We start from the raw sequence: 54,090 nt of genomic DNA on the forward strand, positions 1-54,090 counted from the left end.
TTGAACGCTTCATTCGTCCGTCTCCTCGATCAGACGGACTCTACCAAAAACTGGAGGAGATTCAGGGTCTCAGGTCAGATCGCTTCGACGCGCATTTGCGGATAGGCCTTCAGATATGCCGCCATGACCGGCGCCACCACTCTGGTGCCGTAGTCGAGCGGCGCGGTCAGCTTCAGAGTTCCGCTCGGCTCGACCGCGCCGTGCGAGATCTCGCCATAGGCCGCCTCCGCCTCGCGCAGGATGATCATCGCGCGATCATAAAAGAGGCGACCGTCTTCCGTCGGGGTGACGCGTCGTGTCGTGCGCTGCAGCAGCGTTGCGCCCAGTTCCTCCTCGAGCCTCCCGACCTGATGGCTGACCACGGCCTTGGCGACGCCAAGCCGGTCCGCGGCTGATGTGAACGAGCCGGTTTCCATCACGGTGGTGAAGTAGACGAGCCGATTGAGGTTCAGAAGGTCGGCCATGGCGACTGCTTTTGTCTGATCTGATCGGACAGTTTGTATTATTGGGTGGCATTTATCGCAAGGCCTCCGTCTGCCACATACGGCCAAGACTTTTGGCGGCTCGTCAGCCGACAATCCGTACCGAGGATGGCAGCGATCGTGAGCAATTCAGATGTAACTTACCTTTTCGATCCGCTCTGCGGCTGGTGTTACGGCGCCACGCCGATGCTGGACAGGCTCTTGGCCAGCGGCTCGCGCATCGAGCTGCTGCCGACCGGCCTGTTCTCCGGTGCCGGGGCGCGGCCGATGGATGAAGGCTTTGCCGCCCATGCCTGGGCGAATGACCAGCGCATCGAGCGTCTGACCGGACAGAAGTTCACGCAGGCGTACCGAAACAATGTCCTCAATATTCGTGGCACCTTGCTCGACTCGCATGCCGCCACGCTCGGCATCAGCGCTGCCGGCCTTGAGGACCCCAACCGTCGGCTGCGCGCTCTGAAGGCTATCCAGCGTGCGCGTTATGTCGATGGCAGGGATACCGTAACTGTCGGAGGCGTGGCCGCAGTGCTCGCCGATGCCGGCATGGCCGGTCCCGCGGCAATGTTGAAGGCGCCGACGGAAACCTTGCTGACGGCTCACGGCGAGCTGGTTGGCCGCGGCCGCACGCTGTTCCAGCGCCTGGACGCCAATGGCGTGCCTTCCCTCGCAATTATCCGCAACGATGCACCGCGCCTCATCGGCTCGAACGCGCTGTTCGGCAGCTTCGACAATCTCGTCGCCCATATCGCGGCGGCGTGATCCCCCAACTGACCCCAACAAGGACTGGAAAAGGACATGTCAAAAGTCGCTCTCATCGGTGCATCAGGCGCCGTCGGTTCGCGCCTGCTCAAGGAACTCTCCGACCGTGGCCATACGGTCACCGGTATTGCCCGCAACCCCGAAAAGATTGCCGCGCTGCCCGGCGTGACTGCGAGGAAGGGCGATGTCTTCGACAGGCAAGGTCTCGCCGACCTGATCCGTGGCCATGATTTGGTGATCAGCGCAGTGCATTTCCTGGACAGCGATTCCGACACGCTGATTGCCGCAGTGCGGGCTTCCGGCGTGAAGCGCTACCTCATCGTCGGCGGCGCCGGCAGCCTTGAGGTCGCGCCCGGTAAAAGGCTGGTCGACACCCCCGAATTCCCCGCCATCTACAAGGCCGAGGCACAGAAGGGCGCCGACTTCCTCGACAGGCTGAAAGCCGTCGGCGACCTCGATTGGACGTTCCTGTCGCCCTCCGCCATGTTCGTCCCGGGCGAGCGCACCGGCAAATTCCGCCTGGGCAAGGACACGCTACTGGCCTCCGACAAGGGCAGCAGCATCTCCTTCGAGGACTACGCCATCGTCATGGTCGACGAGATCGAGAAGCCTGCCCACATCAGGCAGCGTTTTACCGTCGGCTATTGATCAACCGGCGGCGGCCGTGTCTCGATCGAGGCCGGCCGACGCCAGCCGCATCAGGGCCAGCCGGCATCCCCGCTTCAATCGTTCGAATCAAGGCAGCCCAGCCGGGTCTTGCGAGACTCCTTCCCCACCAGCGTCGGCATGGATAATACTGTCGGCTTCGCGGAGGGCAGATCATGGAACAGAGCCGGCTGTCGAAGAAGGAGCGGCATGAGCTCATCCTGTCGGAAGTGCGCCGCTCGGCCTCGATCCGTGTTTCCAGGCTCGCTTTGCGCCTGGGTGTCGCCGGCGAAACGATCCGGCGCGACCTTATCGAGCTTGGCGATGCGGGGTTGCTCAACCGAACCTATGGCGGCGCGACGATCTCGCTGGTGACATCCGAGCCGGTGATCGCCGAGCGTAGCCAGACCATGATCGAGGAGCGGGCGCGGATCGGGCGCGGCGCGGCCGGACTGGTCGAGAAAGGCCATATCGTGATGATCGATGGCGGCTCGACGACCTATGAGGTGGCGCGCAGTCTCTCGCAGCTGAAGCGGGAGCTGACCATCGTCACCAACTCCATCGGCGTGGCCTCGGTGGCCGGCGCCAATCCGAGCTTTCGGGTTATCCTGTGCCCCGGCACCTATGACAGCCGAGAAGCCAGCGTGGTCGGTGAGGATACCGTGGAATTCGTCAGGCGCTACAATGCCGACATTGCCATCATCGGCGCGTCGAGCCTGTCCGCGGAAGGGCCTAGCGACATGATCTCGGGAGCGGCGGCGGTCAAGCGGGCCATGATCTCTCGCGCGCTGTCCACAGCGCTTGTGGTGACCAACGACAAGTTCGGCCGCAACAGCCTCGAACGGATCTGCGCGCTCAGCGCGCTTTCCGACATCGTCACGGATCGTGCACCGCAACCGGCACTACGCGCGGTCATCGAAGCGGCCGGAACGGAACTTCACGTCTGTAGCGGCGACTGAACGGGTCTTCCGACTGTCTATGCGCCGCCGGCCATCGTCGCCCGCAACCAGGCCGTGATGGCATCGAAGTCGATGAGCTTCGTCGTGTCGACGTCGAAGAGCGGTCCGCGCCGCAGCGGTTCGGCGCGCTTGGCGAGCTCGATCAGTTCGGGAACATAGGCGGCACCGGGATGGCCGGCGGGGCGCTGGTCGAGGCGGGCGCCATAGCGCTCGGCAAGGACCTCGCCGGGCGCGTGGCACCAGATTTCGAAAGTCTGCTCGACGCCGGCCTTTCGCAGATGATCCTCGAGGACCTCGCGCGGCTGGAAGCCGAACCAGGCATCGACGATGAAGGTGGTGCCGGCAGGCGCTTCGCCGACCACCGACCAGATCGCCTGGTAGCTGGCGCGGCCGAGCGTGCGGTTGAACAGGCGGTCGCCGCCACCGAGCACTTCGAGAAAAGGGTTTTTGATCGTGTCGAGCGCCAGCAGCGGCCAGCCCATGCGATCAGCGATACCGCGCGAGACGCTGCTCTTGCCGCTGGCGGGGATGCCGTTGACGAGCACGGCGCGCCGCGAGCGGCTGGGCTGGGTCGAGGGCGACGTGTGCAACTCCCCCGCCAGCGCCTGGAGGCCGGCGCCGATCACCCCGGCGTCGTCGCCGAGTTGTGCCGGTTCGACCTGGCATTGATACCAGGGCGCCAGAGCCGGCGCGCGGCCGAGTGCTGCGTGGGCCGCCCGGCCAAGCCCGCCGCCAAGCAGCACCAGGTCGGGAGCGAGCATGGCAACGGCAGTGTCGATGGCGGCCCGCAGCGGTTTCACCCAGGCGTCCAGTATGCCGCGCGCCTGGATATCGCCGGCCGTATCGCGGGCAAAGAGTTGATCGACTGAAATGTCGGCGTCGAGGCCGGCGCGCGCAATGTGACGGCCGAGCGCGGTGCCCGAACTGGTGGTTTCGACGCAGCCGCGCCGGCCGCAGGCGCAGACCTCGCCATTGACGTCGACGGTGATGTGGCCGAGCTGACCCGCCGTTGCCGAACCTCGCGTAATCCGCCGATCCTGGGCGACGGCGCCGCCAATGCCGGTGCCGATGGTGAACATGACGATGTTGCCATGGCCGCGCCCGGCGCCGAGCGCCATCTCGGCGGCCAGCGCCATGTTGCAGTCATTGTCGATGACGACAGGCTTGCCTGTCATGTCTTCCAGGCGCTGGGCGAGCGCAACCGAGGCGAGGTTGACATAGCCGCCAGACAACACCGCGCCGCGCCGCGCATCGACGCGGCCCGGCACGCCGACACCGATGGCCTTCACATCCGGCGTGTCGAGAAGGCGCACCATGTCGGCGATGCGGCCGACCACCAGCTCCGGGTCGGGCGCGCTCTTTTCGGAAACACGCTTGAGGATTTCACCGGTACCGGAAATGCGGGCGGCACGCAGATTGGTGCCGCCGATATCTATTCCTATGCTCTGAGGCATGGCGTCCCGCATCTGTTTTCGCGCAATTCCGGACGCAAAGCCGCTTCACACTTTCGCCGGAACAGCTCTCGTCCAACGCAGCTGTCAGGCAGCGGCTTTCTGCCGGTAGTGCCCGATCACGGCCTGGATTTCACGCAATCGCGGCACTGCGATGGTCTTAAGCCTTTCGCGCTGGATGTCACGGTCGAGCGAGATGCAATCCTTCCACAGCGAGCGGCCGGCGATGACGCCCGAGGCGCCATTCTGCATGGCGATCTCGACCTGGCCGAGAAAGGTCGCGTGGTTGACGCCGGCCGAAAGCACCGCCCAGGGCACGTCGCCGGCCATTTTGGTGATGTTGGCGCAGGCTTGCGGCGTCCCGGGGTAGGGAAGCTTCAGCACCTTGGCGCCACACTCCAGCGAAATCCTGGTGCCTTCCTCGACAAGCCATGGCGTCTTGGCCGCATAGTCCTCGGGGCTTTCCCCGTCGAGCTGGTAGGTCAGGAACTCGACGACCAGCAGCAGGTCTTCCTGCCCGAAATCGGCGATGCACTGGCGCAGGATGGCGATGTTGTGCTCATTCGCCTCAGGCTTGTCGGCCCGCAGATACACCATGATCTTGCCGCCTGTGCCGCCGAGTGCGCGGACGCGGCGCGCGTCGATGCCGGGAACCAGGCGCGAAAGGCGGTAGCCTTCGGGAGAGATATCGAAACCGGAAGCGTCGAGGCCGATGAGCAGCGCCGTATCGCGGTTCAGGACGCCTTCGTCGACAATGCGCGGCACCGCGCAGAGCGGGTCGAGCAGCACGCAGGACGCCGCACTGGCGAGGTAGCGCGTGATGTCGGCCTTGGTGTCGCCGAGCATGTCATTGGTGATCTTGGCCTGTTCGTCCGGGTCCGACGCCAGCAGGGTCCGCATGCCGCCGCGCTGGTCGCAGGCGATGGCCACCATGGCCCCGTCCTTGCCACATATCTGCTGATAGCCGCGCAGTTCCGCGGTGGTCATCTTGGTCATGGTCTCAATCCGATGTTGGCGCTCTCCAGACGAAGGGCGCGGATCCCGTGGAAACAACGATGTTCAGTTCTGGCCGGCAGTGAGCCGTGACGCGCCATCGCCTTCGAAGAAAGCGCCTCGCCGGGCTCGCGGCCCGCCGCACGTTGCGAGTTGGCTGGATTTGCGCGATAACTCCCGTCGGCCTATGTGTATGTAACACGTTGCTGAAAGGAATTGCAAGCTGTCTTCCCCTCCCATCCAGGATGCGACCGCATCGCGGACGATGCTGCATACGGTGGCCAAGCTGCATTATGTGGAGGAGATGTCGCAGGTCGATATCGCTCGCCGGCTCGGAGTGTCCACCGCGACGATTTCGCGCTTGCTGCAGCGGGCGCGGGCCGAGGGCATTGTCCGCATCGAGGTTCTCGACCTGGCAACGCCGGAGGACATCACCAGGCAACTGATCGATGGCTTGAAATTGCGCGATGCCGCTGTGGTCGAGACGCCGGCGGCGGGCACGCTGGCGGCGCTCGCGGCACCCCTTGGCGGGCTGCTCAGGCAGGCGCAGCTGGTGGCGGGCTCCGTCGTCGCCATCGGCTGGGGGCGCGCCGTGCGCGAGGTCATCCGGGCCGGACTGCCGCGCATGCCCGGCGTGCTGACCGTGGCCGCCACCGGCGGCATGCAGCAGCAGGCGGCGCATTTTCAGGTCAACGAATTCGTGCGGCTCGCCGCCGAGGAGTTCGGCGGCACCCCGCATTTCATCCATGCCCCCTATCTGCCTTCCAGCGAATTGCGAGAGGTCTTCCTGCGCGACACCGCCATCCGCGATGCCGTCGCTTTGTGGGAGAGGACCGATGTCGCGATCGTCGGCATCGGCCTGCCGCATGCCATCAACGCCCCCGAGGCGAGCGCCGCCACGCCGAGCGAGCAGGCGCTGGTTCATGCCGCCGGCGACGTGCTTCGCCATTACTTCGATGCCGAAGGCACGCTGATTGCCTGGGAAGGGGAGAGCCGGATGATCGCCATGTCGCCGGCGCAGTTGCGCGCGGTGCCGCTAGTCATTGGCCTCGCCGCGTCGCCGGAAAAGGCGACGGCGATTATCGCCGCCGTTCGCGCCGGTCTCATCAACACGTTGGTGACCGATACCAAGACGGCGCAGGCCATCCTCGCGGCGTTCGCTTAACGAATAATCCAGGCAGGACGCCGTCACGAAACCAGTTGTGCCGCCGAAAGCCGCGGGTGATAGTTGACCGGGGCTCTGCGGAGCAGTCGGATGTCGTTCGGTGTGAAAAGCCCGGCACTGCCAACTCGGAAAAACCGAGTTGCAATTTATTTCTGCAAAGTGTTACAAGTTCGAACGCCCGCCGGCAAGGCGAGGCGTGGGACACGGTTTGCCGGACCTCGCGGAGGCTAGGGAACGGGGCTGTGGCCCGGTGCGCCGGCGACTGACCGGCCGACATATCGACTGGAGGGCGCTTGGGAGGAGCTGCCCGCGAAAGGCAAACAGGCGTTCCCGGCCGTCGGCATCCGAACGGATGACGGCCATTCCAATGTCACTTGCAACGGCAGATCTGCCAACAATGAGGAGGATGTCATGAAAAAGATCGTTGCCGCGCTCGCGGCGCTCGCCGTCAGTGCCACGGTGCTGATCGCGCCCGCGCAGGCGCAGGACAAAAAATACACCATTGCGCTCATTCCGGGCCTGACCACGGACGGCTTCTACATCACCATGCGCAAGGGCGCCCAGGCGGCGGCCGACGCGCTTGGCGTCAATCTGGTCTTCCAGGGTGCGCCGGACTTCAACCCCGTCACCCAGGTGCCGGTGCTCGACGCGGTCATCGCCAAGAAGCCGGATGCGATCCTGATCGCGCCGACCGACAAGGTTCAGCTGGTCGAGCCGCTGCGCAAGGCCAATGACGCCGGCGTTCCGGTCATCACCGTCGACACTTTCATCGGCAGCGGGGTCTACCAGACCGGCGCCGGCGATGCCGATTTCCCGCTGTCCTACATCGCGTCGGACAATGTGCTGGGCGGCGAGATCGCGGCGCGGGCTTTGGCCTCGTCCATTGGCGACAAGGGCAAGGTCTACGTCTCGAACGTCAAGCCCGGCATCTCGACCACCGACCAGCGTGAAGAAGGCTTCAAGAAGGAGATGGCCAAGCATCCGGGCATCACCGTGCTGGAAACCCAGTTCAATGATGACGACGCCAACAAGGCGGCTTCGCAGTTGCAGGCGGTGTTCGCGCGCAATCCCGACCTGGTCGGCGTCTTCGGCGCCAATCTGTTCTCGGCGCTGGGTGCCGCCAACGGCGTCAAGCAGGCGGGACAGACCGGCACGGTCAAGGTCGTCGCCTTCGATGCGCCGACCAGCATCGTCGACAACATCAACACCGGCCTGGTCGACGTGGCGATCGCCCAGCATCCAGCCGAGATCGGCTATTACGGCGTCGTCTCGGCCTATGCCCACCTGACCGGCCATTCGATCCCGGTCACCATCGGCACCGGCTTCACGATCATGGACAAGTCCAACATCGCGGACCCGAACATCTCGAAGTATCTCTACTCCGAGTAAGTCCAGCACAGTCTGGCTCTTCCCGGCCCGCCGGGAGGAGCCTGCACCGGGTCCCTCGCCAATCGAGACCTGTTTGAAGGCGCCGCGGAGTATCCATGACCTCGACATCACCAGCCCAGCCTGCCGAGAAGCATGTCGCCCCTCAGGCCGACCATGGCGATCCGGCCCGAAGCCTGGTCGCACGCATCGCCGAAGGCCGCGCCTGGCTGTTCCTGGCCGGACTGCTCATCTGTTTCGAGGTCTGGTCGCGGCTCGCCTTCGGCGCGACCTTCGTCCTCAACCCGTTCAACCTGCAGTCCATCGCCATCTTCGCCGTGGCGCCGCTGCTGCTGGCGACCGGCCAGACCTTCGTCATCATTTCCGGCGGCATCGATCTGTCGCTCGGCTTCATCATGGGGCTGGCCGCCGTCATCGCCGCGCATGCCACCAATATAGCGGGCGCCACCATTCCCCTGCCGCTGGCCATGCTGGCCGGTATCCTTGCCTCGGTGATCGTCGCCAGCGTGCCGGGCGTCATCAACGGCCTGCTGATCTCGCGGCTCAAGGTGCCGCCTTTCATCGGCACGCTCGGCATGTTCGGCGTCGCGCGCGGCGCCGCCTTCCTGCTTGCCGGCGGCACCACCGTGCCGGTGCAGAACTCCTGGTTCGCGTTGCTCGGCAACGGCAAGTTCTATGGCATCCCTTATCTGGTGCTGATCACCGCCATCTTCGTCATCGTCATGCACTACCTGCTCAGCCAGACCCGCTTCGGCCAGCACAATTACGCCATCGGCGCCAATGTGCAGGCGGCGCGGCGGGCCGGCATCGACATCAGGGGCCACATATTGCGGCTCTATGTGCTGTCGGCGATGTGCGCCGGCCTTGGCGGCGCGCTCTATGCCGCGCGCTTCACGGCGGGCGCCGCACAGGCCGGCGAACCCCTGCTGCTCGACAGCGTCGCGGCGGTGGTGATCGGCGGCGCCAGCCTGTTCGGCGGCTCCGGCACCATCTTCGGCACCGTCGCCGGGGCGCTGGTGATCGCGGTCATCCAGTACGGGCTGGTCTTCGTCAATGTCGAGCCGTTCTGGCAGTTCATCGCCGTCGGCGTCGTCATCATCATTTCCGTCCTTATCGACCAGGCGCAGCGCCGGTTCAGTGGAGCCCGTCAGGATGAATAGCACCAACCAGAACACGCCCCTGCTGGAAGTCCGCAACCTGTCGAAGCACTTCGGCGCCGTGCGTGCGCTCAACGACTTCTCCATGGCCGTGCGGCCGGGCGAAGTGGTGGCGCTGGCCGGTGACAACGGTGCCGGCAAGACGACGCTGATCAAGGCGATATCGGGGGTGTTTCAGCCGACGGGTGGCGAGATACTGCTGCGGGGTCAGCCGGTGGCGTTCGCGACGCCGCAAGAGGCGCGCGAAAAGGGCATCGAGACGATCTACCAGGATCTGGCGCTCGCCGACAATCTGTCGATCGGCGCCAACATCTTCCTTGGCCGCGAACCGATGCGCAAGGCGTTCGGCTTCCTGCCGGTGCTCGACCGCAAGGCGATGGCCGAAGCGGCCAAGGCAACGATGGGGCGGCTGGACTTCCATGTCAGCCGGCTCGAGGCTCCGGTCAGCAATTTCTCGGGCGGCCAGCGCCAGGCCGTCGCCATCGGCCGCGCCGTCTACTGGGATGCGCAGATCCTGATCATGGACGAACCGACCGCCGCGCTTGGCGTGCCGGAGCAGCGCAAGGTGATCTCGCTGATCCACCAGCTCAAGGCGCAAGGGCGCGGCGTGATCTTCATCTCGCACAATCTGCAGGACATCTTTGCGGTGTCGGACCGCATCGTCGTGCTGCGGCGCGGCGTTCAGGCCGGCGAGCGCAAGATTTCGGAGACCAACCATGATGAGGTCGTCAAGCTGATGGTCGGCGGTTAGGTGCATTGATATTCAGGTGATGCCGGTCTGCAAGGTGGTTTCCTGCGCTTCCGGCCTTCGCCGGCCGAAGCACTCGTGAACGGCGTGGCAGCTAAGGCTACGGCTGGGCGTAGGCCGGTGCTCACCTATCTCAACACACCTTAGAACTGCTTAGCCGGCATCGCGATTGGTCAGCGTGATGTGGCAGCAGCCGGAGCCGTGACCGGGCGTCCAGGTGACATTGTCGAAGCGCACGCCGGTCGCCTCGAACAGGCCGCGGTCGAAGGCGCCGGCGATGCGGCAGAGCGTGGCGAGCCTTTCGTCGCCAACGCCGGCCTCGACCCAGGCGTCTTTCAGCGGGCAGCATTTGACCTTGAAGGCGATGCGGTCGTCGCCGCGTTCGACATCGGTCGGATACAGCAGGCCGCCATCCGGGCTGACCGCCAGGAAGGCTTCGCCGATGGCGCGTGCATCGTTGGCGCCGAAGCTGGCGAAGGCAGCCGCCGCCACTTCCTTGCCGCGCTGCTCGATAGCGTGGATCATGATCGCCTCCGCCCTGTCAGACCCCAGCTCTCCGGTCAGTTCTTCGAGGAACAGTCGGTAGAGATCGGCGCGGTTGCGGAAGGCGGAATCGAGTTCACGCGACAGCTTTTCAGCTCTGGCTTCGGGAGCGGTCATGATGCGTCCTGTGTGGTTGCTTTGAGCCTTGGTGCTGCCGCCACCAACGCCTTGCCGATGGCCGATTGCGGGGCGTCGATGACGGCGCGGGCATCGCCGCTCTCGGCGATCCGTCCGGCATCGAGAAGGATGACGCGGTGGGCGACGGCGCGCACGACGCCGAGATCATGGGAAATGAAGAGATAGGCGATCCGTTCCTTCCTTTGCAGGTCCAGCAAAAGGTCGAGGATCTGGCCGCGCACCGAGACGTCGAGTGCCGAGACTGCCTCGTCGAGCACGATCAGCGATGGTCTTGTGGCAATGGCGCGGGCGATGGCGACGCGCTGCCGCTGGCCGCCGGAGATTTCATGGATGGCACGGGGCGCGAGATCGGCCGCCAGCCCGACACGCTCGAGCAAGGCGGCGATGCGGCGCGGCCGCTCGATGCGGGAGGCGATGCCGTGGATGCGCAAGGGATCATCGAGGACACGCGCCACGGTGGCGCGTGGGTTGAAGGCTGCAAGCGGATCCTGGAACACCATTTGCAGATGCGCGCGGCGCGCTCTGAGCGTTGCGCCGCGCAAGGCCAGGAAGTCGTCGCTCTCGAATTCAATGGCGCCAGCGTCCGGCTCGATCAGGCGCAGCACCAGCCGGGCGATCGTCGACTTGCCGCTGCCGGAAGGGCCGGCCAGCGCCAGTGTTTCGCCGGGTTCGATGTGAAAAGAGATGTCGTCGACCGCGATGACGGTCTTGCCGCAGCGACGGTAGCGTTTGGTGAGGCTGGACACGGCGAGCAGGCTCATGCGGACAGCCCGGCTCGGTTCAGCAGCGGTGCGGCGTCGAGGCCGATATGGGCGTCGAGCAAGGTGCGGGTGTAGGCTTGAGTTGGCGCGTCGACAATCCGTGCCGTCGTGCCGAGTTCGACGAGTTGGCCATGGCGGAACACGGCAACGCGCTCGGCGAGTTCGGCCGCCAGCGCAATGTCATGGCTGATGAACAGCAGCGTCATGCCGTCTTCAGCCACCAGATGGCGGATCAAGGCGACGATCTCTGCCTGCACGATGGTGTCGAGCGCGCTGGTCGCCTCGTCGGCGATCAGCAGTTTCGACCCGGCCGCGATTGCCGCGGCAATCGCCACGCGCTGCTTCTGGCCGCCGGAGAGCTGGTGCGGGAAGGCGTGCAGGGCCGAATCCGGGCCGGGCAGGCGGACGCGTTCGAGCAGGGTTTTGGCCTTGGCGTATGCCTGGGACCAGGTGAGGCCGAGATGGGTGCGGGCGACTTCGGCGATCTGTTTGCCGATGGTCATCACGGGATCGAGGCTCGCGGACGGGTCCTGGAAGACGAAACCGATGTCGCGGCCAGGGAGGGGAGGTTGGCTTGGTTTGGCGAAGGATTTTTGAGGGTTGCGCTCTACGAGGGGTGCCTTGGCACCCAACGTTGACGATGGGCGTGGGAACCAATCGATATGCCCCTCGATTCTGGCGCTCGCCGGCAGCAATCCCGCAATCGCCAGCGCCAGCGTGCTCTTGCCGGAGCCGCTTTCGCCGATGATGGCTAGGCGCTCGCCAGCCACGATGTCGAGGCTGATGTTCTTCAGCGCCGCCACAACGTTGCCGTCGCGGCGATAGGTCACCGTCAGGTCGCGAATCGAAGCGAGCGCGCTCACGACAGACCTCTCCTGACCGCTGTCGTCTCGACAATGCCTTCACCGGCGAGATAGACGCCGAGCACTGTCAGCACCAGCGCAATACCTGGCATGATCGACAGGAAGGGCGCGGTGCGCAGCACGGCGCGGCCCTCGGCGATCATCCCGCCCCAGGTGACACGGTTAGGGTCGCCGAGGCCGAGGAAGGATAGCGCCGCCTCGGTTAGGATGGCGGCTGCGACGATCACCGAGGACATTGCCAGCACTGGCGGCAGGGCGTTGGGCAACACCTCGCGAAAGGCGATTTCGAGCGGATGCATGCCGATGGCACGCGCGCTGGCGACATAGTCGCGTTCGCGAATGGAAAGGACTTCCGCGCGGGCGATACGGGCCGGGCCGGGCCAGGTGCCGAGCGCGATGGCGATCACGACGATGCCGAGCGATGGGCCAACGACGCTGACGAAGGCCAGCGCCAGCAGGAAGCTCGGCACGGTCTGGAAGGCATCAGTGATGCGCATCAGCACCTCGTCGACGAGGCCGCCGGCAAAGCCGGCAAGCGTGCCGACCGCCGAGCCGATGGCAAGTGCCGCCGCGGCAGCCACAAGGCCGACAGCGAGCGAGGTGCGGGCGCCGTGAAAGAGTTCGGCCAGCACGTCGCGGCCGAGCCGATCGGTGCCGAGCGGCAGCGACCAGTCCTGGAAGGGCGGCAGCAGCGCCGGGCCGGCGATGGCTTGAGGATCGCCGGGAAACAGCAGCGGTGCGATGAGCGCCATCGCAATCAGTGCGGCCAGCAGGATGGCGCCGGCGACCGCCTCGGGCGTGCGCAGGAAACGGCGGATCGGACTCATGCGCCGGCCTCGCCGGCGCCGACGCGCGGATCGAGGAAGGCATAGGCGATGTCGACCAGCAGGTTGATGACGACGACCAGGACGGCGCTGGTGAGGATGATGCCGAGCAGCAGGGGCGTGTCGCGCGAAGCCACCGCTTCCTGTGCCAGCCGGCCGAGACCCGGTACGGAAAAGACGCTCTCGATGACGACGCTGCCGCCCAGCATCTGCGCCGACTGCAGGCCGAGCATGGTGATGAGCGGCAGCAGCGCATTGCGGGCGACGTGGGCGAGCACGACGCGGCGGCGCGACAGTCCCCTGGCGCGGGCGGCGAGGACAAAATCCTGCCGCCAGGCTTCGGCCATCCCGGCGCGCATCATGCGCAGATAGAGCGCGAGGTAGATGAAGCCGAGTGCGGCCACCGGCAGGATGAGATGGATGGCGATGTCGGAGGCGCGGTCGAGGCCGGTCTTGTCCGAGGCGACCGTCTCGATGCCGCCGATCGGCAGCCAGCGCAGGTCGACGGCGAAGACGACGATCAGCACCAGGCCGAGCCAGAAACCCGGCACCGCATAGAGCGCCAACGAGCCGATCGACAGGACGCGGTCGCGGGCGCTGCCGGGCCTTGCGCCGGCATAGATGCCCAGCGCAGAGCCCAGCCCGAAGGACAGCGCGGTGGCGCTGACCATCAGCAGCAGTGTGTTGGGCAACCGTTCGAGGATCACGTCGCGGATCGGCCTGGAGAAGGTCACCGACTGGCCGAGATCGAGATGCAGCAGCGCCCAGAGATAATTGGCGAGCCGCGTCAGTTCCGATTGGTCGAGGCCCCAGCGATGGCGCAGCAATTCGATCATGCCGGCGTCGCCGCCGGTCGAGACGATGTAGGCGTCAACGGCATCGCCGGGGGCTGCTTCGAGCAGCAGGAACGTGCCGATGACGACGATCAGCAGCACGAAGACGCTGCCGACGAGACGGCGGCGGAGAAGGATGAGGGCGCGGGTCACGTTGGCTTACCCTCCCCCTTATGGGGAGGGTCGATCCGCGAAGCAGAGCGGGGTGGGGTCTTCAGGTTCGCGCCAGTACCCCCACCCCGCCGACTGGCTGCCGCTTCGCAGCATCCACTCGTCGACCCTCCCCACAAGGGGGAGGGTAAGGCGGGTGCTTTCCGGCAGGACAAGAGGGAGCGTGAGGGAACTCTCATCGCCGATGATGAGCACTCACTCAAACGATGCGCAAGCATCCGCGATGATACCGCTAGTCCGCCAGATACGTGTCCGCCCAGTTCGAGACCGCCCAGCGCGGATTGTTGGCAATATTGCCGACCGTGTCTCGCGCGACGCTGATGAAACTCCATTCAGCAACGTTGATCAGCGGCAGGTCGGCGGCCACCTCTTTCTGGAACTCCTTGTAGAGGTCCGTGCGGGCCGTCGTGTCGAGCGTTTCCGAGGCCTTGGCGATCAGCGCGTCGAGAGCGTCGTTCTTGTAGCCGCCCTGGTTGGAGAACGGCACGCCGTCGGGAATGCCGCTCTGGACCAGGATGGTGGTCGAGATCGCCGGGTCGCCACGGAACACCGGCGGGCCGACGGCGAGGTCGAAGGCGTGGTCGGTGTAGACGGCCTTGATATGCGCGGCGGAGTCGTTGTTGACCAGCTGCGCGTCGATGCCGACGGCCGCGAGCGCCTGACGCAGATAGTCGCCGAACTGCTTGGTCTCGTTGAAATAGGGCGCGGGCAAAAGTTTGAGCGAGAAGCGGTTGCCGTCAGCGCCCTTCTTGTAGCCGGCCTCGTCGAGCAGCGCGTTGGCCTTGGCGACGTCGAAGGCATAGGTCGGGACATCGGCGGTGTAGAATTGCGGATCGTTCTTCGGCACCGGGCCGGTGGCGGTCGCGGCATAGCCGAGGAATACCGTCTTGACGACGAAGTCCTTGTCGATGGCGTGCGCGATCGCCTGGCGCACTTTCAAATCGGCCAATTCCTTGCGGCGATGGTTGATCTCGACGACGAGCTGGTAGGTCAGCCCCTCATAGCCTTTGGTGATCACCTTCAGGCCGGGCACCTTGGAGATGCGGTCGAGGTCGGCCAGCGGCACGGCGGAGAAGGCGGCGAGCTGGATCTCCTCGGCTTCCAGCGCGCTGGCGGCCGAGGTGCGGTCGGGCAGCACCTGGTAGATGATCTCGTCGAGATAGGGTTCGTCCTTGCCCCAGTAGTCGGTGTTCTTCGTCAGCCGGTAATACTGGCCGGCCTTGTACTCGCCGAACTTGAACGGGCCGGTGCCGATCGGCGCGGTGTTGGCCGGGTTGTCCTGGATCTTGCCGACCTCGTAGATGTGTTTCGGCACGACGCTGCTCAGCGCCGGCAGTGCGTTGCGGATCAGTTGGAACGGCGTCGGCTTGGCGAATTTGAACACCGCGGTGAGATCGTCAGGCGTCTCGACGCTGGCCAGATCCTTGAACACGGTGCGGCCGAGATTCTGCAGCGGTTTCCAGATCTGCAGCGCCGAGAAGGCGACATCGGCCGAGGTGAACGGCTTGCCGTCATGCCATTTGACGCCGTCGCGCAGCTTGAACGTCGCCGACAACCCGTCGGCGGCACCTTCCCAGCTCAGCGCCAGGCGTGGCGCGAGCCCGTCCTTGCCGTCGAAGGAGGCTTCGGCCAGCGTCTCGACGATCTTGCTGGAGATGAAGAAGACGCCGTTGGAGGCGACGATCGCCGGGTTGAGGTTGCGCGGCTCGGAATCGGCGGCGAGCACCAGGCGGCCGCCCTTTTTCGGTGTCTGCGCCCAGCCCGATGTCGGCATGGCCGTGGAGGTCAGCAGCATCGCCGAGCCGGCAAGCATCTTGCGTCTCGAAATCGTGAAACCTGACATGATCGAACTCCGTCCTCTCCGCGACCCGATCGGCGCGACAACACCCCTCGAATGCCGGCATCGGCATCCTTGCGGCGGCGATTATGAGCCTTGCCGAGGGTTTCGCCAGAGACGGAATTGGCGCATCCTTGCTTGGCTTTGAAATTTTCGTCCGCTGGACCAGTTCAAGAGAACGGGTTCAATTCGATCTATCTGGTAGGACCAGTTTTGGCGAATACGCGACGGATGACGAGTTGGTGACCGTTTCGCTGCGCCGCTGGCGTATTTCTGGCTAGACCAGAGCGGGCAAAATGGTGCAGATATGATCCACAGCCAGAGGATTGGCAGCGGAACAGCGTCGATCCCAGGCAAATTCAGGGAGAGAGAGATGAACATTGCGCCGGGCAAGAATGCCGTCAGCAATATTCCGTTCGACCAGGCCAGGGTCGACCGGCTGATGGAGGAGGCCGGCATCGATGTGCTGCTCGCGACCTCCAAGCACAACACGCAATATCTGCTGGGCGGCTACAAATTCATCTTCTTCGCAGCCATGGATGCGATCGGCCACAGCCGTTACCTGCCGATCGTCGTGTACGAAAAAGGCGGACCGGATCACGCGGCCTATATCGGCAACCGCATGGAAGGCGGCGAGCACCAGAACAACCCGTTCTGGACACCGACGCTGCATGCCGCTTGCTGGGGCACGCTCGATGCCGCCAACCTAGCCGTCGAACATCTGCAAAAAATCGGCAAGGTTGCTGCGCGCATCGGCATCGAGCCCGGCTTCCTGCCGTCGGACGCCTACGCGCTGATCCGCAAGGCATTGCCGGAAGCGAAGCTGATCGACGCCACCGACATGCTGGAGCGCATGCGCGCCATCAAGACCGATGCGGAGCTGGAGAAGCTGCGCACGGCCTCCGAACTGATCACCGATTCCATGCTGGCAACCATCGCCTGGGCGCGCGAAGGCACGACCAAGGCCGAGATGATCGAACAGCTGCGGCGCGAGGAGACCAATCGCGGCGCGCATTTCGAATATTGCCTGCTGACGCTAGGCTCCAGCCACAACCGCGCCGCCTCGCCGCAGGCATGGAAGAAGGGCGAGGTGCTGTCGATCGATTCCGGCGGCAATTATCACGGCTATATCGGCGACCTCTGCCGCATGGGCATTCTGGGCGAGCCAGATGCCGAACTCGAGGACCTGCTGGCCGAGGTCGAAACCGTGCAGCAGGCGGCGTTCTCCAAGGTGAAAGCCGGCACGCTGGGCGGCGACATGATTTCTCACGCCGAGGGTGTGCTGAAGGCATCGAAGGTTGCGTCCTATACGGATTTCTTCGCCCATGGCATGGGGCTGATCACGCATGAAGCGCCGTTCCTGATGACCAACCACCCGGTGGCCTATGAAGGCACCTATGCGGCAAAGCCGCTGGAAAAGAACATGGTGCTGTCGGTCGAGACGACCATGCTTCATCCGACGCGCGGCTTCATCAAGCTGGAGGACACGCTAGCGGTGACAGACACCGGCTATGTGATGTTCGGCGACCGGGGTCGGGGGTGGAACAGGGGTGGGACCTTTTAAGACCAAGGCCGGCGCCCCTCATCCGCCTGCCGGCACCTTCTTCCCGTAGAACGGGGAGAAGGGAGCAGTTCTGGCGACTGGCCAATCGTCGATGACAGCGTCTTTCTCCCCGTTCTACGGGGAGAAATGTCCGGCAGGACAATGAGGGGCGGCGCCGCCCTATAAAACTTTATCACTGCCCCACGGGAATCAGCCGGAAATCCGGCAGTTCGCGCAACACCAGTTCCGGCCCAGCCGGCGAGTAAACAACGAACAGCTGCATCGGCCCGTCGCCCGTATTCAGCGTCGAATGGAAACGGCTGTCCGGCACATAGATGGTGCAGCCGGGGCCGACCTTCGCGACCAGCGGATTGCCCTTCTCGTCCTCGACCATCTGCTCGCCATGGCCGGAGATGACGAAGATGATTTCCTCGGCGCCCGGATGGTTGTGGCGGGTGTGGCCCTTGCCGGAGGGGAGATCGACGACGCCGCCGGAAAAGCGCTCAGCGCCATTCACTTCCGGAGCGACCGTCAGGGCCAATCGGCCCCAATCGAAGCCGAAGGCGCCGACGTCCTTCGGATAGACAAACACCTTGCTCTTGTCGGTCATGATCTCATCCCTTCTTTTTCTTCGCGGTCGTTTTGTCGCCGCCAAGCGTCACCGCCTTGAAATCGGCTGTCTGCCGGGCAATCGCCGCTTCCGCCGGCAGCCTCTCCATGGAACTCGCGCCATAGAAACCATGCAGGCCTTTGCAGCGGTCGAGGATGTAGCGGGCATCGTCCGGCATGGAGATCGGCCCGCCGTGGCAAAGCAGGATGACGTCCTTGCGTACCGAGCGGGCGGCGTCGGCGATGGCGTCGATCGCGACGACGCAATCGTCGAGCGACATGGCCGAGGTGGCGCCGATCGAGCCGCCAGTCGTCACGCCCATATGGGCGACGACGATGTCGGCCCCGGCCTTGGTCATGGCGCGCGCCTCGTCCGGGTTGAAGACATAGGGCGTGGTCAAGAGGTCGAGCTTGTGCGCCTCGGCGATCATGTCGACCTCGAGCCCGAAGCCCATGCCGGTCTCCTCGAAACTCTGCCGCATGCTACCGTCGAACAGGCCGATGGTGGGGAAATTCTGCACGCCGGAAAAGCCCATCGTCTTCAGCTCGGCCAGAAGCAGCGGCATGATGACGAACGGGTCGGTGCCGTTGACGCCGGCCAGCACCGGCGTGTGCCTGACCACCGGCAGCACCTCATAGGCCATTTCCTTGACGATCTCATTGGCATTGCCATAGGCGAGCAGGCCCGCGGCCGAGCCGCGCCCGGCCATGCGGTAGCGGCCGGAATTGTAGATGATGATCAGGTCGATGCCGCCGGCCTCCTCGGCCTTGGCCGACAGGCCGGTGCCGGCGCCCCCGCCGACAATCGGCACGCCCTTGTCGATCATTCCCCTGAATTTCTTCAGTATGTCCTTGCGCGGTATGGCGGGCATATTCTGGAACCTCAGTGTCTGGCGATTTCGAGAAAGGCCGCGACCGCGGCCCTGGCGAATTCGGGGTCGTTGATGTGCAGCGGCAAGCGCGTGACGCGGCGCGTCGCACTCGGCTTGATCGAGAACTCGATGGCGTCGAACAGCACGGCGTCGGCCTGCTGATCGAAGAAGGTGCCGCCCTCGATGTCGAGCGCCGAGACGCCTTTCTCCGGGATGAGGAAACGCACCGGCCCCTCGCAGAGGGCGAGCCTGCCGCCGATCCACTCGCCGATCTTGCGACACTCGTCGGCAGTGGTGCGCATCAGCGTGACGTTGGGATTGTGCTCGTAGAACAGCCGTCCGCGATAGCGTTCCGGAATGGTCGAGGGCGCCCAGAAATTGACCATGTCGAGCGCGCCGACCGAGCCGACATAGGGCAGGCCGGTGCGGGCGATCGCGCCGAAGCGGTCTTCCGTCGCCGGCAAGACGCCGCCGAACAACAGGTCGCAGACCTCTGTCGTGGTGATGTCGATGACACCGGACAGCAGGCCGCTGTCGGCCAGCTTTTCCATGCTGCGGCCGCCGGTGCCGGTGGCGTGGAAGACCATGCAATCATACGCGGAGCGAAGCTGGTCGGCGATGGCGCTGACGCAAGGCGTGGTGACGCCGAACATGGTCAACCCGATCGACGGCCTGCCATCGGGCGGCGGCGCCGGCCTTGCCGCCATGCCCGCTATCGCCTGGGCGGCATTGTGCAGCACGACGCGGGAGAGCCGGTTCAGCCCGGCCATGTCGGTCACCGACGGCATCATGATGATGTCGGAGACATCGACATAGGGAGCCGTGTCGCCCGAGGCGAGCGTCGAGACCATGATTTTCGGCAGGCCGAGCGGCAGCGCGCGCATGCCCGCTGTGATGATCGACGTGCCGCCGCCGCCGCCAATGCCGATCATGGCGGCGATGTCGTTTCGCGACTGGACGAAGCGGGTGAAGGCGACGCCCATGCTGGCTACCGCGGCGCCACGATCATCGCCGCCGAGCACGGCGTCACTGCCGCCGGGGTGGTGGCCGGCAATGTCGTTCGCGCTGATGTCGACGGGTATTGTTGCGTCGCGCGTTCCGACATCGACGCGGGAAACGGCGGCACCCGTTGCAGCGATCGCATCGGCCAGGAAGGCGAGTTCCTCGCCCTTGGTGTCGGCGGTGCCCACCACATAGATGCGCTTCATTGCGTTCCCCAATCCAGGCAGGCGCGATGCGTCTGCCGCTCATTGCCCGGCCGTTCGACGATGCGAAGGTCATTGCAAATTTTTGAGACGCGCGTATCGTATTGATATGGATGTCTCACGTCAACAATCCACGGCGAGCGACGACGCCGAGCGGGGAAGCGGCCCAGCGCTGGAGCGAGGACCGCGCGCGCGTACGAAACGGCTGATGCTCGAGACAGCGACAAGACTGATGCAGGCGGGCGTCACGCCGTCGGTCAGCGAGGTTGCGGAGGCGGCCGAGGTTTCCCGCGCCACCGCCTATCGTTATTTTCCGAGCCAGGCCGCACTGGTGCAGGCCGTCGTCGACGAGGGGCTGGGGCCAATCCTCACCTGGCAATCGACCTCCGCCGATGCCGAGCGCCGGGTCATCGAATTGTTCGACACCGCCATGCCGCGCATCGAGGCGTTCGAAGCCACATTCAAGGCGGCATTGAAGCTGTCGCTCGATCAATGGGCGCGGCGCCAGGCTGGCACGCTGGGCGGCGAGCCACCCTTCACCCGTGGCCATCGCATGGACCTGCTGGAGGATGCGCTTGCGCCACTGAGGGGCGAGCTGCCGCCGCGCGAATTCGAGCGCCTGGCGCAGGCGCTGTCGCTGATTTTCGGCGTCGAACTGCTGATTGTGCTGAAGGACATCTGGGGCCTGGACAGCGGCAAGACCCTGGCCGTCGCCCGGTGGGCGGCCTCAGCGTTGGTGCGCCAGGCGCGACTCCGGACGCCATCCTGACCAGTGGTGGTGGCGGCGTGAGTTGGGCATGGAGGAGGGCTGGACGAAGGCGGATGCAGGATATGAGACTTCTCCCGACGCGGACCGGATTGGGGGGGCGTCGAGGGCAATCCGGGGCGGTCGCCGCGGTAGCTCGGAGCGAATCTGGTTCGACCAGATTTGAAGGTCGGCGATTTCAGTGATTTTGGGGATTGGCGTTTTGCGAACGGGATGAAGGTGGAGAATTGCCAAAAATGAAGGAAATACCCACATATAGCGGACGTGTTCAGCTTATTTTGGTGACGGCAAATTTTAAGAAAGCGCTTGACGAGCATCTTAAATTGGTAATACCAGATTAGGAAAGAAAAGGCGGATCGGGAATGACAGCCGCAGTCCATTTCGGCAGGGCGAGGAGGATCACACGGATGGCGCGTGTTCCGTCCGCACGAGGTGGCGCATCGTGACGCAGACGTCGCCTCGCGCCAGTGCCGGCAAGGGGATTGCGCTGCGCCTCGATGGGCTCAGCAAAGCCTATGGATCCGTGCGCGCTATCAACGACCTGAGCTTCGCCGTCGACGAAGGCCGCTTCTTCGTACTCTTCGGGCCGAGCTCGGTTGGCAAGACAACGACGCTGCGCACTATCGCCGGCCTCGTCCAGGCCGACTCCGGCACGCTTGAGATCGGCGGCCGCGACATGACCCATGCGCCGATCGCCGGCCGCGGCATCTCGATGGTCTTCCAGTCTTTCGCACTTTACCCCCACCTCACGGTCTACGACAATCTCGCCTATCCGCTGCGCGAGGAGAAAGCCGCGCGCGCCGAGATCGACAAGCGGGTGAAAGAGACCGCCGAGATCCTGAAGCTGACACACCGCCTGAAGGCCAAGCCGGCAACCCTGTCCGGCGGAGAGCAGCAGCGCGTCGCGCTCGGTCGCTCCCTGATCCGCCGGCCAAAGATTCTTCTCCTCGATGAGCCGCTCACCAATCTCGACGCCAAGCTTCGGCACGAGACGCGCGCCGAGCTGAAGCGGCTGCACCGCCAGTTCGGGATGACCGTGATCTATGCCACGCCCGACGAGCTCGAGGCTCTTTCGATGGGCGAGACGATCGCCGTCATGCGCGATGGCGGCATCGTCCAGATCGGCACGCCGGACGAGCTTTACGAGCACCCGATCCATACCTATGTCGCCAGCAAGATCGGCTCGCCGCACATGAATCTGTTCACGGCCTCGGTGCGCGCCGACACCAGGTCTTTCGACACGCCGCTCGGGACTCTGGTTCCGGCGACGGCGCCAAAGACTGCCGATGCCGGCGAGGCCGCGCTGATCGGCATTCGCCCGAGCGACATTCGGCTCGCCACCAAGGGCGAAGCCGGGGTTGCCTCGAAGGTGCATCTGGTCGAACCGCTCGGCGACATCACGATCGTCTCGGTCGAGGCCGGCGGCGAGATGTTGCGCATGGTGCTGCCGGAAGCGATCGCCGCCAGCATCAGGACCGGCGATTCGGCATCGATCGCCATCGATAACAGGAAAATCCACGTCTTCCGCGCCGTGAGCGGCCAGGCAATGACCTGACGCGAACGGCGAGAAGCAATCCGGTTAACCAAGGGAGGAAACGCGAATGACGGCGATGACCAAAGTGAAAGGGCTAGCGACAGCCGCAAGCTTCGCTGCCACGCTACTGGTGGGAGGCGTGACCTATGCCTCTGCCGAAGAAGTGACGTTGACGATGGCGGTGCCGGATTGGCCCCCGACCCGCATTATGAAGAAGTTCTTCGACGAGCAGTACAAGCCCAAGTCTGGCAATACCGTGAAGCTCGATGTCGACTTCATTCCGTGGCCGGATTTCTACACCCGCGTCAACGCCTCGTTGACCTCGGGCGAAAAGAAGTACAACTTCATCGTGTCGGACTCGCAGTGGTTGGGCGCCTTCGTTGAAGGCGGCTACTTCCGCAAGATCAACGATCTCATCGATGCCGACCCGGAACTCAAGGCGGCGATGGAGTCGATGCATCCCGCCGTGCTCAACGCCTACTCGACCTATCCCAACAGCACGCCGAACTACTACGGCTTCCCGCAGTTCCCGGACGTGCTGGTCACCTACGGCCGCAAGGACGTGCTCTGCAACGACGACGAGCAGGCCGCCTTCAAGGCGAAGTACAATGAGAAGCTGCCCTGCACCGGCGAAGAAATCGACGCCATGGACTGGAACACGTTCGAGCATGTTGGCGAATTCTTCCAGCGCAAGAAGGGCGACAAGCTCGCCGGCCAGGTGCTGGATGACGATTTCTACGGCATCGCCTATCAGGCAGGCAAAGGCTACGACTTCTCGACGAGCTCGGTCCACACGTTCGTCTGGCAGCATGGCGGCGGCATCTGGGATGAAACCAAGGCCCCGACCGGACATGCCGAAGGCGTCGTAAACTCCCCGAAGTCCATCGAGGGCATGGAGCATTTCCTCAAATTGCTGAAGTACATGCCGCCGGTGGTCAAGACGGGCACCATGGACATCTTCGTCTCGGACCAGTTGTTCCGTGAAGGCAAGGTGGCCATGAACATCGACTGGATCGGTCTCGGTGAAGCCTCGCTCGATCCCAAGACGTCGAAGGTTGCCGACAAGCTGGTGTTCGGATTGGCGCCAGGCCTGCGCGGCCCCGACGGAAAGGTGAATCGTACGTCACAGATCGGCGGACAGCCTTTCGTCCTCACCACCTGGACGACGCCTGAGCAAATCAAGGAAGCGGTGGGCTTCGTGAAGTGGTGGCTCTCGCCCGATATCCAGCACCAGTTCGCCGCCGCCGGCGGCCAGTCCGCGATCAAGTCGGTCTACAGCGATCCGAAATACGTGACCTATCGTCCGTGGGACCGCGCCTGGGCGAACTCGCTCGACTGGCAGAAGGACATGTGGCACGTGCCGCAGTTCTTCGAACTGCTCACCCAGCAGCAGGACCAGTACGACCTAGCCATCACTGGCAAGCAGGACGCCAAGACCACCCTGGATAACATCGCCAAGTTCCAGGAGGACCTCCTGAAGAACGCTGGCCTTATCCAGTAACCTTCCGACATAGCTGCGGGGAGCGGGCAAAGCCGCTCCCCATCATTGCCTCGCCAGGCGCTCCATATTTCGGACTCCCATGACCGCTGTTTCAAGCACGCTGCTGACACCACGCCTTACCGCGGTTGTTGCCCACAACTGGAAACTCGCCATCGCTGTCGCTGTCGTCGTGTCGGCCATATCAATGGCGGGCTTGCCGGCGGCTGTCTCCTTCTGGGTGGTGGGCGCCGCGGCGGCGTTGGTCGCGGCCGCATTTACCGTCAACGCGTATCGCCGCCACTACTTCGGCGCCCTGCTGGTCGCTCCGGCAATCGCCGTTCTGTTTGTGATGAATATCTTCCCCCTGCTGTGGTCGCTGGGCCTTTCGTTCTTCGCCTACCAGGCAAACCAGCAGACGATCCGCTTCGTCGGACTCGGGAACTACGTCCGGATCCTTACCAACGATCTCGCTGCTCACGCGACTTGGGGCGCGCTGATCAATACCGCCATGTTCGTCGTGTTCACCGTCTCCGCGCAGATGATCGTCGGCTTTCTGCTGGCCATCCTGTTCGCCAAGCAATTTCCGCTGCGCAAGTATTTGTTGATCCTGGTGCTGACACCGATGATGCTTTCGGTTGTCGCCTCTGGCGTGTTCTTCACCTACTACTATGACCCGACATTCGGGATTCTCAGCTACGTCATCAATTCCATCTCCGGCAACCAGTTCATCCTGATGAGCAACAAAGTCGGTGCCGTGGCGGGAATCGTTTTCGCCGACGCATGGATGTGGTCGCCCTTCGTCATGCTCCTTGTACTGGCGGGCCTCGTCTCGGTGCCGAAATACCTTTACGAGGCCGCTGCCATCGACCGTATTTCCAGCTGGCGGCAATTCTGGATGATCACCTTCCCCTACATCCGCGGCCTTCTGATGTTGGCCCTTCTCTTCCGCACCATCGAGGCATTCAAGCTGGCGGATCTCGTCATCCTCCTCACCAAGGGCGGCAACGACACACTGACGATCTCCTATCACTTGATCCGCATCGCCAACGAGCAGAACAAGACGAGTGAGGGCGCGGCGATCTCCTATCTGATGCTGTTCATGGTGATCGTTCTCACCAACCTCTACCTGTACCTCGCAAACCGCCGTACGAAGGGAGCCTGACCCGTGGCCGAATCGATATTGGGAAAGCTCGGCTTCGGCAGGGCCAGCGGAGTAGACAAGGCCGGCTGGGGGCGGACGCTCGCCGTGGCCATCGTCGCCTTTATCTATTTTCTGCCGGTGCTGTTCATCATATTCACCGCCTTCAAACCGCAGGGCGACGCGCTCCTGGTGCCTCCAACGCTGTCGCCCACGTCGCTGTTCGGCTTGATTCCGGACCATTTTGTGTTCAAGCCCACGCTCGAAAATTTTGGGTCCGTCTTTTCCCGCTCGATGACGCCGGACGGTGCCCCGGAAGCGACAGGATTCGACCGTTATTTCTTCAACTCGATCTTCATCGCCTCGGCGTCGGTGCTGCTGGCGCTGGTCATCGGCACCCTGGCGGCCTTCGGCTTCTCGCGCTATCCGCTGAAAGGCAATGACACCTACCTGTTCATCATCCTGACCACGCGCATGCTGCCGGCGATTGTGGTGATCATTCCGGTGATCCTGATGTTCCGCGTAGTGGGCCTGTCGGGCTCGTATCTCGGCATCATCATGCTCTACACCGCCTTCAACCTGGCCTTCACCATCTGGATGATGAAGAGCTTCTTCGATGAATTGTCGCCAGACGTCGAGGATGCCGCCCGCATCGACGGATCGTCCGGAATGCGGGTGTTCTTCAAGATTTGCCTGCCCCAGGTCATTGCCGGGCTCGCCGCCACGTTCGTGTTCGGCCTGATCCTCACCTGGAACGAGTTCCTCTTCGCCCTGTTGCTCTCGGGGCCCGACACGAGAACGGTCCCGGTCGCCATGAACCAGGCCGTGTCGTCGGGTGGACGCGGCACCGACTGGACTTTGCTTGCCGCCATCGAAACCCTGTTCCTCGTCCCAGTCTTCCTGGTCACCTTCTTCTTGCAAAACCATCTGTTGCGCGGCGTTACCTTCGGCACCGTGAAGCGCTGAGATGTCAACCATCGAACTCCGCAAAGTCACCAAGCGTTTCGGCTCCTTCACCGCAGTCAGGGACGTTGACCTGTCGGTGGCCGCCGGTGAGGTCGTCTGCCTTCTCGGCCCGTCCGGATGTGGCAAGACGACGACCCTGCGCGTCATCGCCGGGCTGGAAAGCGTCACTGACGGCGAGGTCGTCATCGCCGGCAAGGTGATGAACAACCTGCCGCCCGAAAAGCGCGACATCGCCATGGTGTTCCAGTTCTACGCGCTCTACCCGTCGGCATCGGTCGGCGAGAACATCGCCTTCCCGCTCTATCATGACGGCATTTCCAGGGCTGAGCGGACTGCCCGCGTCAACCGCGTCGCCGCGATCCTCCACTTGGAGCACGTTCTCGACCGGCTGCCGAACCAGATATCCGAGGGCGAAAAGCAGCGCGCCGCCATGGCCCGCGCCATCGTCCGCGACCCCAATTGCTTCCTCTTCGACGAGCCCTTGTCGCGTCTCGATGTCGAACTGCGCCAGAGCATGCGTGGCCAGATCAAGGAAGTGCTGCAGGGCCTCTCCAAAGCGACCGTGATCGTGACCCATGACCAGCTCGAAGCGCTCACCATGGCCGACCGCATCGCCATCATGAAGGACGGCCTGATCGAGCAAGTCGGCTCACCGCACGAGGTTTTTGCCAAGCCCGCCAATGCTTTCGTGGCGAGCTTCATCGGCACGCCGCAGATGAATCTTCTCGAGGCCGACCTCAAGACCTTCGCCGATGGCACGGCGGAGATGGCCGTGGCCGGCATTAATCTGGCGATCCGTACGGACGCGGCGGTCGCGCGCCTGCAGCCCGGCAGGGTGACGATCGGTGTCCGCCCCCGCGCCTTCACCGCGACAGATACGGGGGATCGTGGCACCATCTCCGCCCGGGCCGAGCTCATCGAGCCCATGGGCGCCGAAACCCTTATTCATGCCCGCACGGCGGCAGGCGCCGACATCCGCGTCGTGGTGACGAGAAGCCAGCGGGTCAAGGTCGGCGAGGCGCTGAATCTACGCCCCGATCCCAGGCAAACCCATGTCTTCGATGGCGCTGGAAAGGCGGTGCGGTCATGAGCGACAGTTCTTCCGGCATGAGCCGGGCCGGCGCGTACTGCCTCGAGGTCTTCATCATTGGCCTCGGCGTCATGGCGCTGGTGCTGATCTTCCAACCCTTTTCCATCGGCCTGTACGCGGTCGGCAGCGGTCTCGTGGTGCTTGCCGGACTCATCAACAACCTGCTGCCGTTGGCCCAGCCGGGCGTCAAGGTGCGCAGTGTGGTGACCGTAGCGCTGGTCGTGGCGCTGGTGTTCTGCATTGCGCTGCTGGTTTCGATCACGGCGGCGCATCTCTACGGCGTCTTCTTCCTCAATCCACCGGACCCCAACACTCTCGCCGGCAAGGCGCAGCTCGCCACGCCGCCTTTCTACAAGCAGGCTTTCGTGTGGGAAATCGCCGCCGCGGCGGTGATTCTCGCGCTGGTCGTCACCGCTCTCAACAAGACAGCGCGATGATCAGCAGCTGACGCTATCCGGCAGGTCGCGCTCGCGCCGGTCCGCGCCGGTCGGTGTGCGTCGCCCTCTCAACTCTCACGCCGTCATCCTCCGGCTTGACCGGAGGACCCGATGCCGAGATCAAGGACCGAGTCGACCGCGCGGCCCGTACGCTGCGGATCGAACATCTGCTTGACCGCAAGACCGATCGCCTGTCCGGTGGCGAGATGCAGCGGGTCTCGATCGGCCGCGCCATCGTGCGCAAGCCGCGCGTGTTCCTGATGAACGAACCGCTGTCGGCACTCGACGCCAAGCTGGGCGAGGCGCTGCGCACGGAACTGAAGAACCTGCAGATACAGCTCGGCGCCACCTTCCTGTTCGTTACCCATGACCAGATCGAGGCGATGTCGATGGGCGACAAGGTCGGCGTCTTGAACCACGGCCGCATCGTCCAGACCGGCACCCCGCACGAGATCTACAACAATCCGCGCGACACTTATGTGGCGAGCTTTGTCGGCTCGCCGCCGATGACCCTCATCGAGGGCAAGCTGGTAAACGGCCGCGCGGTGATGGCGCCGTTGAAGTTCGAACTGCCATTTTCAGGGGGGCCAAGGCGAGTGGAGCGACCGACGGTCGCCCGCTCGTCTTCGGCGTCCGTCCGGAAGACGTCTATCTCGAGAGCGGCGTTCCGGTCGAAGCGCGCGTCCATGATGTCGAGAACCATGGCGTCGAAAAGATCCTGACGCTGCGCGTCGGCGATACGACGCTGCGCGCCACGGTGCCGGCAAAGACCGATGTCGCTATCGAGCAGCCCGTGCGCTTTGCCTGGAACCCGGACAAGGTGGTGCTTGTCGACAAGGGCAGTGGCGTCAGCTTGCGTCACGCTGGATAGAGCGTCCGGTTACTTCGCCAAGTAGGTCTCGTGGGGCGTCTCGTTGATCAGCAAGATCACGCACTCGGTGTCGGACAGGCAGGCGTCATCATGCATCTCATTGGCCTTCTGGGTCCAGTAGGATCCCGGAGGCAGTTCGACCTTGGTCGCCTCGCCGCCTTGCGTCTGCCAGTGCGCCCACAACCCTTTTATGACCACCGCGCGGTAATCGGCGGTATGCGCGTGAACAGGAGCGCGCCAGTTGCCTGGGACTTTCAGCAGCGTGCCTGCAGGGCCCTTGGCCCTTTCGCCCCACAGCGGTCCGAGGCGTTGCGGCTGGTCTGGAGCCTCGGCGACATAGGGGATCTTGTTGGCCGGAAGATAGCTGTCCTCAAGGGCGAAAGCCTGGCCGGAGACCACGAGCATGGTGGCGAGCGTCACGAACTTCAGATGATTTGGCATGGCTCTTCTCCTTGAATCGGGCCGCTCATTGCTGGCAACGGCAAGCTATTGCATGCAGTCGGCCCGGCAATGGCACCGCGTCCGGAAGACTTGGCAATTCATCCAGCAATCCGACATGGCAAAGGTCCGAGCGACCTCAGGGCTCTCCGGAGGTGCCGTTGACGGTGCGCAAATGGCTGGGCGCCGTGCCGACGATCCGCTTGAAGGCCCGGCTGAACGAAGCCTCGGACTCGTAGCCCAGTCTGGCGGCCACCACGGACACCCGCATCCGGTCTTCGATCAGCCACTGCCGCGCCTGATGCATGCGCAGCCGGGCGACATATCGCGCCGGTGTTTCGCCGACGATTGTCGTGAACCGTTCGGCGAATGCCGAGCGTGAGGCACCCATTTCGCGGGCGAGGGCGTCGACGGTCCAGTTCCGATCGGGCTGGCGATAAATGGCCGCCAGCACGCGGCCGATATCGCGATCCCTGATCGCCGCGGTCCAGCCGGTGGTGCCGTCGCCACCGTTCTCCACCCATGAACGGATAATGCTTGCGGCCAATACGTCGGCCAGCCGCGCCAGTATGCCGCCCGAGCCGGCGCGATTGCCGGTCACCTCGCTGGCCATGGCTTCCAGAAGGTGCGGAATGCCCGGCTCGTCCGCCATCAATTCCCGCGCGCGCAACATGTCCGGCATCATGGCGAGCACAGGATGCGATCCACCCAGATTGAAGTGCATGCTGCCGCAAAACAGCAGGGTTTTCGCGCCGTGGCCGCCGTTCGAGACGGCGTAGACATTGTCCTGCAAAGGCTCGATGCTGTAGCTTTCGATCGGCACGGCATGGATGCCCGGCGCACTGGCAAGGATGTGTTCGGCGCCGCGCGGCAACAGCAGCGCATCGCCGGCTTTCAGCTCCAGCCATTGCCGGGACGGCGAAAACAGCCAGCATCCGCGCCGGCCGATGAAGTGAAAACGTGCCGCCTCCTGGGCTGGAAAGAGCACCGCCCACGGCTCGCCAAGTTCGCAGCGGCCATAGTCGACGCCATCAAGCCGCAATCCTCGCAGGATGTCGGTCAGCGGACCGCCTGGAGCCGGCGAGACACCCTCGGATGATGTGAAATCCATGCCCGGGTTTTAGCGTGCAATCGACCGTCCGTCACGGCCGAGACGCGTTACCCGGCCTGGCGGATGTCGGCCTGTTCCTCGCCGCGCAGATGGCTGGGCGCCGAACCGATCACGCGCTTGAAGGCACGGCTGAATGCGGCGTCCGATTCATAGCCGAGGCGGGCGGCAACGACCGCGGGGATTGCGGCCTGATGGTGGCGAGGCGCCGTCTTCGGCGGTCCGCTGGTCGCCCATGCGGGCGTGGCCAGCGCCTTCGCTATCGCGGCATCGCAACGCTGCTGGCGGCAATCGTTGTGTTCCTGCGCGGCCCGAAGCAGGCCGAATAGTCCTTCATCTCCGAGCTATCCAGCGGCCCGAGAAACCATCATGGTTTTCGGGCCGCTGCCGTCGTGATGGCGGCAACGAAGCGGTTGAGGCTGTCCTCGACATAGACGGCGACTTCAATCGTTGGATCGAAACTCCACCACAGCAACGATCCCTGCCAATGCGACGCCATCAGCAGGCCGATGTCGTGCGGCGGGCCGGGTGTTGCCGCAAAGCAAGCCGCGAGTGCATTGCACAGCGCTGTCTTCCAGGCGGCACCGCGCATCCTGAGCATGGGGTCACGCAGATCCTCGCGCAGGACAAGCAGGCCCTCGGCATAGGATTCGATGCCGCCATAGCCCTGCGACAGCGCGACCAGCAATTCGACCGCGCCGGCAGGCGTTCTGGGAACGGCGGCCGCCAGCGTCTTGGTCTTGTCGTCAAGACCGTCCCAGGCATGCAGCAAGGTGCGCTGCTTCAGCCGCGCCTTGTTCCCGAAGCGCTGCACCAGGGTCGCACCCGAGAGGCCACAGGCTTTTGCCAGGCGTTCGAAGGTGAGCGCTTCCGGGCCGTGTTCGTGGATCAATCGCAATGCGGCGTCCAGGACCTGTTCGTCGGACTGGGTTTTGGGCCGGGTCATCTTGACATCCTGATATAACCGAATGATCATTTATATATGATGCGGGCGGCGCTGGCCAGCTCGGATTTCATCGATGGTGTCGTTCTTGGGAGAGTTCAATGACGTTGCAAGGGAAAGTTGCCCTGGTCGCCGGCGGCACACGAGGCGCCGGACGCGGCATAGCGGTCGAACTCGGTGCCGCCGGCGCAACGGTCTATGTCACGGGGCGGAGCACGCGTGCCCAGCAATCCGAATATGCCCGGCCCGAAACAATCGAGGAGACGGCGGAACTGGTCACGGCCAACGGCGGCAACGGCACCGCTGTCCAGGTCGATCATCTCGTGGCCGACAATGTGCGCGAGCTGGTCGAGCGCATCCGCAAGGAACAGGGCCGCCTCGATATACTGGTCAACGACATCTGGGGCGGTGAAAAGCTGTTCGAATGGGACAAGCCGGTCTGGGAGCACGATCTGGACAATGGCTTGCGCATGCTGCGTCTGGCCATCGACACCCATCTGATCACCGCCCACCATGCGCTGCCGCTCATGATCTTGCGGCCGGGCGGACTGCTGGTCGAAGTCACCGACGGCACGGCCGAATACAATGCCGAGCATTACCGCCTGTCGCCCTTCTACGACCTGGCCAAGGTCGCGGTGAACCGCATGGCGTGGGCTCACGCCAAGGATCTTGCCAAACACGGCGCCACGTCAGTCTCTTTGACGCCGGGCTGGCTACGGTCGGAAATGATGCTGGAGGCCTTTGGGGTGCGCGAGGAGAATTGGCGCGATGCCACGGCAAAGGTGCCGCATTTTATCATTTCGGAGACGCCACGCTTTGTCGGCCGTGCCGTTGCCGCTTTGGCGGCGGACACGAACCGCTCGCGCTGGAACGGGCAGTCGCTGTCCAGCGGCGGGCTGGCGCAAGTCTACGGCTTTACCGATCTCGACGGTTCGCGGCCCGATGCCTGGCGCTATGTGCCGGAGGTCCAGGACGCCGGCAAACCCGCCGACGCAACCGGCTACCGGTAAGGCAATCCGGAATCGCTTCACGCCGAGCGTCCGTCGAAGTCGAAGATCGACAAGGTGGATGGGTCGACATCGGCGACGCAGTTGAGATTGATATAGGCGCTGCGCTCACCGCCTTCACGGACGTCCTCCGCGAAAGGGTGGATGCCGCAGGCGCGGCAGAAGCGGTGCGCCATGGCGTGGTTGCCGAATGTATAGGTGCTCAGGTCATCGCCCCAGGCCAGGACAGTGAGGCTCTCATGCGGGATGGCGCATAACAGCGCGCCCTTGCGCGAGCAGATCGAACAATTGCACCTGATGGCGCCGGTCAGTTCCGCCTTGAATTCGAAGGCGATCTTGCCGCAATGACAGCTGCCTTTGTAGAGCATCAGTATCTTCCTATCGCTGGCAGGTGCAAAGGTATGCGGGCGGGTCATCCCTTTCGCAGGCCCAACCGGCTGCCTGCCTTAAAGACGTTGCATCCTGACGGAGTCCGACATCGACATGCAATCCATCCGCGACCGTCTCGAAATCATCCTGTCACGTCTTGCCAATCGCGCGGCCGACGAAAAGGTCTTCACCAAGCTCTATGTCGACGCCGCGCGGGCGGCGGCTGATGCCAGCGACGCCCGTAGTCGGGCCGGCGTGACGCTCGGACCGCTCGACGGCACGATCGTCTCGGTCAAGGATCTGTTCGATGTCGCCGGCGAGGCGACCACGGCCGGCTCGCTGATGCGGAAGACCGCTACGCCCGCCGCGCGCGACGCCGCCATCGTCAGCCGGCTTCGGCAAGCCGGTGCGGTCCTCACCGGCAAGACCAACATGACCGAGTTCGCCTTCACGGCGATCGGCGACAACATGCACTACGGCACGCCAGGCAACGCCGTCGATGCCAGCCGCATTCCCGGTGGTTCGTCCTCAGGCGCCGGCGTTTCCGTCGGCGAGGGAACGAGCGATATCTCCATCGGTTCCGATACCGGCGGCTCGATCCGCATTCCGGCGGCGCTCAATGGTGTGGTTGGTTTCAAGCCGACGGCGCGGCGGGTGCCGCTGACCGGCGCCTTTCCCCTGTCCGGCACCCTGGACTCGATCGGGCCGCTTGCCCGAACCGTTGCGCAATGTGCCGCCGCGGACGCGGTGATGGCCGGCGAGGTGCCGACCGAACTGGCGGCCGTATCGCTCGCGGGACTTCGGGTCGGTGTGCCGCGCGGCGTTCTTTTTGGCGACACCGAAGGTGAAGTTGCCGCGGCGTTCGAGCATTGCCTCGGCAAGATCGAACAGGCCGGCGCGCGCATGGCCGATCTGGTGATCGACGACATGATCGCGGAGTTCAGGACCGCCACCAAGCGGGGCTCGATCGCTGCCATGGAGGGGGCCGAAGTGCATGCCGACTGGTTGGCGACGGGGGCGTCGGTGCCGGTCGACCCGCATGTCAGCGGGCCGCTGTCGCGGGCGGCGATGCTGCCGGCGCCGGTCTATATCAGGGCGTTGCGCCGCCGCGCCGCGCTTATCGCTGCCATGGATGAGCGATTGGCCTCGGTGGATGTGCTGGTCCTGCCGGCCACGCCGGTGATGGCGCCGACCATCGTTTCCATGGCCGAGGATGCCGGGCTGCGCGACCGCGTCGAAGGCCTGCTGCTGCGCAACACGCAGGTCGCCAACCAGTTCGATCTCTGCGCGATCTCGCTGCCGATGCCTGATATGGCGCTACCGGCTGGGCTGATGCTGGTTGCGCGCAACGGCCATGACCGGCGTCTGCTGCGGATAGCCGCCGAAGTGGAGAGGCTGCTTGGCGGCTGACCGGTCGTGAATCTCAGTTGCGGATCAGGGCGATGAACAATGCTTGCGTTCGCTGTCCTTGGCGGTGCGTACGATGCGTGTCGCGACCAGCCAAGACAGGCTGTAATCCTTGCCGGTGATGGTCTGGGTGCGGTGCTCGATCGAACCCCTGACGACGATCTTCCCATTGTAAAGCACGTCGGACTGATCCGTTATCGCCTTGTCGGCCTGCGGCAGTCCGCTGGTGTCGATCGACACACCCTTGATGATGTTGCCGGTGGCAAGGTCGAGAGCGCTGTTCGACGGGCAGGGCGCCTTGAAGCAGCGCAACCCATTGTCGCAATAGACATAGCTGCTCTGGGCGGCGGCGAATGCCGGCAGGGCGCCGATGGACGAGGCTGCGGCAATCAGGAATGCGAGGCGAAGACCGGACATGGCCGCACCGTCGCGGAGAATTGGGGCGAAACCGCGATTGCTAGAGGTCGAGCGGAAAACGCCGCCGGTAGTGATCGACCGCCTCCGGATTGCGCAGATTGACCGGCAGCTTGCCGTCCAGAACCAGCAAGGCTTCGCCCGCCGCGCCGATGCCCATGCGCATCATGGATTCCTCGGTAATGCCTGCCATATGCGGGGTGATGATAACGTTGTCGAAGCCGAAATAGGGATGATTTGAGGGCAGCGGCTGCGTCGAAAACACATCGAGTGCCGCACCGCCGATGCGGCGCTCCCGCAGGGCCTCGATCAGGGCGTCGTCATCGACGACCGGCCCACGCGAAACGTTGATCAAAAGCGCATTGGGTTTCATGCGGGCGATGCGCTCGCGGCTGATCAGGCCACGCGTCTCCGGCGTCAGCGGGCAGCAGAGCACGATGATGTCGCTCTGCTCGACCAGCGCGTCGATCGACAGGAAGCCGACTTTCTCGGGCGCCGGCTGCATGCTGCGCGTCGTTGCCACCACCTTGAGGTCGAAACCGTGCGCGGCGATATGGCCGACGGCCTGGCCGACGGCGCCGAGGCCGACAATGCCGATGGTCTTGCCGGCGAGTTCGATGTTGGCGTTGGCATGCTCGCGCCCGGCGAGCCAGCCTTTGGCGCGCAGGTCGCGGTCGACCCTGCGGAATTGCCTCAGCAGCGCAAGTGCGGCGAACATGACGTGTTCCGCAACCGAACGGGCATTGACCGCCGGCACATTGGCCACCAGCACGCCGGCGGCGGTCGCCGCCTCCATAGGGATCATGTCGAGCCCGGCGCCATGGCGGATGGCTGCCCTCAGCTTCCAGGCGCCCTCGAACAGCGCCGGCGGCAGCGGCGCGCGCACGATGACGATGTCGGCGTCCTTGGCCTCCCGGGTCAAGGTGGCGGGATCGAGCGCCGATGCGATGACGAGCTGGCCGGCGCCGGCGAGCCTGGCCGAGGCGCGCGGGTGCAGCGGATGGGTCGACAGGATCTTCGGCACGGTCTGGGCCATTGTCAGGCCTTTTCGAGCGCCGGGCTCGCGGGCGCAGCCGCCATGCCGCCCTCGATCAGGCCCTTCCAGTAGCTCTCCGCCCCTTGCAGGTGGGCGCTCATCAGCGCCTGGGCGAGATTGCCGTCGCGGCGCAGCAGCGCCTCGTAGATCTGCACATGCTCGGCATGCGAACGCACGCTTCGTTCGGGGTCATTGAAGTAGATCGGCAGGCGCTGTTCGCCCATCAGATAGTAGACGCTGCAGATGTTGTGGAAGACGCTGTTCTTGGTGGCGCGCACGATCTCGAGGTGGAATTCGCGGTCCTCCTTGGCCAGACCTTCGCCGGCGGCGATGCGTTCCTCGGAAGCCTTGAGGATCTCGCGCAGCCGCTCGAAATTCTCCTCGGTGGCGCGCGAGCAGGCAAGCTCGGCGGCCTTGATCTCGTGGATCTTGCGCAACTCGACCGTCTCGTAGATCTGCAAGGGATCGAGCGGCAGGCCTGCGCGCGCGAACAGCGCCAGCGCCTCGACGCTCGCCTGCTTGGTGTCGATGTAGATGCCGGATTTGGCGCGCCGCTCGACGATGCGCATGGCTTCGAGGATGGCCAGCGCCTCGCGGATCTGGCCGCGGCTGACGGCGAAATGCTCCGCCAGTTCACGTTCGGATGGGGTGCGGCCGCTCTCCTTGTCCGAGTGGGAGAACAGATAGGCTGCGAGTTCCGCGAGAAGGTTCTTTTCTTTCATCGTCAATTGCGTTGCGCGTGCGCCTCCAGGAATCGCTCAGAAACGGTGAATCCCAATCCGGGCTTTTCCGGGATCGCTATCATACCGTCCTGTGCTTCGACAGTCTCTTCGATCAGATCGTGGATCATCGGGTTGGCGCCGAGCGAATATTCGACGGTGAAACTCGACGGCGAGGCGGCGCAGACATGCAGCCCGGCGAAGAAACAGGGCGCGCCGGCCCACAGATGCGGCGCAAAGCGCAGATTGAAGGCGCTGGCGATGGTGCCGATCTTCATCGCCTCGCTGATGCCGCCGCAAAAGGCGGGATCGGGCTGGAAGATGTCGGCGGCCTTGAGCACGGCAAGGTCGCGGAAGGCATAGCGCGTCGCCTCGCTTTCGCCAGTGGCGATCGGCACGGCGCCGGAGGCACGCACTTCCGCCATGCCCGGCTTGTCGTCGGCGATCACCGGTTCCTCGAACCAGGCGAGGTCGAGGTCGTTGACGAGGTGGATGAAGCGCTTGGCCTCCGCCACCGTATAGGTGCCGTGGGCGTCGACCATCAGCTCGACATCGGGGCCGAGCGCCTGGCGCGCGGCGCGGACGCGGCCCGCCGAGACGTGGGCGGCGCCATCCATGGCGCCGACCCGCATCTTCAGCGCCTTGAAGCCGCCCCGGGCGATGTAGGATTTCAACTGTTCACCGATGGCATCGGCGGACGCCCAGCCGCCCGAGGCATAGGCCTGCATGCGGTCGATCTTGCGGCCGCCGAGCAGCCGCCAGACCGGCTGGCCGAGCGACTTGCCGAGGATATCCCAAAGCGCGATGTCGACGGCGCTGATGGCGGCGATGCTCATGCCGCGCCGCGCCAGTTGCGGCATGGCGTGGCCGGCGCGGGCGGCACTGTCGTGGCGCACGCCATTGTAGAGCATTTCCCAGATGATGCCGATGTCGGCCGGATCGCGGCCGATCAGCTGCGGCCCGACCTCCTGGTTCAGCATATGGACGAGGGCGCCGTAGCTGCCGGCGCTGCCGGCTGCGTTCTTGCCTTCGCCCCAGCCGACCAGTCCGTCATCGGTTTCGATGCGCAGGATGGCGGCGTCGAAGGTCGTCACCTGGCCGAAGTCGCTGCGGTGCTGCCGAGCGGCTTCGATCGGGATGCGGACCCACCAGGCTTGGACGGTCTTGATGCGCATGTCTTTCCCCAGCCCCGCCGCCGGTCAGGGCGAAAGGGCAAATTTCCCAACAGTCGTCGACTACTTGATCAGCGGCAGCAGCGTTTCGGCGGTGATGCGCATCTGGTCGGTGTAGAATTTCTCGGTCAGCACGCTGGAGCCGTGGTCCTGGATGAACTTCAGCTGCTCAGGCGAGATATCGACCGGGTGGCGCTCGACCATTTCGGGATAGGGTGCCGCCGGCGTGCGGTCGACCGGGGCGACGAATTCATTGGTCAGCGCGCCGTCGTAGCCGACTTCCTTCAAGGTGGCAACGATCTTCGGCCAATCGATCTGGCCGAGGCCGGCTGCGAAGCGGTTGTTGTCGGCGACATGGAAGTCGAACAAGCGCTTTCCGACCTTACGGATGGCGTCGTAGACGTTAAATTCCTCCATATGGATGTGGTAGGCGTCGAGGCATACGCCGCATTCGGGGCTGACCGCGTCGGCTAGCGCCAGCGCCTGGGCGCCGCGATTGAACAGGTAGGTCTCGAAGCGGTTGAGCGGCTCGACGGCGATCTTGACGCCGACCTTCTTGGCATGGGTGAAGCATTCGCGGGTCGCGTCGACCACCCATTTCCATTCCTCTTCCTCGGTGCCGTCCGGCACGACCTTGCCGACCGTCGCGGGGACGAGCGTGATGATCTCGCCATCGAGCTCGCTGACCATGGTCAGCACGTCCTTGACGTACTGCACGGAGCGCTCGCGCTGGCCCTGGTTCTTGGCGGCAAGGTTGCGTTCGCCCAGCATCAAGGTCACCGCGCCCCAGCAGAGAATGCCATGCTCCTTCAACAGCGCCCGCGTCTCCTTGGTCTTGTATTGCTCGGGCTCGCCGGAAATCTCGATCGACTCATAGCCGAACTTCTTGATGCGCTTGAGCGTGGTCTCCAATGGTTCCGCCCGCATCCAGTTGTGCGTCGAAAGATGCATGGTCTGTCCTTCCCAAATTCACCGTATCGTTTGCCTTCGGCATGCGTCGCCGAAAGACGGCGCAAGGGTTCCTCCCCAAGGCATCCCCAGCCTTTTCCTGCAAACTGGTTCGACCAATTGGGCCTTAAGCGAGGTCTACAGCAAATTGCCTGGAACGGCAAGAAGCGTGGAGGCGCAACTCGCCGCGTGAATTATTACATTGATTATATTGTGATATATGCCAATGCTTCGGGCATCCGATTGGCTCGGCCGATGCATTGTCAGGCTTGACCAAATTCCCCTATTTGGTAATACCAGAATGGCAGTGCCTGCAAAGCGCCCGATGCAAAAAGACCAAAATGGCTGGCCCTGCTTCCAATCGGCGCTATGCTTGGTCGCGACACAATGAGGGAGGATGCCGATGCCGACGACAATGAAGGGCCCTGGACTGTTTCTGGCGCAGTTCGCGGGTGACGCAGCGCCGTTCAATTCGCTGGCCGCGATCACCAAATGGGCCGCCGGTCTCGGCTATAAGGGCGTGCAGATCCCGACCTGGGACGCGCGCCTGTTCGACCTCGAGAAAGCGGCGTCTTCCAAGGCCTATTGCGACGAGGTGAAGGGTATTTGCGCCGATGCCGGCGTCGAGATCACCGAATTGTCGACGCATCTGCAGGGACAGTTGGTGGCGGTGCATCCTGCCTATGACGCGCAGTTCGACGGCTTCGCGCCGGCTTCGGTCCACAACAATCCCAAGGCGCGGCAGAAATGGGCGGTCGAACAGATGAAGTTCGGCGCCAAAGCCTCGAAGAATCTCGGCCTCAAGGCTTCGGTGTCCTTCTCCGGCGCGCTGGCCTTTCCCTACCTCTACCCCTGGCCGCAGCGGCCGGCCGGTCTGATCGAGGAGGCCTTCGCCGAACTCGGCAAGCGCTGGAAGCCGATCCTCGACGTCTATGAGGACAATGGCGTCGATGTCGGCTACGAAATCCATCCCGGCGAGGACGTGTTCGACGGTGCCACCTTCGAGATGTTCCTCGACGCGGTCGGTGGCCACAAGCGCTGCAACATCAACTACGACCCGTCGCACTTCCTGCTGCAGCAGCTCGACTATCTCGAATTCATCGACATCTACCACGAGCGCATAAAGGCCTTCCACGTCAAGGACGCCGAGTTCAACCCGACTGGCCGGCAAGGCGTCTATTCCGGCTATCAGAGCTGGACCAACCGCGCAGGACGCTTCCGCTCGCTCGGCGACGGGCAGGTGGATTTCGGCGGCATCTTCTCCAAGCTGACGCAGTACAATTATGATTCCTGGGCGGTGCTGGAATGGGAGTGCTGCCTGAAGCACCCCGAGGACGGAGCGGCCGAAGGGGCGCCTTTCATCCAGCACCACATCATCCGCGTGACGGAGAAGGCATTCGACGACTTCGCCGGTGGCGCGACGGACAAGAAAGTGCTGCGCGCGATGATGGGAATTTGAAGCGACTTGCTCCCCCCCGCGAGGGGGCATCCAAGACACGAGGGAGAAAACATGGTCGGCGCATCGAAATCGGAAACGGGAGGCGGCCCGATCCGCTATGGTATGATCGGCGGCGGGCAAGGCGCCTTCATCGGCGCGGTGCACCGCATCGCGGCGCGCCTGGACAATGAGTTCGTGCTGGTGGCTGGTGCGCTGTCGGCGAACCCCGAGCGCGCCAAGGCTTCGGCCGCCGAACTCGGGCTCGATCCGGACCGCAGCTACGCTTCCTATGCCGAGATGGCCAAGGCCGAGGCCAAGCGCCCCGACGGCATCGAGGCGGTGGCCATCGTCACGCCCAACAATGTCCATGTGCCGGCGGCCAAGGCCTTCCTCGAGGCCGGCATCCACGTGATCTGCGACAAGCCGCTGGCGACGACACTGGCCGAGGCGAAAAAGCTCGCCGCGGTGGTCGAGAAGACCGGCAAGGTGTTCGTGCTTACCCACAACTACACCGCCTATCCAATGGTGCGGCAGGCACGCGAAATGGTGGCCAAGGGTATCCTTGGCGACATCCGCATCGTGCAGTCGGAATATCCGCAGGACTGGCTGACCAAGGATCTCGCCGCCACCGGCCAGAAACAGGCCTCATGGCGCGGCGATCCCAAGCAGGCGGGCGCCGGCGGCGCGCTGGGCGACATCGGCACCCATGCCTACAATCTCGCTCGCTTCGTCTCCGGGCTGGAGCTGGATTCGCTGTCGGCCGATCTCGATGCGTTCGTGCCGGGGCGGCTGCTCGACGACAATGTCAACGTCATGCTGCGCTTCAAGTCCACCGGCAAGACGCATCCGGCCAAGGGCATGATCTGGGCCAGCCAGGTGGCGCCGGGCCACGAGAACGGGCTGAAGCTGCGCATCTATGGCTCGAAGGGCGGGCTGGAATGGGTGCAGGCCGATCCGAACTACCTCTGGTACACGCCGTTCGGCCAGCCCAAGCAGTTGATCACCCGCAACGGCGCCGGCGCGCTGCCGGTGGCGGGCCGTGTGAGCCGCGTACCGTCAGGCCATCCCGAGGGCTACCTCGAAGGCTTTGCCAATATCTATCAGGAGGCTGCACGCGCCATCCGCGCGGCGCGCAAGAAGGGTGGCAAGCCGGCCAAGGACGTCATCTTCCCGACCATCCAGGATGGCGTCGAAGGCATGGCCTTCATCGAGGCCTGCGTGAAATCGTCGAAGAAGAATGGGGCGTGGACGAAGCTCTAAAACAAGAATGATCCGGGGGGATCGGACGGGGGAGGGCTGTCGATGAAAATCGGCATGTGCATGTTCTTGTGGACGACCAGCGTCTCGAAGAAACACGAGCCGCTGCTTCGCGACATCAAGGCGACAGGCTTCGACGGTGTCGAGATACCGATTTTCGCCGGTACGCCGGACGACTACAAAAAGCTCGGCGACCTGCTCGATCGCATCGGGCTGGAGCGCACCGCGGTCTCGGCGATGGGCGATCCGGCAATGAACCTGATTTCGCCGGATGCGGCAACGCGCAAGGCCGGTATCGCTTACATGAAATGGGCTGTTGATTGCGCCGACGCGCTCGGCGCCAGGACGCTCAGCGGACCGCTGCACTCGACGCTCGGCGCCTTTTCCGGCAGGGGGCCGACACCCGCCGAGAAGAACCGTTCCATCGCCTCGCAGCGCGCCATCGGCGACCATGCCGGCACGCGGAACGTGACCATCGGGCTGGAGGCGCTGAACCGCTTCGAATGTTATCTTTTCAACACGATGGCGGACCTGTCGGAGCACATCGATGCTGTCGGCCGACCGCACATCAAGGCGATGTACGACACCTTTCATGCCAATATCGAGGAGGCCGACCCGATCAGCGCCTATACGAAGCATCGCAGGAATGTCGTGCACATCCACATATCGGAGAACGATCGCGGCGTGCCGGGGCGCGGTAACATCCCGTGGAAAGAGACGTTCGCGGCGATCCGCAAGAGCGGCTATGACGACTGGCTGACGATCGAGGCCTTCGGGCGGTCGTTGAAGGATCTGGCGGCGGCGACAAAGGTGTGGCGCGATTTTTCCGAAACGCCGGAAGCAGTTTATCGCGAGGGCTATAAGCATATCAGGAATGGGTGGAGGAAAGCCGCTTAGAACCACGAAGGCGCTTTGAGCCGCTGTCGATCCTGGAGCCGAGGGCATCACCCCTGCTCGGCCTGAAGTCTGTTGTAGTCGTGAATCGTCCGGCTCAGCCGGCGGCGCAGGAAGTTCGAGATGTTGTCGAAGATGAAGACGACCAGCAGGATCAGCAGCACCATGTAGAAGACGTTGGCCCAGTTGGAGTTGGTGCGCATTGCTTCCCACAATTTCAGGCCGATGCCGCCGGCGCCGACGGCGCCGATAATGGTGGCGCCGCGGGTGTTCGACTCCCACTGGTAGAGCGTCTGGCTGATGAAGACCGGGATGACTTCCGGCATCACGCCGTAGCGCTGCACCAGAAGGCCGTTGGCGCCGGTCGACAGCACACCTTCGCGCGGCTTGTCGTCGATGTTCTCGAGCGCTTCGGAGTAGGTTTTGCCGAGCGTGCCGATCTCGGTGAAGAAGATCGCCGCACTGCCCGCAAGTGGGCCGGGGCCGAACGCACGGGTGAAGAACAGTGCCCAGATCAGCATGTCGACCGAGCGCATGAAGTCGAAGAAGCGTTTCAGGACCTGGCTGAGCACGCCGCTCGGCGTGATGTTGCGGGCGGCGAAGAAGGCGAGCGGGAAGGCGACGATGCCGCCAAGCAGCGTGCCCAGGAACGCCATGACGATGGTCTGCAGCAGCTTCGTCCAAACGTCGCCATGCTGCCACTGGGCGTTGTTCCAGATGTTGTCGCCTGCCAGCGCCAGGTTCGACGTGCCCTGCTTCAGTTCAGGCCCGGACACGATCAGCGAGATCACCTCTCCCGCTGATTTGCCGAAGAAGGGCGAGCGCGTATCGAAGACGAAATTCGCCCAGCCGAGGAAGCGCTTGCGCACCTTGACGCGGTCGACGGTGACGCGCACCTCGCCGACGAAGCCCATCTTGGCAACCACCTCGTCGTCGTGCGCGGTGATCCAGTCCGGCACCGGGCCTGATATCACCGGCTTGCCGCCTGTCAGCGAAACCGGCACGGTCTGGCCGTTGGCCACGATCGTTGCCTGCGCCTTGTCGAAGGTGACGGATTTCGCCGGACCATCGATCAGCACGGTGAAGGTGCCGTCTCGATTCCTGATCACCCAGTCGGGGTTGGGGTTCTCGCCAAGCGCGGAAAAGCGCGGGTATTTTGGCGTGATCTCAGGCTGGTCGAGGCGGAATTCCGGTTGCAGGTCGTAGCTGATCCATTGTGTCAGGAACAGCGGCAGACGTTCCCAGTGCGATTCCCGCAGCACTTGCGGCAGGCTGAAGAACCACAGGACATAGACGAGATAGGTCAGGATGCCGATGAACAGGAACAGCGGAGCGAAGCGTTTGTACAGCGGCCGCCGGAACACCTGCGGATATCGCTCCTCGATCGACAATATCTCCTCGGCGGTCATTGTCGCCATGGTTTATGCGCCCATCATAAAGGCCTGTTCGCCGACCAGCTTGCGGCGTAGCCAGGCGGAGAACTGGTCGATGATGAAGATGGTCGTGAACAAGAGCAGCACCAGCGCCAGCGTCTTGGCGCCGAAGCCGCGAGAGATGGAGAGCTTCAATTCCTCGCCGATGCCGCCGCCGCCGACGGCGCCGATGATGGTCGAGGCGCGGACATTGATCTCGACGCGCAGCAGCGTGTAGGACATGAAATTGGGCAGCACCTGCGGCAGGTCGGCGAAGCGCACGCGCTCGAACCAGTTGGCGCCGACCGCGCGCAGGCCTTCCTCGGCGCGCATGTCGATGTTTTCGTTGATCTCATAGAACAGCTTGCCGAGCGCGCCGATCGAATGCAGGCCGATAGCGATGATGGCGGCGATCGGGCCAATCGAGACGATGGCCGCGAACAGGCCGGCAATGACGATCTCAGGGAACACGCGCAGCAGCTCCATGAAGCGCTTGACGATCAGCCGCAGGGCCGGATGAGGTGTCAGATTGCGCGCCGCGATGAAGGAAAACGGCACCGCGAAGACAAAGCCGATGAAGGTCGAGACCAGCGCCACGTTCACCGTGGTCAGCATCAGCTCGAAATATTCGGGAATGTAGAATCCGCCCCAGACAAAGATCCGTCCGAGCGGGAAATTGTATTCCTGGGTGCCGGTGTCATGCGGCGAGGCAATGTCGAACAGTGCCCGCCAGACGTCGTTCCAGTCCTTGGGCACCAGCCAGCTCAGGAAATCCAGAATATGCGGTAGCCGGTCGAAGAAGTGCCCGGCATTGGCCTCGTCGGCGAACCACATGCTGGCGAACATCGCGGCCAGCAGCACGCCGACGCCGAGCACTGTATAGAACCGGCGCAGCGACGTCTGGCGTCGCCAGGCATCGGCCATCTGCTGGGGCGCGCCAAAAGGGGTTGTCAAAGAAGGGGCTGTCACGGAAAGGGTCATGATCGGAGATGCAAAAAGGGCGGTGTTTGACACCGCCCTTTTCGATTTCGCCATTAGCCGCCGATAGCTGCCTTACGGGCTTCGACAATGACGTTGTAGAAGTCCGGCTTGACCGGAACGTAGCCGGTGAAATCGCCACCTTCGACGCCCTCGAAGCAAGCCTTGTCCTTCTTCGGCAGCTCGGTGAAGAAGGCGGCGAGCTTGGCGGTCATCTCGTCGCCGAGCGCGGTGCGCACGACCAGCGGGCCGTTCGGGATCAGGCCCGAGCGCCAGACTTCGACGAAGTCGTTGGGGTCGACGGCGCCCTTGGCGACGACCTTGTGGAAGGTGCCGGAGGTGAAGCCGTTCTTGAAGTCGCCGATGCCGGAGGAATCATCGACCGCGACATCGACCTTGCCGTCGCGCACGGCCAGGATGTTGTTCTCATGGCCGCCGTTGAACTGGGTCGAAGCGAAGAAGGTTTCGTTCGAGGCGCCGGTTTCCTTCGGAATCTGGGTCAGCGGGATCAGGTAGCCCGAGGTGGAGTCCGGATCGGCGTAGCCGAGCTTCTTGCCCTTGGCCGACTTGATGTCGGTGATGCCCGAGGTCTTCAGAGCCAGGCCGATCGAATGATAGCCGGTGGAACCGTCGGTCTGCTTGGTGGTGAGGATCGGGGTCACCGCCTTCGGGTCCTTGAGATAGACGCTGGCGTAGCCGGATGCGCCGAGTTCGGCGAAGTCGAGCGTGCCGCCGAGCAGGCCCTGGATGACGCCGTCATAGTCGGCGGCAGGAAACAGCGAGACCTTCTCGAAGCCGAATTCGGCCTTCAGATGATCGGCCAGGCACTGGTAGTTGCGCAGCCGGTCGGTCTCGTTTTCACCGCCCAGAATGCCGACGCGGAATTCCTTCATGTCGGCGGCGTGGGCCATGCTGGTTGCCATGGCGAGCACCGAAACGGCGCTGAAAACCATCTTCCTGAACATTTGATGTCTCTCCTGTAAGTTCCGGCCCCGCGCCGGCAGCGTTCTTGATCTTGACAAGTGCCCTTGACGCGGGCGGACGATCCCAACCGCCCTTTCTCGGCCCATGATCTTTCCCGAAAACCGGATTCCACTTTTCGGGATCATGGGCTCAGTAACCCGGGAATGCGGGTTCGAGCGGTCCGGCGGATGCTGCGATCTTCTGCTTGAAGGCAACGCTGGTGGAGGTGATGGCCTCCGATATCTCTGCGCCATTGCTGTCGGCGCCATAGACGACGCGCACGGCCTCACGGTTGAGCTCTTCCGGCGGGCCGTCGAAGACGACCTTGCCGGCGGCCATGCCGATAATGCGGTTGCAATAGGCGCGGGCGGTGTCGAGCGTGTGCAGGTTGGTGACGACGGTGATGCCCTCGCGCAGATTGATGTCCTGCAGCGAATCCATCACCACCTTGGCGTTGAGCGGGTCGAGCGAGGCGATCGGCTCGTCGGCGAGGATCACTTTGGGCTGCTGCATCATGGCGCGGGCGATGGCGACACGCTGCTGCTGTCCGCCAGACAAGGTGCCGGCGGGCTGAAGCGCGGTGCGGGCTATGTCGAGCCGCTCGAGCGCGGCGACCGCCTCGGCGCATTCGGCACGCGAGAACATGCCGAGAAGGTTGGACAGGGTCGAACGGTGGTTCAATTTGCCGAGTAGGACGTTGGTCAGCACGTCGAGGCGCGGCACCAGGTTGAACTGCTGGAAGATCATGGCGCAATCGCGCTGCCAGCGCCGCAGCGGCGAGCCGCGCAGCCGGGAGACCTCGGCGCCGTCAAAAAAAATCGACCCCTGGCTGGGGTCGACAAGACGGTTGATCATGCGAAGAAGGGTCGATTTGCCAGCGCCTGAACGGCCGATGACGCCAACCATCTGACCCTGCGGGATCGAGATGTTGACGTCGCTGACGGCTGTGTTCTTGCCAAATCGTCGGCTGACGCCGCGGATTTCGAGCGTGGCAGAGCTTGCTGACATGAGCAGGTTCCAGTCCCGACCTTGTTGATCGTCAGGCCCTCGCCTAACGCAGCCACATGAACCTGCCATGTCGCCAGCATGTCAGTTTTGTTACGCTCCACAGGCGCGACGGCCGAAGCGCGTCGCTGAAACGAATTCATGCGACGCGCTCCAGGTATTTGGCTTTATGCATGTCGTTCTCCCGGGGCCACTTTCGGGCGACATGCATTGGCGCCTTGTCGGCGATCAGCCGAGCACCAGCAATTCCTCGAAGTGCTTCATGTCGCGGAAGGCGCAGAAGGCGGGCGCCTTGATCTCGATTGTCGGAGCCTGCCTTGCGAAAAGCGCCAGGCAATCGTCGAACAGAGCCTGCCACGCGGCGGCGCGATCGGAGGCGAGGCGCTGGATCTGATAGGCAAAGGTGATGTGGAAGACGTAGGCGTCATGATCGGGGTGCCGATAGCCGAACGGCACCGCCAGCGCATCGCGCCATTGACGCATGATGCGCACGTCCTCGTCGGTCGCGCCGGCCACGGTGAGACCGGTGGGCACGATTTCGATCACCTTGATGTTGAAAGGACCGAAGCCCTCGAAGCCCTTAAGGCGCTCCAGATAGAGGCGGGTCATGGCGTCAATGCTGGTGTCGAGCGGTACGTCCTGCGGCCAGTAAGGCAAGCGGCGACGATATTCGATGATGCCCTGGAACAGCGTCATATGCAGGCTGGAAATGGGCGTGAAGGCGAGCCGGTCGGCGTCGGGCATCGCCAGCATCTTCTCGCGCACCGCAAGCACCACGGCCTCGGAGGGCGAGCCGCTGACGAGATGGCTGACAACGGTGTTGCCGGGCTCGGTCAGGAAATTGCCCGAGGTGTCGTAGCGCGTGCCGAGATGCGCCGGCGGGGTCGGATTGGAGCCGGCAAAGAATCCGGCGAGCGAGGGTCTGACGGTGTCGAGCATGGCAATCTCCTTGGGAGATGGCGTCCTGTCCGACCCTGTGTCAGGGATATGAACAAGCCCCTTAATGACGATGATGTGAGGAGCTATCCCTCGTATTTCTCCAGGAAGGCCTCCGCCGACAGTTCGCGAAAATCATCGAGCGAAACGCGCAGCCGCACGTGGTCCCAGTCCCACCAGGCAAGCGCCTGGTAGCGTTCGGCGGTGCGGCGGTCGAAGCGCTCGCGGATCGGCTTGGCCGGCACGCCGGCGACGATGGTGTAGGGCGCGACATCCTTCGAGACAACCGCCCCGGCGCCAACCGCCGCGCCATCGCCGACGGTGACGCCCGGCAGGACGGTCGAACCATGACCGAGCCAGGTGTCGTGACCAATGGTGACGCGCTTGGCGCGGCGCTGGGCGAAGAACTCGCTCTCATGCTCGGCGTCGTCCCAATAGTCCGAGGCGCGGTAGGTGAAGTGATGCAGCGTCGGCCGCCAGGTCGGGTGGTTGGTGGCGTTGAGGCGCACGCTCGCCGCGATATTGGCGAACTTGCCGATCGTCGCGCACCAGACAGAGCAATCCTGCATCATGTAGGAATAGTCGCCGAGTTCGCTTTCCGAAACCCGGCTGCGGTCGGCGATCTCGGTCCAGCGGCCAAGCGTCGAATTGTGTACCTCCGCCGTCGGGTGGACCAGCGGCGTCTCCGACAATTTCCTGGTCATGCGGCGAGTTTTCCTGGAGCAAAAGCGGTGACGTCGATGATGCGGTCGGCAACCGCCTCGCGCACATCATGATCGTGGAAGATGCCGAGCAGGGCGACGCCCGCCGCCTTCTTGGCGGCGATGAGTTCGATCACCACGTCGCGGTTGGTGGCATCGAGCGAGGCGGTTGGCTCGTCGAGCAGCAGGATAGGGTGCTCGGTGATGAAGCCGCGCGCGATGTTGACGCGCTGCTGCTCGCCGCCGGAGAAGGTCGCCGGCGGCAGCGCCCAGAGTTTTTCCGGCAGGTTAAGCTGCGACAGCAGGGCGCGCGCCTTGCCTCTGGCCGCCTCGCGGTCCTCGCCGCGCTCGACCAGCGGCTCGGCGACGACGTCGAGCGCCGGGACGCGCGGCACGGTGCGCAGGAACTGGCTGACATAGCCGATCGTTTGCCGGCGAACGGCAAGCACGGTGCGTGGGCTGGCATTGGCAAGATCGATCAGTCCGTCTTCGTGGCTGACGATGATCTGCCCCTCGTCGACGGCATAGTTGCCGTAGAGCATTTTCAGGATCGAGCTCTTGCCGGCCCCGGACGGGCCGCCGAGCACGGTGCATTCTCCTGCCTTGATCGAGAACGAGACACCGGCGACGACGGGCAGTTTGATGCCGTCGCGCAGATGCATGGTGAAGCTTTTTGCGACGTCGGAAACAACGAGCGGGGTTGGCATCGTTACACCTGCAAAATGGAAGAAACGAGAAGCTGCGTGTAGGGCGCGCGCGGGTCGTCCAGCACGCGGTCGGTGAGGCCGCTTTCGACGACGCGGCCGTCCTTCATCACCATCATGCGCTGCGACAGCAGGCGCGCCACCGCGAGATCGTGGGTGACGACGATGGCCGCGAGGCCGAGATCGGTGACCAGCCCGCGCAAGAGATCTAGCAAGCGCGCCTGCACCGAGACGTCAAGACCGCCGGTCGGTTCGTCCATGAACACCAGCCGTGGGCCGGTGACGAGGTTGCGGGCGATCTGCAGGCGCTGGCGCATGCCACCGGAAAAGGCACGTGGCTCGTCGTCGATACGGTCTTCCTCGATCTCGACGCGCGACAGCCAGTCGACGGCCGTGGCGCGGATCTTGCCGTAGTGGCGGTCGCCGACCGCCATCAGCCGTTCGCCGACATTGGCGCCGGCGGACACCGTCATGCGCAGGCCGTCGGCCGGGTTCTGGTGAACAAAGCCCCAGTCGGTGCGCATCAGGAAGCGGCGCTCGGCCTCGCTCATGCGGTAGAGCTCGCGGAACTGGCCGTCGCGCATGCGGTAGCTGGCGGTGCCCGACGACGGCAGCAGCCGCGTCGACAGGCAATTGAGCAGCGTCGTCTTGCCGGAGCCGGATTCGCCGACGACTGACAGGACTTCGCCCGGCCACAGGTCGAAGGAGACGTTGTCGCAGCCGACGCGCGAACCGTAGAATTTGGAGAGCGCCGAGACGCGCAGCAGCGGTTCGTCGGTCATTGTGCCGGCTCCATTTTTTCGGAAGCAAGATGGATTTCCGGAGCAAGATGGCCGCGATGGCCCTCTTCGCGCCGCTTCTCGCAATGGTCGGTGTCGGAGCAGACGAACATGTGGCCGCCATGGTCGTCGAGGATGACCTCGTCGAGATAGACATTCTCGGCCGCGCACAGTGCGCAGGGCTGGTCGAAGGTCTGCACCTCGAATGGATGGTCCTCGAAGTCGAGGCTGACGACATCGGTGAAGGGCGGCACCGCATAGATGCGCTTCTCGCGTCCGGCGCCGAACAGCTGCAAGGCCGGCGAGCGGTGCATTTTGGGATTGTCGAATTTCGGCGTCGGCGAGGGGTCCATCACATAGCGGCCCTCGACCTTGACCGGATAGGCATAGGTGGTGGCGATGCGGCCGTGCTTGGCGATGTCCTCGTAGAGCTTCACATGCATGAGGCCATACTCCTCCAGCGCATGCATCTTGCGCGTTTCCGTCTCGCGCGGTTCGAGGAAGCGCAGCGGCTCGGGGATCGGCACCTGGTAGACCAGCACCTGGCCCGCGGTCAGCGGATGTTCGGGGATGCGGTGGCGGGTCTGGATGATGGTGGCGCTGGCGGTATCGGTGGTGACAGCGACATTGGCGACTTTCTTGAAGAAGGCGCGGATCGACACCGCATTGGTGGTGTCGTCGGCGCCCTGGTCGATGACCTTCAGCACGTCATCGGGGCCGATGATCGAGGCGGTGACCTGGACGCCGCCGGTGCCCCAGCCATAGGGCATCGGCATTTCGCGCGAGGCGAACGGCACCTGATAGCCTGGGATGGCGATGCCCTTGAGGATCGCCCGGCGGATCATCCTTTTGGTCTGCTCGTCGAGATAGGCGAAGTTGTAGGTGGCGATATCGGTCATGATGCGACCTCAAGTCCTTTGGCATAGCGCGCCAGCCGCTCGGTGAGCGTGCCGGTGTGCAGTTCGAACATGTGGTTGTCGTCGTCGTAGAAATAGATCGAGCGGCCTTCGCCCTCGACGCGTGGGCGCGGCGGGCGCATGTCGAGGCCTAGCTTGCCGACGCGCTCGGCGTAGCGGTCGAAATCGGCGTCATCGATCTTGAAGGCAATGTGGTTGTAGCTGCGTTCGTTAAGCTTCTCGCCTTGCATGATGGCGATCCAGATGTCGCCGATCAGGAAGAATTTTTCGCGTGACAGCGAGAACTGCTCGGCGTCGCTGGCATAGACCTCGCGCGCGTCGAAGACGCCCTCGAGTATCCTTGTCATCCGCTCGAGGTCGCCAACGATGAAGGTCATGTGGGACAGGCCTTCGATCATTCCGCGGCCTCCCGCTTCTCGTCGACCCTCGCGGGGTTTTCGCGGGCCTCATATTCGGCGCGCATGCGGCGCACGAGGTCGAGTTCGGCCTGGAAGTCGACATAATGCGGCAGCTTCAGATGCTCGACGAAGCCGGTCGCCTGGACATTGTCGGAATGCGAGATGACGAATTCCTCGTCCTGGGCGGCGGCGATGATGTCCTCGCCGAGCTCGGAGGCGCGCAGGGCGCGGTCGCAGAGCGCCATGGCCATCGCCTTGCGCTCGCTCTGGCCGAAGACCAGGCCGTAGCCCCGGGTGAACTGCGGCGGCGCCTTGGCCGAGCCCTTGAACTGGTTGACCATCTGGCACTCGGTGACCCGCACCGTGCCGAGGGGTGCTGCGAAGGGCAGTTCGGGAACATCGAGTTCCAACTCGACCTCGCCGATGCGGATTTCGCCGACAAAGGGATGGTTGCGGGCATAGCCGCGCTGGGTGGAGTAGCCGAGTGCCAGAAGAAAACCTTCATCGCCACGCGACAGCGCCTGCAGGCGGATGTCGCGCGCCATCGGGAATTCCAGCGGCTCGCGGGTGATGTCGCCGGGCACATGGTCCTGCGGCATCTCGCCGTCCGGTTCGATCAGGCCTTCGCGGGCGAGGATCGCCGAGACGCGCGGCATGGCCTGCGCTTCCGTCTCGCGCCGCAAGGGTTCGGCGACATCGGCGCCGGCGGCAAGTTCGGGGTCGAGCAGCCGGTGCGTGTAGTCGAAGGTCGGCCCGAGCAACTGGCCGCCTGGCAGATCCTTGTAGGTTGCCGAGACGCGCCGTTCGACCAGCATGGCGCCGGTGTCGATCGGCTTGGTGTAGCCGAAGCGCGGCAGCGTGGTGCGATAGGCGCGCACCAGGAAGATCGCCTCGATCATGTCGCCGCGCGCCTGGACGATGGCGAGTGCCGCGAGTTCACGGTCGTAGAGCGAGCCTTCGCTCATCACCCGGTCGACGCCGAGCGCCAGCTGTTCGACAATCTGGTCGAGGCGCAGTGCCGGCACCGAACGGTCGCCGCGCCGGCGATCGGCGAGCAGGCTGTGGGCATTGGCGATTGCGGCTTCACCGCCTTTTACCGCGACATACATCTTCAAGCCTCCATCGTCTTGATGCGCGTCGTGCGCGGCAGGCAGGCTACGCCTTCTGATGTGGCGAGGATGATGTCGACGCCGCGCGGAAAGCGCTGGATATTCTGCTTCCACTGCTCGATGAAATGACGCGGCATCTGCGCCGGCGCGATCGTGGCGCTGATTTCGATGCCGGGACCCTCCAGCAGCAACGGAGTGCCTGAAACGAGGTCGCTGACCTGCAGGATCAGGGTGGTCGACCTGTCGGGATAATCCTGCGTTCCCTGCGCAAAGCCGTCGAGCGCCATCATCTCGGCCGGCGAGGCGACAAAGGCGAAATGCGCGTCGGCAGGCGTGTTGGCCAGCGGCGCGCCGGTATGGAAACCAAGCCAGGAGCCGATCGCGGCGGAGGCGTGCAGGGCCGGGTCGAGCCAGAGCGGCGTGTCGTTGTCGCACAGCGCCAGTGCCACGGCGCCAGCGGTTGGCGAGAGCGGCGCCGGCGGGCGGGCCAGGGCCGACAGAGGCTGCACGCTGCCCGGCCGCGCCATCGCGTCCATGACCGCGCGAAACACCGTCTGGGCGTTGAACACCGGATCGGCAAAGCCGCCCTCGATCGATTGTGCTGCGATATCCATCAGTCTTCTCCGCGAACCATGGTGAAGAAATCCACTTTCGTTGCCGCTGTCTCGGCGCGGCGTTTTTCCTGGGCAGCGGCGAGCGCCGACCTCAAAGGCGCGATCAGCCTGGTCTCGACCTCGGCGCGGCGGGCAGGGTCCTGCCAGAGCGCGTCGGCGATCGCCGCCAGCTTCGCCTTCTGCTTGTCGCGGCCAAGCGCGTAGCAATGGCCCACCTGTCCGGACGGCAGCCGGACAGTGGCGCGGGTGACGGTCGCCTCGCCGACATTGAACGGCGCGCCGCCGCCGCCGATGCGACCGCGCAGCGTCACCAGTCCGGTCTCCGGACCGCGCAGCAGTTCGGCCTGCGAAGGCAGGCCGGCTTCGTTCCAGAGCCGGACGATATCGTCGCCGCTCGATTGCGCCAGGGTCGCCATCGCGGCTTTGCGTCCGGCCTGGTCGCGGGCTTCCTGTCCTCGCATCGGCAGCATTCCTCTTCGCTAATTTGTCTATTGATATAGACAACTATACAAATTATACATATTACCTAGCGCGAGTCCATGACGAGTGGATGACAGGGGACGGAAGGCAGGGGCCAACTCATGATCGGGCGACAGGAAGCCGACAGTATTGAACGGCGCAGCGGCGTCTCGCTGTGGCGGCAGATCGCCGACAGGATCCTGCAGGCGATCGCCACCGGCGATTTCGCCGAGAATGCCGCGCTGCCGCCGGAGGTGGCGCTCGCCGAGCGCTATGGCGTCAATCGCCACACGGTGCGCAGCGCCATATCGGCGCTTGTGCAGGAAGGTGTGCTGCGGGCCGAGCAGGGGCGTGGCACCTTCGTATTGTCTCGCAAGCGGCTGTCCTATCCGATCGGGGCGCGCACACGCTTTTCAACGGGCCTGCAGGGACAAACCTCGGAACGGCACATCGTGCTGCTTGCCTCGTCGGTCGAGCCGGCCAGCCCGCGTGTCGCCGAAGGGCTTGGCCTTGCCAAGGGCGCCGAGGTGATCCGGCTGGAGACACGCGGTGAGGCCGATGGACGGCCTGTGTCACGCGCTGCTGGCTGGTTCGATGCCAGGCGCTTTGCCGGCATCGACAAGGCGATGGCTGAGACTGGCTCGATCACCGCGTCGCTGGCCCGCTTCGGCATAGACGATTATCTCAGGCAATCGACCGTGCTGTCGGCACGCCATGCCGATGCGGCCGATCTCGCCGACCTCGACCTGCAGCCAGGCGCCATCGTGCTGGTCACGGTGGCCGTCAACATCACGCCGGACGGTCAGCCGATCCAGTTCTCCGAGTCGCGCTTTCCGGCGGAGCGGGTCGAGCTCAAACTGTCGGCGCTGTGAGCCGAATCCTGCCGACTATCCGATCTCGATCACGGCCTTGATCAGGCCGGATTTCTCATGCGCCCAGCGGGCGAGATCGCTCGGCGTATCGGCCAGCGTCGTGCGGTGGGTGACCAGCTTGGCCAGGGGCACGGCGCCGTTGCGGATCGAGTCTGCGACATGATCGAAATCGGCACGCAGTGCATTGCGGCTGCCGACCAGCGTCATTTCGCGTTTGTGGAATTCAGGGTCGGAGAAGACGATGTCGTCCTTGACGACGCTGACCAGCACCAGTGTGCCGCCATGCGCGACGTGGGCGAAAGCCGACTGCACCGACCGGGTGTTGCCGGTGGCGTCGAAGACCAGGTCGAAGCCTTCGCCCGATGTCGCTTCCTTGACCAGATCCGGCACCGCTCCGCGCGAGCCGTCGAGGATCCTGAAGCCAAGTTCGTTTTCGGCGAAAACGAGACGTTCACTGCTCATGTCGAGCAGCGTCACGTCGAGCCCGGCAATGCGGGCGAAGATGGCGTTGCCGAGCCCGATCGGGCCGGCGCCGATGACCAGAGCGCGAGCGCCGGGATCGGCACGGGCGCGACGTACCGCGTGCGCGCCGATGGCCAGGAATTCGACGGCGGCTGCGTCGGCCAGCGACAGGCCATTGGCCGGATAGAGATTCCGCGCCGGGACAAGAATGCGTTCGCACATGGCGCCGTCGCGATGGACGCCCAAGACCTCGATCTTGACGCAGCAATTCGGTTTGCCGTGCCGGCAGGCGATGCACTTGCCGCAGGAGAGGTAAGGGTTGATGACGACCGGTTCGCCGACGGCAAGATCGACGCCCTCGCCGGTCTCGATGACGGTGCCGGAGACTTCATGGCCCATGATGCG

Annotated in this window: 56 protein-coding genes and 3 pseudogenes (1 of these 59 only partly in view); 23 read left to right on the forward strand and 36 right to left on the reverse strand. The window is 64.2% G+C overall.

Features of this window, described 5'->3' with window-relative positions:
* Nucleotides 1-77: 77 nt before the first annotated feature.
* Nucleotides 78-464 (reverse strand): annotated as a pseudogene (locus FJV83_RS19700) (LysR family transcriptional regulator); the annotation flags it as partial.
* A gap of 138 nt (nucleotides 465-602) precedes the next feature.
* On the opposite strand from FJV83_RS19700, the gene FJV83_RS19705 reads away from it, so the two are divergent.
* The 3 genes from FJV83_RS19705 to FJV83_RS19715 all read left to right on the forward strand — a co-directional run bounded on the left by FJV83_RS19705 (nucleotide 603) and on the right by FJV83_RS19715 (nucleotide 2,845).
* On the forward strand, nucleotides 603-1,241 hold the full coding sequence (locus FJV83_RS19705; protein ID WP_142884608.1) for a DsbA family protein: 639 nt from the start codon (nucleotides 603-605) through the stop codon (nucleotides 1,239-1,241).
* Nucleotides 1,242-1,277: 36 nt separating this feature from the next.
* Nucleotides 1,278-1,889, forward strand: coding sequence for an NAD(P)-dependent oxidoreductase (locus FJV83_RS19710; protein WP_095772382.1), 612 nt, complete (start codon nucleotides 1,278-1,280; stop codon nucleotides 1,887-1,889).
* A 173-nt stretch (nucleotides 1,890-2,062) separates the two neighbouring features.
* Entirely contained in the window at nucleotides 2,063-2,845 is a 783-nt protein-coding gene (locus FJV83_RS19715; RefSeq protein ID WP_142884607.1) for a DeoR/GlpR family DNA-binding transcription regulator, read from the forward strand.
* Nucleotides 2,846-2,862: 17 nt separating this feature from the next.
* Here FJV83_RS19715 and FJV83_RS19720 read toward each other — a convergent pair whose 3' ends face one another.
* Nucleotides 2,863-4,299 (reverse strand): ROK family protein, encoded by a 1,437-nt coding sequence (locus FJV83_RS19720; RefSeq protein ID WP_246691888.1) that lies wholly within the window; start codon nucleotides 4,297-4,299, stop codon nucleotides 2,863-2,865.
* 84 nt (nucleotides 4,300-4,383) lie between these two features.
* Nucleotides 4,384-5,292: a tagatose-bisphosphate aldolase gene (locus tag FJV83_RS19725; RefSeq protein WP_095790641.1), complete on the reverse strand. Its 909-nt coding sequence runs from the start codon at nucleotides 5,290-5,292 to the stop codon at nucleotides 4,384-4,386.
* Nucleotides 5,293-5,554: 262 nt separating this feature from the next.
* Between FJV83_RS19725 and FJV83_RS19730 the strand changes: the two genes are divergently transcribed.
* The 4 genes from FJV83_RS19730 (at nucleotide 5,555) to FJV83_RS19745 (ending at nucleotide 9,748) form a co-directional block, all read left to right on the forward strand.
* The gene (locus FJV83_RS19730; protein WP_095772386.1) at nucleotides 5,555-6,454 is read left to right on the forward strand and encodes a sugar-binding domain-containing protein; all 900 of its coding nucleotides are present in this window, start codon (nucleotides 5,555-5,557) and stop codon (nucleotides 6,452-6,454) included.
* A 411-nt stretch (nucleotides 6,455-6,865) separates the two neighbouring features.
* Nucleotides 6,866-7,843 (forward strand): ABC transporter substrate-binding protein, encoded by a 978-nt coding sequence (locus tag FJV83_RS19735; RefSeq protein ID WP_142884605.1) that lies wholly within the window; start codon nucleotides 6,866-6,868, stop codon nucleotides 7,841-7,843.
* Nucleotides 7,844-7,938: 95 nt separating this feature from the next.
* A complete protein-coding gene (locus tag FJV83_RS19740) occupies nucleotides 7,939-9,000 on the forward strand; it encodes a ribose ABC transporter (RefSeq protein WP_142884604.1) in 1,062 nt (353 codons plus the stop codon).
* Nucleotides 8,993-9,748 carry an ATP-binding cassette domain-containing protein gene (locus FJV83_RS19745; RefSeq protein WP_095790639.1) on the forward strand — a complete coding sequence of 252 codons (756 nt, stop codon included), beginning with the start codon at nucleotides 8,993-8,995 and terminating at the stop codon, nucleotides 9,746-9,748. The genes FJV83_RS19740 and FJV83_RS19745 overlap by 8 nt, the downstream gene beginning before the upstream one ends.
* 150 nt (nucleotides 9,749-9,898) lie before the next feature.
* On the opposite strand, the gene FJV83_RS19750 is transcribed toward FJV83_RS19745, so the two are convergent.
* From FJV83_RS19750 to FJV83_RS19775, 6 genes are all read right to left on the reverse strand, one after another.
* Nucleotides 9,899-10,405: an L-2-amino-thiazoline-4-carboxylic acid hydrolase gene (locus FJV83_RS19750; RefSeq protein WP_142884603.1), complete on the reverse strand. Its 507-nt coding sequence runs from the start codon at nucleotides 10,403-10,405 to the stop codon at nucleotides 9,899-9,901.
* Nucleotides 10,402-11,187, reverse strand: a complete 786-nt coding sequence (locus FJV83_RS19755; protein ID WP_142884602.1) for an ATP-binding cassette domain-containing protein — start codon at nucleotides 11,185-11,187, stop codon at nucleotides 10,402-10,404. Before FJV83_RS19755 ends, FJV83_RS19750 begins: the two co-directional genes overlap by 4 nt.
* Entirely contained in the window at nucleotides 11,184-12,050 is an 867-nt protein-coding gene (locus FJV83_RS19760) for an ABC transporter ATP-binding protein (protein WP_185973277.1), read from the reverse strand. The genes FJV83_RS19755 and FJV83_RS19760 overlap by 4 nt, the downstream gene beginning before the upstream one ends.
* A complete protein-coding gene (locus FJV83_RS19765) occupies nucleotides 12,047-12,877 on the reverse strand; it encodes an ABC transporter permease (protein ID WP_142884601.1) in 831 nt (276 codons plus the stop codon). The genes FJV83_RS19760 and FJV83_RS19765 overlap by 4 nt, the downstream gene beginning before the upstream one ends.
* Nucleotides 12,874-13,860, reverse strand: a complete 987-nt coding sequence (locus tag FJV83_RS19770; protein WP_095772394.1) for an ABC transporter permease — start codon at nucleotides 13,858-13,860, stop codon at nucleotides 12,874-12,876. Before FJV83_RS19770 ends, FJV83_RS19765 begins: the two co-directional genes overlap by 4 nt.
* A gap of 250 nt (nucleotides 13,861-14,110) precedes the next feature.
* Nucleotides 14,111-15,721 (reverse strand): ABC transporter substrate-binding protein, encoded by a 1,611-nt coding sequence (locus FJV83_RS19775; protein ID WP_142884600.1) that lies wholly within the window; start codon nucleotides 15,719-15,721, stop codon nucleotides 14,111-14,113.
* Nucleotides 15,722-15,804: 83 nt separating this feature from the next.
* Here FJV83_RS19775 and FJV83_RS19780 point away from each other — a divergent pair, with 83 nt between their 5' ends.
* Both FJV83_RS19780 and FJV83_RS19785 read left to right on the forward strand, forming a co-directional pair.
* Nucleotides 15,805-15,996 carry a hypothetical protein gene (locus FJV83_RS19780; RefSeq protein ID WP_142884599.1) on the forward strand — a complete coding sequence of 64 codons (192 nt, stop codon included), beginning with the start codon at nucleotides 15,805-15,807 and terminating at the stop codon, nucleotides 15,994-15,996.
* A 92-nt stretch (nucleotides 15,997-16,088) separates the two neighbouring features.
* Nucleotides 16,089-17,279 carry a Xaa-Pro peptidase family protein gene (locus tag FJV83_RS19785; RefSeq protein ID WP_095772397.1) on the forward strand — a complete coding sequence of 397 codons (1,191 nt, stop codon included), beginning with the start codon at nucleotides 16,089-16,091 and terminating at the stop codon, nucleotides 17,277-17,279.
* Between the two features lie 172 nt (nucleotides 17,280-17,451).
* On the opposite strand, the gene FJV83_RS19790 is transcribed toward FJV83_RS19785, so the two are convergent.
* The 3 genes from FJV83_RS19790 to FJV83_RS19800 are packed head-to-tail and all read right to left on the reverse strand — an operon-like array spanning nucleotide 17,452 to nucleotide 19,947.
* Complete coding sequence (locus FJV83_RS19790; RefSeq protein WP_142884598.1) at nucleotides 17,452-17,868, reverse strand: cupin domain-containing protein; 417 nt, start codon at nucleotides 17,866-17,868, stop codon at nucleotides 17,452-17,454.
* 4 nt (nucleotides 17,869-17,872) lie between these two features.
* A complete protein-coding gene (locus tag FJV83_RS19795; protein ID WP_142884597.1) occupies nucleotides 17,873-18,739 on the reverse strand; it encodes a phosphoenolpyruvate hydrolase family protein in 867 nt (288 codons plus the stop codon).
* A gap of 11 nt (nucleotides 18,740-18,750) precedes the next feature.
* On the reverse strand, nucleotides 18,751-19,947 hold the full coding sequence (locus tag FJV83_RS19800) for a Tm-1-like ATP-binding domain-containing protein (RefSeq protein ID WP_142884596.1): 1,197 nt from the start codon (nucleotides 19,945-19,947) through the stop codon (nucleotides 18,751-18,753).
* Nucleotides 19,948-20,053: 106 nt separating this feature from the next.
* Between FJV83_RS19800 and FJV83_RS19805 the strand changes: the two genes are divergently transcribed.
* From FJV83_RS19805 to FJV83_RS19840, 8 genes and pseudogenes are all read left to right on the forward strand, one after another.
* Complete coding sequence (locus FJV83_RS19805) at nucleotides 20,054-20,713, forward strand: TetR/AcrR family transcriptional regulator (RefSeq protein WP_095787120.1); 660 nt, start codon at nucleotides 20,054-20,056, stop codon at nucleotides 20,711-20,713.
* Nucleotides 20,714-21,152: 439 nt separating this feature from the next.
* Nucleotides 21,153-22,265 (forward strand): ABC transporter ATP-binding protein, encoded by a 1,113-nt coding sequence (locus FJV83_RS19810; protein ID WP_095772402.1) that lies wholly within the window; start codon nucleotides 21,153-21,155, stop codon nucleotides 22,263-22,265.
* 46 nt (nucleotides 22,266-22,311) lie between these two features.
* Nucleotides 22,312-23,745 carry an ABC transporter substrate-binding protein gene (locus FJV83_RS19815; RefSeq protein WP_095772403.1) on the forward strand — a complete coding sequence of 478 codons (1,434 nt, stop codon included), beginning with the start codon at nucleotides 22,312-22,314 and terminating at the stop codon, nucleotides 23,743-23,745.
* A 79-nt stretch (nucleotides 23,746-23,824) separates the two neighbouring features.
* Nucleotides 23,825-24,886 (forward strand): sugar ABC transporter permease, encoded by a 1,062-nt coding sequence (locus FJV83_RS19820; RefSeq protein ID WP_010911632.1) that lies wholly within the window; start codon nucleotides 23,825-23,827, stop codon nucleotides 24,884-24,886.
* A 3-nt stretch (nucleotides 24,887-24,889) separates the two neighbouring features.
* Entirely contained in the window at nucleotides 24,890-25,828 is a 939-nt protein-coding gene (locus FJV83_RS19825) for a carbohydrate ABC transporter permease (protein ID WP_095772404.1), read from the forward strand.
* 1 nt (nucleotide 25,829) lies between these two features.
* Nucleotides 25,830-26,918: an ABC transporter ATP-binding protein gene (locus FJV83_RS19830; RefSeq protein WP_095787117.1), complete on the forward strand. Its 1,089-nt coding sequence runs from the start codon at nucleotides 25,830-25,832 to the stop codon at nucleotides 26,916-26,918.
* Nucleotides 26,915-27,355, forward strand: a complete 441-nt coding sequence (locus tag FJV83_RS19835) for a hypothetical protein (protein ID WP_095772406.1) — start codon at nucleotides 26,915-26,917, stop codon at nucleotides 27,353-27,355. The genes FJV83_RS19830 and FJV83_RS19835 overlap by 4 nt, the downstream gene beginning before the upstream one ends.
* Before the next feature lie 116 nt (nucleotides 27,356-27,471).
* Nucleotides 27,472-28,226: pseudogene (locus FJV83_RS19840) on the forward strand (ABC transporter ATP-binding protein); the annotation flags it as partial.
* Nucleotides 28,227-28,235: 9 nt separating this feature from the next.
* On the opposite strand, the gene FJV83_RS19845 reads toward FJV83_RS19840, so the two are convergent.
* The 4 genes and pseudogenes from FJV83_RS19845 to FJV83_RS19865 form a co-directional block, all read right to left on the reverse strand.
* Nucleotides 28,236-28,667, reverse strand: coding sequence for a DUF4437 domain-containing protein (locus tag FJV83_RS19845; protein WP_142884595.1), 432 nt, complete (start codon nucleotides 28,665-28,667; stop codon nucleotides 28,236-28,238).
* Nucleotides 28,668-28,803: 136 nt separating this feature from the next.
* Complete coding sequence (locus FJV83_RS19850; RefSeq protein WP_142884594.1) at nucleotides 28,804-29,775, reverse strand: AraC family transcriptional regulator; 972 nt, start codon at nucleotides 29,773-29,775, stop codon at nucleotides 28,804-28,806.
* A gap of 47 nt (nucleotides 29,776-29,822) precedes the next feature.
* Nucleotides 29,823-29,951 (reverse strand): annotated as a pseudogene (locus FJV83_RS37075) (AraC family transcriptional regulator); the annotation flags it as partial.
* Nucleotides 29,952-30,139: 188 nt separating this feature from the next.
* Nucleotides 30,140-30,718 (reverse strand): TetR/AcrR family transcriptional regulator, encoded by a 579-nt coding sequence (locus FJV83_RS19865; RefSeq protein ID WP_246691889.1) that lies wholly within the window; start codon nucleotides 30,716-30,718, stop codon nucleotides 30,140-30,142.
* A 98-nt stretch (nucleotides 30,719-30,816) separates the two neighbouring features.
* Here FJV83_RS19865 and FJV83_RS19870 point away from each other — a divergent pair, with 98 nt between their 5' ends.
* On the forward strand, nucleotides 30,817-31,725 hold the full coding sequence (locus FJV83_RS19870) for an SDR family oxidoreductase (RefSeq protein ID WP_142884592.1): 909 nt from the start codon (nucleotides 30,817-30,819) through the stop codon (nucleotides 31,723-31,725).
* Nucleotides 31,726-31,742: 17 nt separating this feature from the next.
* Here FJV83_RS19870 and FJV83_RS19875 read toward each other — a convergent pair whose 3' ends face one another.
* The gene (locus tag FJV83_RS19875; protein ID WP_142884591.1) at nucleotides 31,743-32,090 is read right to left on the reverse strand and encodes a GFA family protein; all 348 of its coding nucleotides are present in this window, start codon (nucleotides 32,088-32,090) and stop codon (nucleotides 31,743-31,745) included.
* Between the two features lie 115 nt (nucleotides 32,091-32,205).
* On the opposite strand from FJV83_RS19875, the gene FJV83_RS19880 reads away from it, so the two are divergent.
* Nucleotides 32,206-33,501, forward strand: a complete 1,296-nt coding sequence (locus tag FJV83_RS19880) for an amidase (RefSeq protein ID WP_142884590.1) — start codon at nucleotides 32,206-32,208, stop codon at nucleotides 33,499-33,501.
* Between the two features lie 24 nt (nucleotides 33,502-33,525).
* Here the strand turns inward: FJV83_RS19880 and FJV83_RS19885 are convergent, their stop codons facing one another.
* Genes FJV83_RS19885 through FJV83_RS19905 form a run of 5 tightly spaced genes read right to left on the reverse strand, consistent with a single transcriptional unit; the run spans nucleotide 33,526 to nucleotide 37,790 of the window.
* Nucleotides 33,526-33,915: a hypothetical protein gene (locus FJV83_RS19885; protein WP_142884589.1), complete on the reverse strand. Its 390-nt coding sequence runs from the start codon at nucleotides 33,913-33,915 to the stop codon at nucleotides 33,526-33,528.
* 40 nt (nucleotides 33,916-33,955) lie between these two features.
* On the reverse strand, nucleotides 33,956-34,948 hold the full coding sequence (locus FJV83_RS19890; protein ID WP_185973276.1) for a hydroxyacid dehydrogenase: 993 nt from the start codon (nucleotides 34,946-34,948) through the stop codon (nucleotides 33,956-33,958).
* 2 nt (nucleotides 34,949-34,950) lie between these two features.
* Nucleotides 34,951-35,670 carry a FadR/GntR family transcriptional regulator gene (locus tag FJV83_RS19895; protein ID WP_142877897.1) on the reverse strand — a complete coding sequence of 240 codons (720 nt, stop codon included), beginning with the start codon at nucleotides 35,668-35,670 and terminating at the stop codon, nucleotides 34,951-34,953.
* 2 nt (nucleotides 35,671-35,672) lie between these two features.
* Entirely contained in the window at nucleotides 35,673-36,842 is a 1,170-nt protein-coding gene (locus FJV83_RS19900) for a mandelate racemase/muconate lactonizing enzyme family protein (protein WP_142884588.1), read from the reverse strand.
* 60 nt (nucleotides 36,843-36,902) lie between these two features.
* A complete protein-coding gene (locus tag FJV83_RS19905; protein WP_142884587.1) occupies nucleotides 36,903-37,790 on the reverse strand; it encodes a sugar phosphate isomerase/epimerase in 888 nt (295 codons plus the stop codon).
* Between the two features lie 400 nt (nucleotides 37,791-38,190).
* Here FJV83_RS19905 and FJV83_RS19910 point away from each other — a divergent pair, with 400 nt between their 5' ends.
* Genes FJV83_RS19910 through FJV83_RS19920 form a run of 3 tightly spaced genes read left to right on the forward strand, consistent with a single transcriptional unit; the run spans nucleotide 38,191 to nucleotide 41,379 of the window.
* On the forward strand, nucleotides 38,191-39,246 hold the full coding sequence (locus FJV83_RS19910; protein WP_095772715.1) for a sugar phosphate isomerase/epimerase: 1,056 nt from the start codon (nucleotides 38,191-38,193) through the stop codon (nucleotides 39,244-39,246).
* A 51-nt stretch (nucleotides 39,247-39,297) separates the two neighbouring features.
* Nucleotides 39,298-40,485, forward strand: coding sequence for a Gfo/Idh/MocA family oxidoreductase (locus FJV83_RS19915; RefSeq protein ID WP_142884586.1), 1,188 nt, complete (start codon nucleotides 39,298-39,300; stop codon nucleotides 40,483-40,485).
* A gap of 42 nt (nucleotides 40,486-40,527) precedes the next feature.
* On the forward strand, nucleotides 40,528-41,379 hold the full coding sequence (locus tag FJV83_RS19920) for a sugar phosphate isomerase/epimerase (RefSeq protein WP_142884585.1): 852 nt from the start codon (nucleotides 40,528-40,530) through the stop codon (nucleotides 41,377-41,379).
* 47 nt (nucleotides 41,380-41,426) lie between these two features.
* On the opposite strand, the gene phnE (FJV83_RS19925) is transcribed toward FJV83_RS19920, so the two are convergent.
* The 13 genes from phnE (FJV83_RS19925) to phnG all read right to left on the reverse strand — a co-directional run bounded on the left by phnE (FJV83_RS19925) (nucleotide 41,427) and on the right by phnG (nucleotide 52,353).
* On the reverse strand, nucleotides 41,427-42,794 hold the full coding sequence (phnE, locus tag FJV83_RS19925) for a phosphonate ABC transporter, permease protein PhnE (RefSeq protein WP_142884584.1): 1,368 nt from the start codon (nucleotides 42,792-42,794) through the stop codon (nucleotides 41,427-41,429).
* A gap of 3 nt (nucleotides 42,795-42,797) precedes the next feature.
* Nucleotides 42,798-43,769: a phosphonate ABC transporter, permease protein PhnE gene (gene phnE / locus FJV83_RS19930; RefSeq protein ID WP_142884583.1), complete on the reverse strand. Its 972-nt coding sequence runs from the start codon at nucleotides 43,767-43,769 to the stop codon at nucleotides 42,798-42,800.
* Nucleotides 43,770-43,822: 53 nt separating this feature from the next.
* The gene (gene phnD, locus FJV83_RS19935; RefSeq protein WP_142884582.1) at nucleotides 43,823-44,731 is read right to left on the reverse strand and encodes a phosphonate ABC transporter substrate-binding protein; all 909 of its coding nucleotides are present in this window, start codon (nucleotides 44,729-44,731) and stop codon (nucleotides 43,823-43,825) included.
* Nucleotides 44,732-44,879: 148 nt separating this feature from the next.
* Entirely contained in the window at nucleotides 44,880-45,737 is an 858-nt protein-coding gene (gene phnC, locus FJV83_RS19940; RefSeq protein WP_095772417.1) for a phosphonate ABC transporter ATP-binding protein, read from the reverse strand.
* 225 nt (nucleotides 45,738-45,962) lie between these two features.
* Entirely contained in the window at nucleotides 45,963-46,673 is a 711-nt protein-coding gene (locus FJV83_RS19945) for a DUF1868 domain-containing protein (RefSeq protein ID WP_095772418.1), read from the reverse strand.
* An 83-nt stretch (nucleotides 46,674-46,756) separates the two neighbouring features.
* Nucleotides 46,757-47,374, reverse strand: a complete 618-nt coding sequence (locus FJV83_RS19950) for a DapH/DapD/GlmU-related protein (protein WP_142884581.1) — start codon at nucleotides 47,372-47,374, stop codon at nucleotides 46,757-46,759.
* Nucleotides 47,371-48,078 (reverse strand): phosphonate C-P lyase system protein PhnL, encoded by a 708-nt coding sequence (gene phnL, locus FJV83_RS19955; RefSeq protein ID WP_142884580.1) that lies wholly within the window; start codon nucleotides 48,076-48,078, stop codon nucleotides 47,371-47,373. Before phnL ends, FJV83_RS19950 begins: the two co-directional genes overlap by 4 nt.
* A 2-nt stretch (nucleotides 48,079-48,080) precedes the next feature.
* Entirely contained in the window at nucleotides 48,081-48,857 is a 777-nt protein-coding gene (gene phnK, locus FJV83_RS19960) for a phosphonate C-P lyase system protein PhnK (RefSeq protein WP_095772421.1), read from the reverse strand.
* A complete protein-coding gene (locus tag FJV83_RS19965; RefSeq protein ID WP_095772422.1) occupies nucleotides 48,854-49,753 on the reverse strand; it encodes an alpha-D-ribose 1-methylphosphonate 5-phosphate C-P-lyase PhnJ in 900 nt (299 codons plus the stop codon). Before FJV83_RS19965 ends, phnK begins: the two co-directional genes overlap by 4 nt.
* Nucleotides 49,750-50,169: a FosX/FosE/FosI family fosfomycin resistance hydrolase gene (fosX, locus tag FJV83_RS19970; RefSeq protein ID WP_095772423.1), complete on the reverse strand. Its 420-nt coding sequence runs from the start codon at nucleotides 50,167-50,169 to the stop codon at nucleotides 49,750-49,752. Before fosX ends, FJV83_RS19965 begins: the two co-directional genes overlap by 4 nt.
* On the reverse strand, nucleotides 50,166-51,278 hold the full coding sequence (locus tag FJV83_RS19975; RefSeq protein WP_142884579.1) for a carbon-phosphorus lyase complex subunit PhnI: 1,113 nt from the start codon (nucleotides 51,276-51,278) through the stop codon (nucleotides 50,166-50,168). The genes fosX and FJV83_RS19975 overlap by 4 nt, the downstream gene beginning before the upstream one ends.
* A gap of 2 nt (nucleotides 51,279-51,280) precedes the next feature.
* Nucleotides 51,281-51,892, reverse strand: coding sequence for a phosphonate C-P lyase system protein PhnH (gene phnH, locus FJV83_RS19980; protein ID WP_095772425.1), 612 nt, complete (start codon nucleotides 51,890-51,892; stop codon nucleotides 51,281-51,283).
* Nucleotides 51,892-52,353 (reverse strand): phosphonate C-P lyase system protein PhnG, encoded by a 462-nt coding sequence (gene phnG, locus FJV83_RS19985; protein ID WP_095772716.1) that lies wholly within the window; start codon nucleotides 52,351-52,353, stop codon nucleotides 51,892-51,894. The genes phnH and phnG overlap by 1 nt, the downstream gene beginning before the upstream one ends.
* Nucleotides 52,354-52,473: 120 nt before the next feature.
* Here phnG and phnF point away from each other — a divergent pair, with 120 nt between their 5' ends.
* Nucleotides 52,474-53,223 carry a phosphonate metabolism transcriptional regulator PhnF gene (gene phnF, locus FJV83_RS19990; protein WP_095772426.1) on the forward strand — a complete coding sequence of 250 codons (750 nt, stop codon included), beginning with the start codon at nucleotides 52,474-52,476 and terminating at the stop codon, nucleotides 53,221-53,223.
* A 15-nt stretch (nucleotides 53,224-53,238) separates the two neighbouring features.
* On the opposite strand, the gene FJV83_RS19995 is transcribed toward phnF, so the two are convergent.
* On the reverse strand, nucleotides 53,239-54,090 hold the 3' portion of the coding sequence (locus tag FJV83_RS19995; RefSeq protein ID WP_095772427.1) for a zinc-binding alcohol dehydrogenase family protein. 165 nt of this gene lie beyond the right edge of the window; 852 of the gene's 1,017 nt are visible here — the last part of the coding sequence; the start codon falls outside the window, past its right edge; the stop codon is at nucleotides 53,239-53,241.

Origin of the sequence: Mesorhizobium sp. WSM4307 (assembly GCF_007003945.1) — a bacterium.
Taxonomy (GTDB): domain Bacteria; phylum Pseudomonadota; class Alphaproteobacteria; order Rhizobiales; family Rhizobiaceae; genus Mesorhizobium.

What these genes read in the sequence shown, in the direction of transcription:
- FJV83_RS19975 (WP_142884579.1), bottom strand. Translation starts at nt 51,278, where the DNA reads ATGTATGTCGCGGTAAAAGGCGGTGAAGCCGCAATCGCCAATGCCCAC.
- FJV83_RS19715 (WP_142884607.1), top strand. Translation starts at nt 2,063, where the DNA reads ATGGAACAGAGCCGGCTGTCGAAGAAGGAGCGGCATGAGCTCATCCTG.
- FJV83_RS19745 (WP_095790639.1), top strand. Translation starts at nt 8,993, where the DNA reads ATGAATAGCACCAACCAGAACACGCCCCTGCTGGAAGTCCGCAACCTG.
- FJV83_RS19890 (WP_185973276.1), bottom strand. Translation starts at nt 34,948, where the DNA reads ATGGCCCAGACCGTGCCGAAGATCCTGTCGACCCATCCGCTGCACCCG.
- phnK (WP_095772421.1), bottom strand. Translation starts at nt 48,857, where the DNA reads ATGACCGACGAACCGCTGCTGCGCGTCTCGGCGCTCTCCAAATTCTAC.
- FJV83_RS19785 (WP_095772397.1), top strand. Translation starts at nt 16,089, where the DNA reads ATGAACATTGCGCCGGGCAAGAATGCCGTCAGCAATATTCCGTTCGAC.
- FJV83_RS19765 (WP_142884601.1), bottom strand. Translation starts at nt 12,877, where the DNA reads ATGAGTCCGATCCGCCGTTTCCTGCGCACGCCCGAGGCGGTCGCCGGC.
- FJV83_RS19805 (WP_095787120.1), top strand. Translation starts at nt 20,054, where the DNA reads ATGGATGTCTCACGTCAACAATCCACGGCGAGCGACGACGCCGAGCGG.
- FJV83_RS19910 (WP_095772715.1), top strand. Translation starts at nt 38,191, where the DNA reads ATGCCGACGACAATGAAGGGCCCTGGACTGTTTCTGGCGCAGTTCGCG.
- FJV83_RS19720 (WP_246691888.1), bottom strand. Translation starts at nt 4,299, where the DNA reads ATGCCTCAGAGCATAGGAATAGATATCGGCGGCACCAATCTGCGTGCC.
- FJV83_RS19850 (WP_142884594.1), bottom strand. Translation starts at nt 29,775, where the DNA reads ATGGATTTCACATCATCCGAGGGTGTCTCGCCGGCTCCAGGCGGTCCG.
- FJV83_RS19900 (WP_142884588.1), bottom strand. Translation starts at nt 36,842, where the DNA reads ATGCGCATCAAGACCGTCCAAGCCTGGTGGGTCCGCATCCCGATCGAA.
- FJV83_RS19710 (WP_095772382.1), top strand. Translation starts at nt 1,278, where the DNA reads ATGTCAAAAGTCGCTCTCATCGGTGCATCAGGCGCCGTCGGTTCGCGC.
- FJV83_RS19915 (WP_142884586.1), top strand. Translation starts at nt 39,298, where the DNA reads ATGGTCGGCGCATCGAAATCGGAAACGGGAGGCGGCCCGATCCGCTAT.
- phnF (WP_095772426.1), top strand. Translation starts at nt 52,474, where the DNA reads ATGATCGGGCGACAGGAAGCCGACAGTATTGAACGGCGCAGCGGCGTC.
- FJV83_RS19735 (WP_142884605.1), top strand. Translation starts at nt 6,866, where the DNA reads ATGAAAAAGATCGTTGCCGCGCTCGCGGCGCTCGCCGTCAGTGCCACG.
- FJV83_RS19820 (WP_010911632.1), top strand. Translation starts at nt 23,825, where the DNA reads ATGACCGCTGTTTCAAGCACGCTGCTGACACCACGCCTTACCGCGGTT.
- fosX (WP_095772423.1), bottom strand. Translation starts at nt 50,169, where the DNA reads ATGATCGAAGGCCTGTCCCACATGACCTTCATCGTTGGCGACCTCGAG.
- FJV83_RS19920 (WP_142884585.1), top strand. Translation starts at nt 40,528, where the DNA reads ATGAAAATCGGCATGTGCATGTTCTTGTGGACGACCAGCGTCTCGAAG.
- FJV83_RS19880 (WP_142884590.1), top strand. Translation starts at nt 32,206, where the DNA reads ATGCAATCCATCCGCGACCGTCTCGAAATCATCCTGTCACGTCTTGCC.
- phnL (WP_142884580.1), bottom strand. Translation starts at nt 48,078, where the DNA reads ATGCCAACCCCGCTCGTTGTTTCCGACGTCGCAAAAAGCTTCACCATG.
- FJV83_RS19775 (WP_142884600.1), bottom strand. Translation starts at nt 15,721, where the DNA reads ATGTCAGGTTTCACGATTTCGAGACGCAAGATGCTTGCCGGCTCGGCG.
- FJV83_RS19865 (WP_246691889.1), bottom strand. Translation starts at nt 30,718, where the DNA reads ATGACCCGGCCCAAAACCCAGTCCGACGAACAGGTCCTGGACGCCGCA.
- phnD (WP_142884582.1), bottom strand. Translation starts at nt 44,731, where the DNA reads ATGTTCAGGAAGATGGTTTTCAGCGCCGTTTCGGTGCTCGCCATGGCA.
- FJV83_RS19795 (WP_142884597.1), bottom strand. Translation starts at nt 18,739, where the DNA reads ATGCCCGCCATACCGCGCAAGGACATACTGAAGAAATTCAGGGGAATG.
- FJV83_RS19725 (WP_095790641.1), bottom strand. Translation starts at nt 5,292, where the DNA reads ATGACCAAGATGACCACCGCGGAACTGCGCGGCTATCAGCAGATATGT.
- FJV83_RS19750 (WP_142884603.1), bottom strand. Translation starts at nt 10,405, where the DNA reads ATGACCGCTCCCGAAGCCAGAGCTGAAAAGCTGTCGCGTGAACTCGAT.
- FJV83_RS19790 (WP_142884598.1), bottom strand. Translation starts at nt 17,868, where the DNA reads ATGACCGACAAGAGCAAGGTGTTTGTCTATCCGAAGGACGTCGGCGCC.
- FJV83_RS19905 (WP_142884587.1), bottom strand. Translation starts at nt 37,790, where the DNA reads ATGCATCTTTCGACGCACAACTGGATGCGGGCGGAACCATTGGAGACC.
- FJV83_RS19800 (WP_142884596.1), bottom strand. Translation starts at nt 19,947, where the DNA reads ATGAAGCGCATCTATGTGGTGGGCACCGCCGACACCAAGGGCGAGGAA.
- FJV83_RS19870 (WP_142884592.1), top strand. Translation starts at nt 30,817, where the DNA reads ATGACGTTGCAAGGGAAAGTTGCCCTGGTCGCCGGCGGCACACGAGGC.
- FJV83_RS19895 (WP_142877897.1), bottom strand. Translation starts at nt 35,670, where the DNA reads ATGAAAGAAAAGAACCTTCTCGCGGAACTCGCAGCCTATCTGTTCTCC.
- FJV83_RS19730 (WP_095772386.1), top strand. Translation starts at nt 5,555, where the DNA reads ATGCTGCATACGGTGGCCAAGCTGCATTATGTGGAGGAGATGTCGCAG.
- FJV83_RS19845 (WP_142884595.1), bottom strand. Translation starts at nt 28,667, where the DNA reads ATGCCAAATCATCTGAAGTTCGTGACGCTCGCCACCATGCTCGTGGTC.
- FJV83_RS19815 (WP_095772403.1), top strand. Translation starts at nt 22,312, where the DNA reads ATGACGGCGATGACCAAAGTGAAAGGGCTAGCGACAGCCGCAAGCTTC.
- phnH (WP_095772425.1), bottom strand. Translation starts at nt 51,892, where the DNA reads ATGGATATCGCAGCACAATCGATCGAGGGCGGCTTTGCCGATCCGGTG.
- phnE (WP_142884584.1), bottom strand. Translation starts at nt 42,794, where the DNA reads ATGGCGACAATGACCGCCGAGGAGATATTGTCGATCGAGGAGCGATAT.
- FJV83_RS19755 (WP_142884602.1), bottom strand. Translation starts at nt 11,187, where the DNA reads ATGAGCCTGCTCGCCGTGTCCAGCCTCACCAAACGCTACCGTCGCTGC.
- phnG (WP_095772716.1), bottom strand. Translation starts at nt 52,353, where the DNA reads ATGCGAGGACAGGAAGCCCGCGACCAGGCCGGACGCAAAGCCGCGATG.
- phnC (WP_095772417.1), bottom strand. Translation starts at nt 45,737, where the DNA reads ATGTCAGCAAGCTCTGCCACGCTCGAAATCCGCGGCGTCAGCCGACGA.
- FJV83_RS19740 (WP_142884604.1), top strand. Translation starts at nt 7,939, where the DNA reads ATGACCTCGACATCACCAGCCCAGCCTGCCGAGAAGCATGTCGCCCCT.
- FJV83_RS19885 (WP_142884589.1), bottom strand. Translation starts at nt 33,915, where the DNA reads ATGTCCGGTCTTCGCCTCGCATTCCTGATTGCCGCAGCCTCGTCCATC.
- FJV83_RS19830 (WP_095787117.1), top strand. Translation starts at nt 25,830, where the DNA reads ATGTCAACCATCGAACTCCGCAAAGTCACCAAGCGTTTCGGCTCCTTC.
- FJV83_RS19835 (WP_095772406.1), top strand. Translation starts at nt 26,915, where the DNA reads ATGAGCGACAGTTCTTCCGGCATGAGCCGGGCCGGCGCGTACTGCCTC.
- FJV83_RS19875 (WP_142884591.1), bottom strand. Translation starts at nt 32,090, where the DNA reads ATGCTCTACAAAGGCAGCTGTCATTGCGGCAAGATCGCCTTCGAATTC.
- FJV83_RS19950 (WP_142884581.1), bottom strand. Translation starts at nt 47,374, where the DNA reads ATGACCAGGAAATTGTCGGAGACGCCGCTGGTCCACCCGACGGCGGAG.
- FJV83_RS19965 (WP_095772422.1), bottom strand. Translation starts at nt 49,753, where the DNA reads ATGACCGATATCGCCACCTACAACTTCGCCTATCTCGACGAGCAGACC.
- phnE (WP_142884583.1), bottom strand. Translation starts at nt 43,769, where the DNA reads ATGACCCTTTCCGTGACAGCCCCTTCTTTGACAACCCCTTTTGGCGCG.
- FJV83_RS19780 (WP_142884599.1), top strand. Translation starts at nt 15,805, where the DNA reads ATGAGCCTTGCCGAGGGTTTCGCCAGAGACGGAATTGGCGCATCCTTG.
- FJV83_RS19945 (WP_095772418.1), bottom strand. Translation starts at nt 46,673, where the DNA reads ATGCTCGACACCGTCAGACCCTCGCTCGCCGGATTCTTTGCCGGCTCC.